Raw genomic sequence first — 56,857 nt, 5'->3', positions numbered from 1 at the left:
CGCACGCCAAAATCACCTGCCGGCTGGTGCCGGGCCAGGACCCGGCCCGCATGCCCGCCCTGATCGAAGCTCACCTGCGCCGGCACCTGCCGCCCGGCGTGACGCTGGAGGTGCGCGCGGGCGCGCACGGCGCCCGCGCGTACGAGCTGCCGGCGGCCCACCCGGGCCGCCGGGTGGCGCGGCAGGTGCTCGAAACCGTGTACGGCCGCGCGCCCCTGGAGGTCGGCATGGGCGGCAGCATCCCGGTGCTGGAGACCTTCAGCGAACTGCTCGGGGTGGACACCGTGTTCTTCAGCTTCGCGGTGGGGGACGAGGACATCCACGCGCCCAACGAGTTCTTCCGCCTCGCGCGCCTGGGTGAAGGCCAGGAGGCCTGGGCGCGCTACTGGGCGGCCCTGGCGGCGGACGCCGGGCCGGGGGGCCAGCCATGACCGACCCGGCCCTGCGCGCCTTCGCGGCCCTGCTGCCGGACGGCGACCTCAGCTGCGCGGTGTCCGACGCCCTGGAGCGCGGCGGCGCGCTGAGCGCCGCGTTCCGCCCGGTGTGGCCCGGCGCGCGCCTGCTCGGCCCGGCCGTGACGGTCCGCACCTTCGGCACCGACCTGAGCGCGGTGTTCAGCGCCATCGACACGGCGCCCGCCGGCAGCGTGCTCGTCATCGACTCGCACGGCGTGACGAACTCCGCCTTCTGGGGCGAACGCACCACCCGCGCCGCCCAGGCGCGCGGCCTGGCCGGCGCGGTCATCGACGGCGGCTGCCGCGACGTCAGCGCCGTGCGCCGGCTGCAGTTCCCGGTGTTCAGCACCGCTGTGACGCCCAACGCCGGGCTGGGCGGCGCCCACGGCGCCGTGAACGTCCCGGTCGCCCCCGGCGGGCAGCCTGTCTTGCCCGGCGACCTGGTCGTGGCCGACGAGAACGGCGTGGTGATCGTGCCGCGCGCCCGCATTCCCGGGGTCCTGGCGGCCGTGGAGGCGCTGCTCGCCGCCGAGCAGGCCCTGCTGGCCCGCACGGCCAGCGCCGCTGACCTGCAGCCGGGCCCGGCCGAATGACCCCCCGCGGCCCGGCCCGGCGGCCCCGGCGAGCGCGCCCGGCCGGGCCCCGCCTCGCTGTCCCCCGCCCCCTGTGCGGCGCCGCTCCCCTGCCCCCGGAGGCCCCATGACTGACTTTGACCGCCTGAGCGCCGAAATCAACGACCTGCTGTGCATCCTGAACGTCCTGAACTGGGACGCGCGCACCCAGATGCCTCCGGGCGGCAGCGCCGCGCGCGCCCAGCAGGCCGCGACCCTCAGCGGCGTCGCCCAGGAGAAACTGCTCTCACCTGCCTACGAGCAGGCGGCCCGCGCGGCCCTCGCCGCGGACCCCGCCGACCGGGCCGCGCAGCAGGCCCTGAACGCCGCGGCGGCGCTGCGGCGCGTACCGGCCGCCCTCACCCGCGACCTCGCCGCCCTGAAAGGAGAGGCGCAGGACGTGTGGGCCGGCGCGAAAGCCGCCAGTGACTTCGCGCGCTTCGCGCCGTACCTGCAGCGCATGGTGCAGCTCAGCCGCGACCTCGCCGGCGCGCTCGGGTACGAAGACCACCCGTACGACGCCCTGCTCAACCTGTACGAGCCGGGCCTGAGCACCGCCACGCTGCGGCCGCTGTTTGCGCGGCTGCGCGCGCACCACGTGCCGCTGCTGCGCGCGGTCATGGCCCGCCCCGCGCCGCGCAGCGACTTCCTGACCCGCAGCTACCCGGCGGCCGCGCAGCGCGCGTTCTGTCTGCAACTCGCCCAGGCGTTCGGCTACGACCTGACCCGCGGGCGCCTGGACGCCTCCGCGCACCCGTTCGAGATCAGCTTCACCCGGCAGGACGTGCGCATCACCACCCGCTACCAGGAGCACTTCCTGCCCGGCGCGCTGTTCGGCACCTTGCACGAAACCGGGCACGCCCTGTATGAGCAGGGCGTCGCGCCGGAACTGAGCCGCACTGCCCTGACGAGCGACCTGCTGGGCCTGTACGCGGTGGGCGGCGCGAGCTTCGGCACGCACGAAAGCCAGTCGCGCCTGTGGGAAAACCGCGTGGGCCGCGCCCGCGCCTTCTGGGACCTGCACTTCCCGGCCCTGCAGGCGCACTTCCCCGAGCAGCTCGCCGACGTCAGCGCCGAGGAGTTCCACCGCGCCGTGAACCGCGTGCAGCCCAGCCTGATCCGCGTGGAGGCGGACGAACTCACCTACGACCTGCACGTCATGCTGCGCGCCGACCTCGAAGCGCAGCTGATCAACGGGGAGCTCAGCGTGCAGGACCTCCCGGCCGCCTGGAACGCCCGCGTGAAGGCCGACCTGGGCCTGGACGTCCCCGACGACGCGCGCGGCGTGCTGCAGGACATTCACTGGTCCACCGGGTACTTCGGGTCCTTTCCCACGTACACGGTCGGCAACGTCATGGCCGCGCAGTTCTACCGCGCCGCCCACTCGGCCCTGCCGCAGCTCGGCGCGCAGCTCGCCGCCGGAAACTACGCGCCGCTGCGCGCGTGGCTCACCGAGCACCTCTACCGCCACGGCCGCACCTTCACGCCGCACGAACTGCTCGTCCGCACGACCGGCAGTGGCCTGGACCCGCAGCCGTACCTGGACTACCTCACTGAGAAATTCACCGGGCTGTACGCCCTGGAGGCCCACGCATGACTCAAGCAACCCAAGCAACGCAACGCCGGCTGACCGGCAAGGTGGCGCTCGTGACCGGCGCCTCCAGCGGCATCGGAGAAGCCACCGCCCGCGCCCTGGCCCTCGAAGGCGCCGCCGTCGCGCTCGTCGCCCGGCGCGCCGACCGGCTCGAGCAGCTCGCCGCCGACATCCGCGCGCAGGGCGGACAGGCGCACGTCTGCGCCCTCGACCTCGCCCAGCCCGGCCAGGCCCAGGTGGCCGCGCAGCAGACGGCCGCCGCCCTCGGCCGGCTGGACATCCTCGTGAACAACGCCGGGCTGATGCTGCTCGGCCCGGTCACCGGCGCGGACCTGAGCGACTGGGAGCGCATGCTGGACCTGAACGTCCGCGCGCTGATGACCCTCACCCACGCCGCCCTGGCGATCATGACGCCCCAGCGCAGCGGGCACATCGTGAACGTCTCCTCGGTCTCCGGCCGCGGCGCCAGTCCCACGAGCGCCGGCTACAGCGCCACCAAATGGGCGGTCGGCGGTTTCAGCGAAGGCCTGCGCCAGGAAGTGCGCCTGAGCGGCATCCGCGTCACCGTGATCGAACCCGGCGTGGTCGCCACCGAACTCACCGGCCACATCACCCACACCCAGACCAGGGAAACCTACGAAAGCCGCGTCAGCACCATGACGCCCCTGGAAGCCGAGGACATCGCCGCAGCCGTCGTGTACGCCGTGACGCAGCCGCAGCGCGTGAACGTCAACGAAATCCTGATCCGCCCCCTCGACCAGGGCTGAGGCCCCGGCCGGGCGGCCCGCACCGCCCGCCTCAGCGTTCCTGCTCGCCCTGGCGCGCGTCGCCGCTGAAGGCCTCGCCCATCCGAGAGACGCTGCGGACCACCGCCGTGATGTCCTCAAGGGTCATCAGGTGCAGCGCCTGCGTGCCGTCGGGCGCGAGCACCGTCCAGGCCTCCACCTTTATTTTCTGAGTGCCGGTGCCGGGGACGTCCAGGTCAATCACGTACTGCGTGAGCGGCGCGTCGGTCAGGACCAGTTCGTTGAGCCGCTCCTGAAGCTCCCACAGGTCCAGCTGACGGCTGCCGAGCGTCTGCAGCCGCTGCCCGAGCGCCTGCTCCGGCGAGACGCGCAGCAGCTCGTAGAACGCCCGGTTCGCCGCGACCACCCGCAGGTCGTCGTCGAACACCACCGCCGGGTTGAGAATGGCATTGAGCAGCGCGTCCGAGTACCGCCCGGCGTACGCCAGCCTCGTCTCAAGCGCCTTGACAGTGTCGATGTTCGTGAAGGTTATGGCGGCCCCGTCGATGAAATTGTCGGAGGTGCGGTACGGCGTGACGCGCATCAGGAACCAGCGGCCGTCGTGGGTCTGCACCGGCGTCTCGAACGGCAGAAGGGTGTCGAGCACGCGGGCGACGTCCCCTTCAAAGTCCACGTCCCGCAGCCGCACGTTGATGTCACCGATGTGCCGGCCCACGTCCGTCTGGATCAGGTTGATGACCGTCCCGATCAGGGGCGTGAAGCGCTTGATCTTCAGGACGTTGCCGAGAAACAACGTGGCGATCCCGGCACTTTCCAGCTGGAGTAGCGCCCCCGCCCTCAGCGTCCGCCTCCCGGTGTGTCGTCCGCACCCGGTCCGGCGGCCGGCGGGCCCTGAGTGGCCTGCAGCGCCTCCTGGCGCAGCCGCTGGCCGCGCGCCCGGGCCTCCCGGGCTTCCTGGCGGTACGCGCGCGCCAGGTCCGCCTCCCCGGCGTCCTCATGGTGCCTCTCGAGGTGCTTGAGCAGCATCACGTCCTCATCAAGTGCCCGCGCGGCGTTCCACAGGCTCGCCTCGACCGAGGCGCGCAGCTCACTAAGCAGGCTCGCCCCGGTGTGCGCATGCCCGGTGTGGCAGCGGAAGCGCAGCGCCTGGCCTTCGCGCAGGCGCACCATCACGCTGTGACACTCCGGACGGGTGAACTGTGACAGCGCGCCGGGCGTCAGCAGGCCCGACGCGAAGGCGTTGTCCTCATGGGCCACCGCGACTTCCAGGTCAAGGCGGCGCCGCTGCTCGTCATTCATGAGACCCTCCTGCGGCGCCGGCGCCGTGATCAGCGCGCCCAGCGCCGGCGCGATGCCCGCGGCGGGAACGATGTGGTCCACCGGCACGCTCCGCAGGGCACTGAGCGGCATGGCGGGGTACGCCGCGTCCTCGGGATGCTGCACGACCGCGCGCCCCCCCAGCTGCTTGATGGTCTACAGGCCCGACGTGCCGTCGTCCAGCAGCCCGCTGAGCATCACGCCGGTGGTGCCCGCGCCGTGGCTGGCGGCGGCCGACCGGAACAGCACGTTATTGGAAGGCCGGGAGCGGTTCTCCTTCGGGTCGCGGGTGGTGAGCAGGTGATGGTCCGGCGGCGCGACGAACAGGCACCCGGGCCGCAGCGGTTCACCGTCCTGCGGGTGCCGGGCGGGCAGAGGCCCGCAGCGGGTCAGGCGCTCAGGCAGGTGGCTCGGGTAGTCGGGGGAGACGTGCACCACGATCAGGACCGGGGCCGGAAAGTCCGGTGGCAGCTGGGCGACAATCTCGCGCAGCGGGTCGAGCGCGCCGGCGGACCCGCCGATCACCACGAGAGGAGCGGTCATGCCCTGATCGTCAGCAGCTTGCGGGCAACGGGGGAGCCGCTTTGACTTACGGGGCTTAAGGCGGGGCTCATCTGGCACGGGACGTGCCGCTGTCAGGTCTTGATCTTCAAGCGATACAACCGGAGTTATGAAATAGCGCTGTCCCCGGACTTCCCTGGCATGCTGTTCCTTGCTGCTGTTGCTCAGGCCTGCTCAACATCGGAATCGGGGCACTCCGCAGGTCAGACGCGCCGACTGCTCATTCGGAATCGGTGCACTCCGCAGGTCAGACGCGCCGACTGCTCATCAGGAGACCTTCAAGACCTCATCCGTGCGGTCCCTCCAGATCAGGTCTGGCGCTGCAGCTCCACCTCGGATTCACACGACTGCGCCGCCGGGCGGCCTGAATGTCCAGGGTGTGACGGGTGGGGGAGAGTCCGGGCCTGAGCGTCCGCAGCAAGCCAGCTGCCGCGGCGCGGTGGGCCAGGGGCCGCTCAGGCTCTGGAAGAGTGACGGCGGTCCTCTGTGCGGTGCGGGTTGGAGTGTCTGGCGCTTGTGCTATCTGCTGACCGTGGGCTGTCACGCTGTGATTCACTGATAGTCCCGGGCGTCCGGGTACTCGGCAACCCGAGTGATCAGCCCTGTGGCCTTCCTTGTTCCTCTGTTCTTCGGTGCTTTGGCTTATACCTGCCTGGCACGTGAGGTATGGCTGCTGCCGGCCGGGGCCCCGTGCACCGGAAGCCTACGCAAAGAGCAGTCAAGGAGCAGTGCGGTGCTGGGTCCGCCTGCCTCCTGTGACCTGCAGTGCTGGCTTGGGCGCTCTGCGCGGCGACTTTTGGTAACGGCCAAGTGCAGGGGTCGTTCCGGATAGTTGTAGGGGCGCTGCGGAAGCCGTAAGCCCGGGCGGTTGCCAAACAGCCACAGCGTACGCCCAGGCCACACCACCGAACGGGAGCCATTCACGCTGCGGACCAGGAGGCCCTAAGCTTTGAGCGCTCTGGTGCCAATCACCCGCTTTGGAACAACCAACCCTAACCCGGCAGAGCTCAGACCGGTGGTGTACTTTTATAACTTCGGTTATTCCCTTTGATATATCCTTGTTGACGTCAACTTCTGCTGTTCGCAGTGCCCCCCCTTCAACAGGAGACCGCCATGACCGCTCCCCATCCCCCCTCCACATGAGCGGCGCCGCCCGCCGGCCCGCCGCCTTCCGCATCGGTCAACTCCTCGCCGCCGCCGAGGCCGCCACCCAGCTTGACCCGGCCCTCACCGAACTCGCCCGCACCCGTCCCGCCGCGCTCATCAGCCGCCTCCACCCGCAGGTCCCCACCTGGGACGCCCCGCTGATCCGCCGCTGGCAGGCCATCACTGCCCACGTTCCCGACCCGGCCGACCCACCACTCGGCGACGCCGCGCAGACGCAGCTCACGCTCGGGTACTGGCACGAACACCTGCACATTCACCGCGCCCGCCGCGTCCACACGGCCCGGCAGACCCTCGGCCTGAACCAGACCGACTGGGCGCACGCCCTGGGCGTCAGCATCAAAACCGTACAGGCCTGGGAACAGGGCGTGAACAACATCCCCGAGGAGTACGAAAAGCTCGCCGAAACTCTCACCCAGCGGTCCTGACCACCCCCGCCCGCGCCTGATGGGCGCGCAGTTGGGGGGCGCAGCGGCGTCAAGTGCATGGGCGCCAACCCACCGGTGTCCACCTGACACGTCGCCCTCTCGGGCGTTACTGAGGCGCGCCAGGATGTAGGCCCGCCGGGATCAAGCGCGCTCCGCCGTGGCGGGCGGGTGTGAGGAAAAGATGCATGGTCCGTCAATATTGTCGGGCTGTTCGCCGCTTCATGAGCGTGCCATGCTGCCCTCAGGAGGAAACCTCATGACCCACACCGCCACGAAAGCGTTCCTCGTGCTGATGCTGGCCGCCGCTCCACTGCCGGCCCTTGCACAGGACACCAACACCACCACGGACACCACGACCACCGACACGACCAGCACGGACACCACTGGGACCGACACCACCGGGACGGACGCCACAAGTACGGACACCACCGACACGACCGGAACGGACACCACAGGCACGGACGCGACTGGAACCGACACCGCAGGCACCACCGACACCGCGACCGACACGACCAGCACGGACACGACCAGCACCGATACGGCAACGGACACGACAAGTACCGACACGTCCACCACCGAGGCGACCAGCACGGACACCGCCACCGATACCGCCGCCACGGACGCCACGAGCACCGACGCGACCAGCACGGACACTGCCGCCACCACAACCACCACTGACACCACCACCACCCAGACGCAGACCGACAACGACGACACCAGCTGGGGCTGGCTTGGCCTGCTGGGTCTCGCCGGGCTTGCCGGCATGCGCCGCAAGCCCGCCACGACCGTGCACACCAACACCACCACGCACACCACGCCCCCGCGCTAAGCCCCATCAGGCAAAGCACAGCAGGCGGCCTCCGGGCCGACTGCTGCTTTGCCTGATGGGCTGCGCCCCACGTCTTCCGGCCCGCCCGCCCCCTCCCCGCAGCGCCCGGCCCCGGGAACGCCCGGGCCGGAAAGTACTCATGAAGTTCAGGCCAAAGCAGGACCTTTACGCTTCTGTGCTGGACTTCATGGCCATCAGCTGGCCGTTCACACGGCGCGCCAGGTGATGAACCACGCGACTGCAGAGGCAGGACCTGACCGTCCTGTTTCTCGACCAGCTCCAGAACATCGAGAGCGCCGGGTGGCAGGATAGAGCTGGCTGCGCAGGCGTCCAGCCGCCTGGACCTTGCTGCAGGGCCTCTCCCTGCACATTACCCAGACGCACCGGCAGGTCCAGCGTGCAGAGCCGGCGTCTGGCGCAGTTGCTCAGCTGGCTCTGCACGCCGCCGGGTGATGCCGTCAACCTCCGCAGGCAGGGCGCCGTGCAGGAAGCGCAGCGGCTCCCGCGTCTGGACGCGCCGCGCCGGACGTCCTGGAAGCGGCCCTGATCGCCTGCCAGCAGGCGCCGGAGCACGACGAGAGCGCCGGGGCCGCCTCGCCTGTCCGCGCAGCTGCTCGAGCTGAGTCCCGGTGAGAAGAACCGCACCGGGAATCCAATCACCCTGCTGGCGCAGCGCATTATTGTTCCGGCCATGAACGCCTCAGCCGCTGGAAGGAAGGGGGACGGTGCCGGCCCTGTCCCCCTTGGCGCGCCGCTCTCCTGGCGCGCTGCTACACGGCCGCGCCCCGCGCCCGTATACTGCCGGCACCGTATGGTTCGTCCTTCTCTGTCCGCCCGTCCGGACGCAAACGCGCCGCGTCCGGTGCCTGGGCGCTCGGCGCCGTACGCTCTGGCGGTCATTGCGTCCGCGCTGGCCTTGATGGTGAGGCTGGCCCTCAACGCGGCGCTCGCCACGACGGCGCCCTACACCCTGTCACTGCTGGCCGTCACGGCCGCCGCCGTGAACGGCGGGTTCCGGGCGGGCCTGCTGGCGACCGTGCTGAGCGCCGCGGGCGTCAACGTGCTGATCACCGCGCCCGCATGGCGCCTGCAGCCTGTGCCGCAGGCGGTGAGTCTGGTGGTGTTCCTCGTGGTGGGGGCGGCGGTCAGCTGGCTCGGCTCGAACCGGCTTGAGGCGCTGCGGCGCATCCAGGCGGCGCACCAGGCGCTGGAGGAACGCGAGGCGCAGCTCCGGGCGCTGTCAGACAACCTGCCAGGCGCCATGACGTACCAGGCGGAGGGAAGTCCGGGCGGCCGGACCGGCGTTCTGTACGTCAGCGCGAACGTGGAGCGCCTGAACGGCGTGACGCCCGCGGAGGTGTACGCCGCACCGGACACGCTGTTCCGCCGGATTGACCCGCGCGCCGCGGCGCACCTGCTGGCCGCCGAGGCGAGCGCCGTGCAGACGGGGCAGCCGTTCGAGGTGGAAGTGCCGTTCTGCCTGCCGGACGGCGCGCGCCGCTGGATGCGCCTCGCGTCGCAGCGGCGCACGCTGCCGGACGGGCGGGAAGTGTGGGACGGCGTGCAGATCGACGTGACTGAGCAGCGCGACACGCAGGAGGCCCTGCGGGCCGTGAACGCGCAGCTTGAGGAGCGCGTGCGGGAACGCACCCGGCAGCTCGAGCGGTCCAATCAGGAACTCACGCAGTTCGCGAGCGTGGCGTCGCACGACCTGAAAGCCCCGATCCGGACGGTCGTGAATTTTCTGCAGCTGCTGGAACGGCGCGCCGGCGCGCAGCTTGACGACCGGGCCCGGGAGTACATCCGCGTGACGGTGGACGCAGCCGGCCGGATGAACCAGCTGGTCGACGACCTGCTGACGTACAGCCGGGTGGGCCAGGAGCGGACGCGCGGCCCCGTGAACGCGCAGGAGGTCCTGGAGGGCGTGCTGCGGGACCTGAGCAGCACGCTGCAGGACCGGGGCGCGGCCGTGCAGGCCGGGCCGCTGCCGCCGCTGCAGACCGACCCGGTGCAGTTGCATCAGGTGCTGCTGAACCTGCTGGGGAACGCCGTGAAATTCCAGCCGCCCGGCCGGGCGCCGCAGGTGTGCGTGCAGGCGCGCCCGGAGGGCGGCCTGGTGCACGTCACCGTCCGCGACAACGGCATCGGCATCGCCCCGGAGCACCAGGAGCGCATCTTCGAGGTGTTTCAGCGGCTGCACACGCAGGAGCAGTTCGCGGGCAGCGGGCTGGGGCTGGCCATCAGCCGCAAGATCGTGGAGGAGCATGGCGGGCAGCTGTGGGTGGAGAGCGTGCCCGGGGAGGGCAGCACCTTTCACTTCACGATGCCGGGCGCCGAGGCCGGCGCCTGAAACGCCGGGGTCCGGGCGCTCAACCCGCGGGTGCCGGCCGCCTGTGGCCCCGCACGGCGTGAGCCCCGGGCGGACGCATCTGGCCAGGGAAGGGAAAAATTCGTGAACGGCCCAGGCCGCTGCGGCGTATGCTCCAGGGGTGACTTCCGCCCCTGTGCCTTCCGACGAGGCGGCCCGGCTGCTGGACCTGGCGCGCTACCAGGTGCTCGACACGGCGCGCGAGGAGCCGTTTGACCGCGTGACCCGCCTCGCCGCCCGCCTCCTGAGCACGCCCGTCGCCGTCATCAACCTCATCGACCAGTACCGGCAGTGGAGCAAGGCCATGGTGGGCCTCAGCGCCGCCGAGGCGCCGCGCCAGGAGTCGTTCTGCGCCTGGACCATCGGCGGGGACGTCCCGTTCGTCATCGAGAACGCCCCGGCCGACCCGCGGTTCCGGAACAACCCGATGGTGACCGGTGACCCGCACATTCACATGTATGCCGGCGCGCCGCTCGTGACCCCGGCCGGGCACCGCATCGGCACGCTGTGCGTCACCGACTCCCGCCCGCACACCCTGTCCCCGGAGGACCTCGCGTGCCTGCAGGACCTCGCGGCGATCGCCATGCAGGAGCTCGAGCTGCGCCGCGAACGCCTCGAAGCGGCGCGCTGCGCCGACGCGCAGCGCCGGCTCGCCGAGGAGTACCGCCGCACCCTCGACCAGGCGCGGGTGGTGGAGGGCGTCACCAGTCTCATGACCCTCGGCCTGCCGGTCGACGACGCGCTGGAGAACGCCGCGGGCCTGATCCGCGAGGCGGCGGCGGCCGACGTCATGGCGGTCCTCACCTGGGCGGGCGGGGACCTGCGCGCGCAGGTACTGGGGGCCGCCCGCGCGGCGCCGGCGGACCTGGACGGGCTGCGCGCGGCGCTGCTGTTCGGCACGGCCGCCCCCCTCGAGGCGCTGCGGGACCGGCAGGAGCCGCTGTACATCGAGGACTACGCGTCCCGGCCGGACGTGATCGTGCGCCTGGCGCGCGCCGGGGTGACGCAGGTGGCGGCCGTGCCGCTCGGGACGGCAGGCGGCGCGCAGCGGCTGCTGCTGGCGCTGCGCGCCGCCGTGAACGACGTGGACCGCTGGCGGCTGCAGGACCGGGCGTTGCTGGAAGTGACGGGCCGGACGCTCGCGCACGCCCTGCGCCAGCAGCCCTGAAGGCGCAGCGGCCCGGCGTCTGTTCCTGTATTCCCGGCGGTCCGCGCCCGCACCGCAGTCGGCGCAGGCGGGTTCAGAGGGTCAGCGCAGGCACTTTCGGACACGCGAACCAGAACGTCGCGCCGTGCCCGACCTTCCCTTCGGCCCACGCGCGGCCCCCGAGGCGCTCACACAGGCGGCGCACCACGGCCAGGCCGAGTCCGGCGCCCTCGTACGCGCCGGCCGGGTGCAGGCGGGCGAACAGGTCGAAGGCCCTGTCCCTGTGGCGCATGTGAAACCCGACCCCGTTGTCCTGCACGCCGATCAGGTAGGCCTGCGCCGTGTCCTCCACCAGCACGCGCACGTTCGCGGCGTCCCGCGTGCGGGTGAATTTCAGGGCATTGCCCAGGTACTCCCCGAGAATCAGCTGCAGCGCCCGGCTGTCGCCCAGCACGGTCGGCAGGTCCCCGGCGGTGACCTGCACCTCGCGGCCCTTCAGGCGGGGCTGCAGGTCCTTCATGACGTCCGCGAGCACCTGGTTGAGGTCCACGCTCCTGAGCCGGACCCGCAGCTGCCGCGCCTGCACGTACTGCGTCAGGCAGCCCAGGAGGCCGAACGTGGCGCCCAGCGCGTCCCGCGTCAGGTGGAGGTGCGGGCAGCGCTGCGCCGCGGCGGGCAGCGAGCGGCAGTGCAGGTTCAGGCCCGTCTGCACGCGGGCGAGCTGCAACTGCAGCTGCACCTGCGTGGCCCCCACCACCTCGCGCACCTCGTCGTCCAGCCGGCGGTGTCTCGCTTCATGCGACGCCAACTGCGCGCGGAGCCCTTCGGCCTCGTCCAGCAGCGCGCGGTTGGCTTCCTTGAGCGCCGTGACGTCAGTCATCACAAGCTGGCAGGTGGGGGCCGCCCCCGGTGCCGGGCACACGCGGACCCGCACCATCACCGCCTGCAGGGCCCCGTCGGACGTCACGAGGGTCAGCTCCGCGCCCTGGGAGGCGGGGCCCGCGAACACCCCTTTGAGCAGGGCGGTCAGGGTGGGTTGTGACGCGGGGGAAAGCCACTGCCCCAGGCGCCGGCGGGTCAGGGTGGGTGCGTCCGCGCTGAGCAGGGCGTAGGCCTGGGCGTTGGCGTCCACGATGCACCCGTCGGCGGTCAGCAGGAACGCGGCGTGGGGCGCGTCGGTGAACAGCTGCCGGGCGGCGCGGGCGTCCGCTTCGGCGGCACGCAGCTGCGCCTGGACGATCAGCAGTTGGGCTTCGAGGGTGGCGTTGAGAGAAACGGAAGCGACCGGAGCGGAGCGGCTGACGTCGTCGACGTGGCTCATGGTGAACCTGCTGGTGAAGCGGGGGTGAGGATGCGCTCCGGGGCCACTTCAGGACCACAGAGCAGAGCTGAGGATCAGCGGTTCCAGGAGCATACCAGCCGCGCCCAGGCGACACTGTAACGGCTGAGCCCGGCGGCGGCGGTCCGGTGGCGTGCCCGCAGGAAGGTGAGGGGCCGGACGCCAAACACCTGGAGGCCCGCGCGGCCGGGCCGCGGCTGATAGCATGGGCGCAACGGTGAGGACGCACGCATGAAAGTCAGGCAGCTTGAAGCTCTGCTGGTCCAGCGCGGGTGGACCTACCAGCCCCGGATCGGCACGCCGCACCGCCACTGGTTGCACCCGGCGGGCGGGCTCATCACCTTCAGCGGAAACACCGCGGACGAATGCGACCCCGCCCAGGTGACCGCGGTCCTCGCGCGCCTGGGGCTGTCCCGCGCGGACCTGCTGCCGGACACCGGCGCGGCGTGCGCCCCCGGCACGCGGTGACGTACCTCGCCCTCATCACCCGGACCGCCCTGGGGTACGCGGGCCTCATTCCCGATCTGACGGTGCTGGCCACCGCAGCGACCCGCGACGAGGTGGCCGGCGCCCTGGCACAAGGCCTGGCGCTGCACCTGCTGGATTCTGCCGCGCCGGCGCCCCGCCCGTGGGCCACGGGCCTGGCCGACCTGCCGGGCGACCTTCAGGCCGCCTACGCGGGCCGGGAGGTGGAGCAGCTGCTGGTGTCGCCCGCCGCCCTGAATCCGGTGAGCCTGCAGGTGGCCCGGGCCGTGGCGGCCAGCGGCCTGAGTTACCGGGAGGTGGCCCGGCGCGCCGGGATGGACCCCGCGGCCCTGGCGCGCATGACCGACCCGTTCTTCCAGGCGCACACCATGGTGGCCCTGCAGCAACTCGCGGGCGTGCTGCGCCTCGCGCTGGACGTGGCGTTCGTGAGTCCGGTCGACCTGCCGCCGGGCGCGGTGGTCGGCGCCGCGTGGCGCGGCGCGCTCACGCCGCTGCTGCGGGTGCGTGACGTGCCGGAGGTGCTCGACGCTGACCTGCCCCTCACGGTCCGCTCCGACCGGGGCGCGTTTCAGCTGCTGCGTCCCGCCGCCGCGCAGCCGGAGAGCAGCGGCAGCACGGTGTATGAAGTGCGCGAACTGAGCTCAGCGCGCAGGGCTGGAAGGGAACTGAAGGCACCAGCCCCGGGACTCGCCGCTGCTGGCGGCGGTCAAGCGTTCTAGGACCGCGCGGTCCCCGGGGGGGTGGTGTCCGGGCGGCGCCGGATGTCGGCCCCCAGTCGAGCCTGCGGGACAGTCGAGGCTGGTGACTGGCTGGCCCGGTCGCATCTGCCGGCCGTGCGGGCAGCCCAGCCGAGCCCGGCAACGGCGGTGTCAGCAGGCGATGGCGTACGCTGCCAATCGCAGAGCGCAGAAAGACAGCTTCGCCGCCATTGCCGCAAAACTGAACGTGGCCGGATTCCGCACCAGGAAGAGCAGCCTGTGGGCCAGCGTGCAGGTCAAGCCGATGCTGGATCGATCACCTGCGTGACCTATTGATACCGGTTTAAATCGGAGTTGCCGCCATCAGCCGTTGTGGCAGGCTGATAGACCGCACCCGCTGCCACCCCGAACGGAGCCGCTCTTTGCGTTCTTTGGTGGTTTTGGCACAGAAATTGCCGAGCACGTTGCGCTTTACGTACGCCCAGACTTTCTCAATAGGATTCACTTCTGGCGAGTAGGGCGGCACATAGACCAGGGTGAGGCGTTCTCCGGTCTCCACGAAAGCCGAGACGGCTTTCGCTCGGTGAAAGGCGGCATTGTCCAGCACGAGGATCACCTCACCTGGGACATGCTTCAAGACATGTGCCAGGAACGCCAGTACGTTGGACGTCTTGATGGCGCCTCCCTGCGTGTGCTGCAGGAAGTGCCCCGTACAGGTGATTGCACCAATGGTTGACAGCTTCTGCCAATTGGCAGGAAGACGCACACTGGGCGTCTTTCCTTGGGCGCCAACGTTCGGCGCACCACACCGTTCAAGCTGAAGCCCACTTCATTCAGATCCACCAGGGTCGCGCCGAGCGAGACCTTTTTTTCGACCGCTGGGCGCGTGGTCTGCACCCAGATTCGCACCGCAGTCTCGTTCTACTCGAGCGCGCCTGTGCTCGGTCGTTGAGGTGAAAAGCCCAGTCGGCGAAGCAGCTTGCGAACATGATCGGGGTGAGACCACACGCCCAACCGACGACCGATGACCTCACGCATCCGAGGCGTCGCCCAGGTGCCATCCGGAAATCCAAACGCGCGAGCACCCTCCTGGAGGAGGGTGCCAAGCTGTTGCCGTTGTTCCGACGTCAAGCGGCCCGGCCGACCGGGCGTGACGGTGGCGTCCAGACCGCCCTGACGTTTGAGGCGCTCCTTCCAGGTGGAGATGGTGTGGATGGAGACACCACATTGATTCGCCATCTGCTGGGTGGTCTGACCACCGGCTTGGATGACGGGCAGGGCGGCGAGTCGTTCGTCGAGCTGGGCGCGGGTGTACTTGGAGGGTTGCCTAGGAACCATACTTCATCCAAGTGAGCAACTTGTATTTGGACCGTTATCAATAGATGTGGTTCCCTGCCGCAAATTTGCGTTTGTCTGGTGAAGCAGCGTTGTTCAGTCGCCGCTCGAGACAGAGCCAACCGGGTTGCGAAGCCGCCCTTTTCGAACGCCGGAAGCCGTGTTTTTCGTACCACGCGAGGAGCGCCGGGTTCTCCTGCAGCCCCGTGGGGGTGACTTCTGCGTAGATCCTCCGAAAACCACAGGCTTGTGCTTCGTCAATCACAGCCTCAAGCAGCAAGGTGCCCCATCCATTCCGCCGGTGCTTGAGCGGCTTTCTCAACATGCGAAGGAAGCCTTGTGGTTGGTGCTGCTCTTCAATCATCAGATCGCTGAGCATGTAGTCCATGTCACTCAGTGCTGCGCAGTTGGCGTAGCCAATGCGTCTCTTACCAATCAGCAGTTCAAACACAGCGGCGAAGCCGGCATTGGACACCCTTAAGTGAGCCTTTTGCCCGGTCTTCTGGTTGCGGACGACAGATTCAACAGGCTGCGGAACGTCCACACTTGAAGATAATGGAGGCTGCGGATGGTGTTTGTCATCTGATGGGTGGATCAACAAAATGACTGGAGTTGCCCCGCTGAGATGGACCGGGCGTGAAGCGGCCCGCGACGAATGTCTGCGTTCCCTGTTGTAGAACACCTCCAGGTCAGGTCACAAGGCTGACCGGGCCTCCTGCCGGGTTACATCGACCGTCTCGGCGACCTCCTTTTGCTTGAGGTTCGCAAAGAAGCTTTCTACGACAGCGTTCTCCCAACAATCCCCCTTCCGGCTCGTGCTGCATGTCATGCCCATCCCCTCCAGGACCGACTCGCGTATTGGTTCCCCCTGTCCGAGTGATACAGCAGTCCCGGTGGGCGACGACGTTCGCACGCCATCCGTAGGGCTGCTAAGGGAAGGTCGGTGGTCATGCGCTCACTCATCGACCAGCCCACCACCCTGCGCGAGTGCAGGTCGATCACCACCGCCAGGTACAGCCACCCTGACGCCCGAATCGGCGCGCACCTGCACGCCACCCACCCGGCCCTGGACCAGCAGCGGGCCTGGATCCGCCGGCAACAGGCGGCGCCCGACGATTATTACTTCGCGAGCTGTGACCAGGCGTCCCAGGCGATCGTCGGCGTGATCGGCCTGAGCAACATCAGCGGGGCAGAAGGCGAATTGGGCCGGTACACCTGCGTCAACGCACCGGCCCACGCGCTGGAAGGCTCACTGCCCCTACAGGACTGGGCGTTGAACGGGCTGGGCCTGGACGTGGTGTACTGCACCTTCACGCTGGACAACCGCACGACCCGGCTGCTCACCCGGATTCAGAACTGGGCGCAGCATCCGGCGCTGCTCACTGATTTACTCACAGGCGACCCGTTGCAGCGGTGGCAGACGGACCGGGAGCGCTTCGCAGGGGTCCTCCCGAAACTCAGGCGGCGCCTCGCGCAGGTGCGGGCTGCGCCTGACGAGGTCGGGGCGTAGACCGGGGGCGGTTTCGACCGCCCTTCACCGTCCTGCGCCGGGTGCTGGACCCTTCAAAACATTTTGGAGGGGCCTTCCTGGCCTTCCTGTAAGGACGCATGGTTTGCAGTCGTCCTGGACAGTGTTTTTTCAGGCGTGTCTGGGGTGAGGGCCAGGCGGCACGGGACGTCCGGGAAGAAGCACAGTCTCTCTCTTACCTAACAGGACTTAGGTAAGAGAGACTACGCCTATCTTGTGGAGGCTGTCTCCCGCCAAGCCCGGCGCTTAAGGATGGACACAGTGGGGCCACCGGTGACGAGGGCGAGCACGGCGCTGGGAAGGTGGAGGGTCACCACTGCGCGTGACGCTGCGCACCTGTTGCCTTGCCGGGACCGGACGCCCTGGGTGCCGGGGGCCGTCGTCGCTCAGGGCTGGGGTTATAGGTACGGCCAGCATCACGCGCCGGGCCGGACGCAGGTGCCGGTCCGGGTGTCTGAGCGGCGGCAGGCGCGGGAGGGCGTCGCGGATTTTCCGGCAGCTCCGGCCTGGGCAGCGCCAGGCCGCTTTGCTCCTCCAGCTGCTCCTGCGCCGGAGCAGTCACTCGCCGGTGGGTGAAGCTGGGGGCGTGGGCTGCGGCGCTTCCTTCGGCCAGAGGGTGTAGCTGAACGAGACCAGGAAGTCGATGCTGAGAAGGACCGACCAGTAATGAATGACCTGAGGGAACACCTCGGTGCGGGCGGGGGCGCCTACCCAGGCGTGCGCGCCCAGCAGCATGGCGCTTGCGAGGGCGAAGGTGCCGGCATGCAGCCACCAGTGGGTCCGTTCTTTCTGAGCCCGGACGGCGCCGTAGACCGGAGGGGGCCGGAGGGGTTTGCGGGTCGCCATGCGGTGAACGGCGCCGTCCAGGGTCTGAATCAGGGTGTGCCCCTGAACGACGCTGAGGGCGACGAAAACAGCAGCGAGCGCGTGGGCGGGGGTGGCTGTGGCGCCCCGGGAGAGGTCAGCGAGGGTGAAGCCCAGCAGGGCGACGTCGGCGAGGGGCGCCAGCGCCAGCAGGGTGGCACTGAGCCGGAGGTGACGCAGGCGATAGCGGGCGAGAAGGCCACTGAGCAGCAGGAACCAGAACGAGACTTCCAGGGTGAACAGCAGGGAGTAGGTCATAGGGCCTCAGCGGTTTTCGCACACTCGTGCGAAAACCGCTGAGGGCAACTTTAGCACAGCTGTGCTAAAAAAAGACATGCCCCGACAAGTAGATCATGACGCGCGCCGGACAGCCCTTGCTCTCGCCGTCTGGCAGCTGATCCGCACCGGCGGCATTGAGCACGTCACCCTCCGCCACCTCGCCGACACCACCGGATGGTCGACCGGCGCCATCCGCCATTACCTGCCCACCCGCGAAGCCATTCTCAGTTTCGCTGCTCAGCATGTCGGGCGCCGCGTCCAGGCCCGCCTCACCGCGGCCCGACCGGCCGGCACGCCGCGCAACCAGCTGCGCACCATGCTGCACGAACTGCTGCCACTGGACGAGGAACGCACCTGTGAAGCGGGCATCTGGCTTGCCTTCGTGGCCCACGGCCAGGCCACCCCGCAGATCGCAGATGCGCAGGGCGTCGCGTTTGACGGCCTTCAGGACGAACTCCACCGCGTCATGCAGCAGCTGCACCGCCACCAGCTGTTGGCGCCGGGCCGCGACCCCGCCGCCGAGGCCACGGCGCTCCACGCCCTGATCGACGGGCTCACCCTCCACCGGCTGATGCAAAAGCTCACCCGGGACCAGGTCGTCACCGCGCTCGACCAGCACCTGGAACGCCTGCTGCCCTGATTCGCACCGGGAAGAAAACCCCTCCGCGCCGGAGGAGCCAGCCGACCGGGACCTTCACCGCGACGCCCCGGTGTCCAGCCCGCTGCCCAGGCGGCCCTGAAGACATCCGGCGGCGTGAACGTGTCGCCGGCCCCGGCCGGTGTGTCCCGGTCTCGTCGCTGCGCCGGACGTTCTCCTCAAGTCTCCCCGCAGTCCAGGCGGCGTGAGCGTGGCCAGGCCGGAGGGGTCCGGCGGCGGACTCCCAGTCAAACCGCTTGAGGCAAGCCCTTCGGCGCCGCCCCCCCCTTCGTCCCGCTGATGCGTTCGCCCGCCCACGGGCGTAGGCTGGCCGCATGACCGACCAGCCCCCACTGACACCCGCCCAGGCCACACGGTTCGTGCAGGCCCTGCTTGAACTGATGGTGACCCACGGCCTCCGGGGGCTCGAAGCCCGCCAGGCGGGGGGCCAGCTCGGGCTGTCGCGGCCCGGGCAGTTCGAGACGGGGGACCTGACCTTCCACTTTATGACCCCGGGTGAACACCGCTCGGCCGTTCAGGCGTACGCCCTGCCTGAAGACCGCGTGCAGGCCAGCCAGGGCGCCCGGACCGAACAGGACATTGAGCCGTTCGTCCGGGCGGCCGGCCAGCTGTTCGACCTGCACGGCGTGGCCACCCTGCTCTTTGCCGCAGGCGGGTACCTGGGGTTCCGGGCCAACGGACCGTCACGCGAGTTCGTCCTGGACGGCATCACCGTGAGGGGACAGGCGTGAGGGCGTCCGGCCCGGCCGTTCTCAGCCGCCGGGCCGGGTCACCGCCAGCCTCCTCCCCTGCCCGGCCCGCTGATCCGGTGCTCCGTCCACAGCCGCGGTGGGCCTTCGCTTCCTGCCTGAATGCACTGCGCCGCTCCTGCCGCTCCCAGTGCCCGGGCACCGGTTGTTGACGTTCGGGAGTCGAGCAGCCTGCGTCTCTGGGGCGGACCCGCCGCCTGAACGCGCTCCCCGCGGTCCCCGGTCCGCACCGGGCATGATCCAACCCGGGACGCGCTGCAGAAGGTGGGCAAAGGACCTGATCTCCGCGTGTCTTGACACCGCCTGATCAATCCCTCCCAGGCTGCCCTTCGCCCGTTCCGCCCGGATTCCCTGGCGGCGCTGGACCCGGCGGACGCCCCAGCCGGACGCGCCGCTTGCGCCGGTGGACGCCCCTCGCCGCCTGCGGGCAGGGCCCGCGGCCGTGATGCATCTGGCCGACGAGTCGTGCACCTGGCGTCCACTGGCGGCGGTGCGAGAGCTGGCGTTCTGCACGTGACGGACCGGGCGTGACGCGCCCCACGTGGTGAAAGGCACCCACGCCGAACGGCAGATCTGCGGTCACCGGCGGGTGACCGGCGCGCCGTTCTTCCAGAGGTCCGCCGCGCGGCCCACTGCTGAGCGGGGCGCCGCGCCAGCAGGACCGCGCGCGGCTGGAACGGGTCGCGCTGACCCTGCCCCGGGGGACGGAGGACTGGTGCACCTGGAGGACCTGATGCCGGACGCTGTGCCAGCGCAGCGCAGCGGTCCGGACGTCCTCCGGCGAGGCTGTGGTGACACGGCCCTGCCGGAGGACAGACGTCAGCCCAGAAGCGAGCGGCGCGCACTGTGGGCTGGGCGGACTGGGGCCGGTGCGCTTTGCCCTGGTCAGAAGGACCCAGGCGGGAAAAAGCCCCACGGCTGAGGTGGGGCGGCCCTTCCGCCTTCACTCGGGCGGGATGCGTTGTTGGGTGGATGAAGCGTAGCGCGCGCCGTGTCACGGGCGCGTCACGCTTTTGGCGGACGGGCCGGCGCCGGGGTCAGCGACAGGGCACCCGGCGCCGCCAGCTGCGCCAGTGGCCGGGCCGCGCGCCTCTCTGTTTTCCAGCCCCGGCGACCCGCGCGCGCCGTACAGGAAGCGGCCCGGGCGCACTACACTTCAGGGGTGATCCCCACTCCAGAAGCCCCTGTGCTGCACCACAGCTTCCTTGCGCTGGAAGGGGGGCATCCCGGAACGGAAGCCGTGGCCGTGCTCGACCGCCAGCTGCGCTTCGCGCTCGTGAACCCGGCGTTCGCCGCGCTGTGCGGGGCGCCCGCAGAGGCGCTGGTGGGACAGCTGATCACAGGGCTGCCGGTACACCGGCCAGCCTGGCTGGCGGACCTCGCCGGGGCGTGCGCTCAGGCCGCGCGGGGGGCCCGGGCGCACGCGGAGCTGCTGCTGCCGGCGTCCGGGGGGGCGCAGCGCGGCCAGGTGTGGCCGCTGCGCGGCGCGTCCGGCGACGTGGCGGGGGTGGCGGTGCGCCTCGAGGGCGCCCCGCCGGGCGCGCCGGGGCCGCTGGCCCTCAGCCGCGCCCTGAACCGGGCGCTCACGCTGGAGGACGTCCGTCAGGTGCTGCTCAGCCACGCGGTGCCTGCGATGGGGGCGTACGCGGGCACGGTGATCGAGGTGATCGACGAGAACAGTCTGTTCATGATGGGCAGCGTGGGGTACGGCACGCCGGTGGAGGAGCGGTGGACGCACTTTCCGGCGAATCCCGGCTTTCCGGTGGTGCGGGCCGTGCAGAGCGGCGCGCCGCTGTTCGCCACCCTGGACGACCTGCGGCGCGACTTTCCGGCCTTCGCGCCGTACATGCGCCCGGGCACGCGCGCCCTGGCGGCCCTGCCGCTGCGGGCCGGCGGCGAGGTGCGTGCAGTACTGACGCTGTCTTTCCGCCAGGAGGCAGGCATCTCCCCGGACCGGCGGCCGTGGCTGCTGACCCTGGCGGACAGCTGCGCCGACGCGCTGGAGCGCGCGCAGCGGCACGACGCGGAGCGCCACGCCCGCGAGCGCGCCACGCTGCTCGCCGACGTGAGTTCGGCCCTCGCCGCTTCGCTGGACCCGCGTGAGACGCTGGAGCGGATCACGGCGCTGGCGATTCACCATGTGGCCGACTGGGCGGCCGTGTACCTGCCCACGCCGGAGGGCACCCTCACCGCCGCGGCCGCCGCGCACCAGGATCCGGAACTCGCACAGGTGCTGCAACAGGTCGTGACGCGGAACCTGACGGGGTCCACCGTGCCAGGCACGCCGGCCTGGGTCATGCAGACCGGGGAGGCGTTCATGCTTCCGGTGGTTCCGGCGGACCTGACCGACCAGCACCCGGATGCCGAGCAGCGCGCGGCGCTGCGCCGCGTGGGCTTTCACTCCCTGATTCACGTGCCGCTGACGGTGCAGGGCCGGGTGGTCGGCGTGCTCGGGCTGGCGAGTGCCCATCCGCAGCGCACCTACGGACCTGATGACCTGGCCCTGGCCGAGCAGCTGGCCGCTCGGGCCGCGCTGGCCCTGGACAACGCGCTGCTGTACGAGGCGTCGCATCTCAACGAGCAGCGCTACCGCTCCCTGATCGACGCGACCCGGCAGACCGTCTGGACGAACACCGCCGAAGGGCTGCTGCTGGGTGAACAGCCGGGCTGGGCGCGGCTGACCGGGCAGGACCAGGCTGCGTACAGCGGCACCGGCTGGGTCGACGTGATCCACCCGGATGACCGGGAGCACAGCCTGCAGCGGTGGCTGGCGTCCGTGGCGGTGTGCGCGGCGTACGACACGGTGCAGCGGGTCCGGACGGTGGACGGCTCCTACCGGCACTTTCAGGTCCGGGCCGTGCCGGTGCTGCGCCCCGACGGCACGGTGCGGGAGTGGGTGGGCGTGCACACGGACATCACCGAACGGGTGCGCGCCGAGGAGGAACTCGAGCGGCGGGTGGAGGAGCGGACGCAGGCGCTGGCGCGCAGCAACGCGGAACTCGAGCGCTTCGCGTACGTGGCCAGTCACGACCTTCAGGAGCCGCTGCGGACCATCGGGGGCCTGACGGGCCTGCTGGAACGCCGCTACGGCGAGCTGTACGACGAGCGCGGCCGGGCCCTGCTGCGCATGGTGATCGAAGGCAGCGAGCGCATGAAGACCCTGCTGGACGACCTGCTGGTGTATTCCCGCCTGGGCGCCGAGCGCCTGACGCTGGAACCCGTGGACACCAACCCGCTCGTGCAGGAAGCGCAGGAACGCCTCAGCGGCGCGCTCGAGGACACCGGCGGGCAGGTCACGTCCGGGCGCCTGCCGACCGTCGCGGGCAGTCCTTTTCAGCTGGGGCAGCTGTTTCAGAACCTGATCGGCAACGCCCTGAAATTTCACGCGCCGGGCGTCGCGCCGCGGGTGCACCTGCAGGCGACGGAGGAGGAGGGCGCGTGGCATTTCACGGTGCAGGACAACGGCATCGGGATGGAAGCCGGGCACCTGGAACGGATCTTCGTGATGTTCCAGCGGCTGCACACGCGCGAGGAGTACGCCGGCACCGGTCTGGGGCTGGCGATCTGCCAGAAGGTCGTGGAGCGGCACGGCGGGCGCATCTGGGTGGAGTCCCGGCCGGGTGAAGGCAGCACCTTCCACTTCACGTTGCCTGCGGCGCCGGCCGGAGGGCAGCGGGTGCTGGCCGGGCGGGACCCGCGGGCCTGACACCGGGCGGAGTGGTCGCCAGGACCGGCGCGGAGCGGTGATGAACCTGCGCCCGGCGTTCAACGTGAGCAGGTGACGTGCCCGGGCAAGCTGGCCGGCGGGGAATGGGCTGGTGGAGGGCCGGCGCGCGGCAGTCAGGCAGGCGGCGACGCCCGTGCGCGGCCGCCACGGCCGGGGACCGCTGCAGGCCGGACCCTGAGGTACACATGGGATGGTCACACCTGCAGGGCACGAACGCTCCGGGCATGAAGTCGGCGTGCCTGCTCGTCTGGGGAACGCAGCAGTCGGGTTGTACGCAGAGGGTGTCAGGCGCCGCAGGCCTGTGTAAGCGCGGCGGCCGTCCCGGTCCTGGCTGCCTGCTGGGAACGCGGGCCATCGGGGCTGAGGGGGTGACCTCGCGCAGCGGTTGCACGGCCGAGCGGTGGGCCGGAGGATGAATCGAGGGGTTGAGCCTGGAGGCGTTCCCCTACCCAGGGTCCGCGTCGCTGTGCGGCGCAGGGCGGGCCGCCAGGTTGGTTCCACCTGGCCCGTCCGGCCGCTGTGCCTTGACGCTGCGGGAATTTCTTCATACAATTAAAAAACCATTCAATGAGAAATGATCGCGCAGGGCGATACAGGAGGCAGGGTATGAAACGGCAAGTCCTCGTTGTCACCGGCATGTTGATCGGCCTGAACGCAATTGCAGCGCCCAGCGTGGCGCAGAAGGTGACCCTCAAGTTCTCCGCGCACTGGCTCAGCGAACAGCGCCGCCCCACCATCACCCGCATCGTGAACACCTGGAACGAGCGCAACCCGAACATTCAGGTGGAATACACCGGGGTGCCGTTCGACCAGATCATCACCAAAACCGTGGCGGGCATCGCCGCTGGCAACGCCCCGGACGTCGTCGTGCTGGACATCCGCACCACCCGCCAGCGCGGCGCCAAGAACCAGATTCTGGACCTGACCCCGCTCGGCGCCAACCAGATCAAAAGTGGCTTCTACGCCAACCTCTGGAACACCGCCACCTACAACGGCAAACAGTACGGCCTGCCCTTCGTGACCGACACCCGCGTGCTGTTCTACAACAAGGCCGCCTTCAAGGAAGTCGGGCTCAACCCGAACAAGCCGCCCAGAACCTGGGACGAACTGTGGACATACGCCGCGAAACTCGACAAGAAGGACGGCAACCGCTGGGTCCGCATGGGCTTCCACCCCATGTTCGGTGACTTCGGCTACCCCGGCTGGCTGACCAACGCCGGGGACAGCTTCTTCGACAAGAGCAACGAGGAAGCCCGCGCGAACAACCCCACCGCCGTCAAGGTCCTGAACTGGATCAAGAAGTGGACCGACAAGTACGGCGCGAACAACTACGCCGCCTTCCGGGCGTCGTTCGGCGGCGGCGCGCAGGACGAGTTCATGTCCGGCAAGGTGCCCATGGTCGTGCGCAACGGCAACTACCTCACGACCCTGCGCGTGAACGCCCCGAACCTTCAGTACGGCTTCGTGGCGGTGCCCACCGAGGACGGCAAGCAGGACGGCCTGAGCTCCTGGGGCGGCGGGTTTAACGTGGAGATCCCGCGCAGCACCAGACACCCGAAAGAAGCGTACGCCTTCGCCCGCTACCTCGCCACCGAAGGCGCCAAGGTCTGGGCGGCCGAGCAGAACGACCTGCCCGGGTACCAGGTCGCCCGCCTCGCCAACAAGAACCCCAACTTCGTGAAACTGGCGAACAACCTCAAGTACACTTTCGTGGACACCGTGCCCGTCTACGCGCCCAGCTTCGAGACGGCCATCAACAAAGCCGTGGACGACGTGCTGCTGCGCAACAAGGAGGCCAAGGACGCGCTCGACGAGGCGCAGGCCGCCATCGCCAAGCAGGTGGCCGACGCCAAACGCGACGCGGCCCGCTGACCCCGCACGCCGGCCGCTGATCAGCCCTCCACGACAGGACGAGCCACGCCGCGTGGCTCGTCCTGTCCGCTCGGTGCCCCCCACAAGGAGCACGCATGTCTCCTCCCAAGATCGTCCAGAAGAGGGCCGGCCCGCGGACGCACGACGTGCCCGGTCAGCTGGAGTGGCCCGCCGCGCGGGTCCGCAGGGGCGCGGCCTTCCTCTCGCCGATCGGCGTGTCGCCACGCACCTCGTTCGTGACCGGCACGCTGGTCCGGAACCACGGAGCGTTCGGCACCGGCCCGGCGGTTCCGGTCAGCCTGCCGGCGTCCGTGCACCACCTCAACCGCGCCCGGGACCGGACGGTCCTGCCGGGCGGGAGGCAGGTCACCAGGCCGGACCAGCCGCGCGGCCTGCAGGAGCGGCCCACCACCGACGTCTCCCCCACCGCCCCCGAGCGGACACCCGGCTGGACGCGCGGCCCGCACCCGGACGAGGGCACCAGCGTCAACCCCCTGCGCTGCGCCCCGGTGCGGCCCTGGCACCTGCAGCTCGCGTACGACGAGGACATGCTGTTTCACCTCCTGGTGCGCCTGCGCCGCTTGTTCCGGTGCGCCTCCAGCCATCCCCACGGTCCGTTCCTGGTGCCGCAGGTGTACGGAGACCGGGACGACGGGCGGGACGTCCCGGCGCCCCACGCGCCGGCAGCGGCCTGGGAGGCGCTGCACCCGGACCCCCAGTGGAGTCAGAGTCATCACGAGGCCGACCGGTGTCGGCTGGATGAGGCCGCGACCCGGCAGGCCCCCCGGGCGTACTGCGCGGCCGTGAGCGACGTGGTTGACCTGGCCGGCCGGATGCCCGCGGAACTCACGCGCCTCGACCTCACCGGCATGCTGGTCGCGTTCCCCAGCGGTCACGGCGAGAGGCCCGGCGAGCACGGCAAGAGGTTCAGGCACACCTTCTGTCCCGACCCGCATGAGCAGCGGGACCTCGTCGCCACGCCGGCCGGTCAGGGCCTCGCCCGGGCCCGGCAGGCCGAGCTGCGGATGGGCCGGGGCGCGCCGCAGTTCAAGGCGCAGATTCAGCTCAGCCCGCAGCGGCGCCTGCTCGTGATGGACGGTTCGCGCGGGCACCCGGGCTGGCGGGCGCCGGTGAAACGCGGCGCGGCGCGGCTGTACCGGCGGGCGTCCTCGTGACGCAGGGCCGTGAGGGCCAGGCCCACCGCCACAGGATTCTGCCGCGCATGGACCTCACGGCCCTGGGCGCCCTGGACGCGGAGATCCGTACGGCCTGGCCCGCCGTGACCTGCCTGCTCGTCGCCCGGAACGGACAGCTGGCCTTCGAGCGGTACTACGCGGGCGGACCGGCCGACCGGCGGGACCTGCAGTCCGTGACGAAAAGTGTCGTGTCGCTGCTGATCGGCGCAGCGCTGCGCCGCGGCGTCCTGCGCGGCCTGGACCAGCCGGTGCTGCCGCTGCTCGGCGGGGGCCGCACTGTGGACCCGCGCTGGGCGGCCGTGACGGTCCGTCACCTGATGACCATGACCGGCGGGCTGCCCTCGGAACTGACCGACCCGGCCTACGACGAAGCCTGGTTCACCAGTGCCGATCCGCTGGCCTTCACGCTGGCCCAGCCTCTGCTGGACACGCCGGGCGGGGCGTTCCGGTACTCGAACGCCGGGGTGCACCTGGTGGGCGCCGCGCTCGCGGCCGCCTGGGGTGAACCGCTTGACGCCCTGGCGGACTCGGCGCTGTTCGCGCCGCTGGGCATCCGCTCGGCGCACTGGGACGTGGACCCGGCGGGGCGCCCGTGGGCGGGCGGCGGCCTGCACCTCACCGCGCGCGATCTGCTGCAGCTCGGGCAGCTGACCCTGCAGGGGGGCCGCTGGGACGACACGCAGCTGACCAGTCCCGGCTGGGTGGCGCGGGCCACCCGCCCGCACCTGCAGAGGTACGCGTGGATGGAAGGCCTTCCCGACGACGGGCTGCTGTGGTGGCCCGCCCGCGAGGGGGGCGTGGAGGGCTGGTACGCCGCCGGGTACGGCGGTCAGTCTCTCGCGGTGTTTCCCGCGCAGGCCATGGTGGTGCTGACTGGCGAGGTCAGCGCGCACTCGTCCCACCGGCACCTCATCCCGGCGCTCGTGCGGACCGCGCGGCATTGACCCGGCCCGCGAGAGGAGAACAGCATGCAGTCAGTCTGGATCGACAACGTACGGATCGTCACCGGAAGTGAAGTGATCGAGCGCGGCCACCTGCTCGTCCGCGGCGGCCGGGTGGCGCAGCTTGGAACGGGCGCGTGCCCGCCCCCGCAGGGCGAGGCGCAGGTCATCGACGGCCGGGGACAGCTGCTGATTCCCGGCATGGTGGACCTCCACATTCACGGCGCGGCCGGACACGACATGATGGACGGCACGCGCCGCAGCATCGAGGTGGTCTCCCGGACCTGCGCGGCCACCGGCTGCACGTCCTTCCTCGTGACGTCGGTCAGCTCCACGCTCGAGGCCCTGCTGACCCTGGTCGACCGCGTCAGGGAGGTCGCCGGGCACGAACCCGGCGCGCGGATCGCCGGCATTCACGCCGAGGGACCGTACCTGAACGCGCTTCGCAAAGGCATGCAGAACGAAGCCCACCTGCGTCACCCGGACCTCGCGGAGATGCAGGCCGTGCTCGACCGCGCCGGGGACCTGCTGAAAATGGTGACCCTGGCGCCGGAACTGCCGGGCGGCCTCGCCCTCACCCGCGCGCTCGCCGCCCGCGGGGTGATCGTGGCGGTCGCGCACTCGGACGCCACCTACGACGAGGCGCTCGCCGCCTTCCGCGCGGGGGCCAGCCACGTCACGCACTGCTTCAACGGCATGCGGCCCATTCATCACCGCGAGCCGGGCGTCATCGTCGCGGCGTTCGAGCAGCGTCAGGTGAGCCTGCAGGCCATCGTGGACGGGGTGCACCTGCACCCGGCGATCGTGCGCCTCATGCACCGCCTCAAGGGCCCGGAGGGCGTGGTCCTGATCACCGACGCCCTGCAGGCCATGGGCCTGGGGGACGGCACGTACGCCTTCGGCGGCCACATGGTGACCGTGCACGGCGGCGTGGCGCGGCTGGCGGACGGCACGCTGGCGTCCAGCACCGTCACGATGAACGAAGCCCTGCGCAACACCGTGCAGCTGGGCGTCCCCCTGACTGACGCCGTGATGATGGCCTCCACCACGCCGGCCCGGCTGCTGGGCCTGCCGCACAAGGGCCGCGTGGCCGTGGGGGCCGACGCGGACCTCGCGCTGCTCGACGGGGCCTACGAAGTGCAGTGGACCATGATCGGCGGGCAGCTGGTGTACGGAGCAGCGTCCCCCTGAGTCTCGGATCCGCCCGGGGGGCCTAGTCGTCTTGGCGCGGCAGCGGGCCGGCCGGCACTTCCGGGGTGCTGGCGCCCAGCCCCGTCTGACTGGCCCAGGTGCCGGTGGCGTTCACCGGGGGGACTACGGCCACGCCGGTGTCCGGGGCGCTGTGCTCGCGGGCCGGCGGGTTGACGAGGTTCTGACTGTCCCGCTCGATTTCCTCGACGGACTTGCCGAGGGGCCGGGTATCGCTGAGGTGGCTTCGGTCGTCACTCATGCCCCAGGGTAGCTGGCGCTGAGCGCCGCCACGTGCGAACCCGGCAGGCGCGCCTTAACCCGGCCCCGCGCGGCGTTTCAGGAAAGCCCTTCAGGCTGCCCCGCCCCTCACCACCTGCCGTTCGCGCGCACTCCTGCGCAGCGCGTCCAGGACCGGCGCCTGGGTCAGGGCGTCCTCAAGCCCCCAGCGCAGGTTGCCCGGCCCGAGCGCGGCGCGCGAAGTCCTCCACCATGACCTGGTCGGGATCGCTGGGGACGGAGGTGCGCGTGCGGTCGCCCAGCGTGAGGGTGGCGGCCGGCCGGTGAGGCCTGAACGGCGCGCCGAACGTGAGGGTGGCGGCCGATCCCACCAGACTCAGCCCCTGGGCGCCGCTGGCTTCGAGGCTGCAGTCAAAATGCGCCGTGAAGCCCTCCCCGAGGTCCAGCCAGCCGGCCAGGGTTGCGTCGGTGCCGCTGGCGTCGTGCGTCACCGCACTGACCCGCCGCGGCTCACGTCCGGGCAGCAGACGAAGGGCGCTGACGGGACAGCCGCCGACGTCGAACAGCGCGCCCCCGCCGCGCGCCGCATCCCCAGCGGTGGTCGTCCGGGCGGTTGAGGGTGAACCGGGACGCCCCACCGGCCGTGCGCAGGGCGCCCAGGTCACCGGCCTGCCGGTGCGCCAGGGCCTATGCGTCCTGCGGGTGGCGGTGCATGAACGGCCCTCGGGGATGACCCTGCTGGCCGCCTGCTGCAGCGGCGTGAGGACGCGCACCTCGTCGGCGCTCAGCATAAACGGCGTCTCTCACAGCACGTGCTTGCCGGCCGCCAGGGCGCGGGCGCTCCGCAGGAAGTGCAGGCCGCTGGGCAGGGCGTTGTACACCGCGTCGACGTCCGGATCGAGCAGCAGGTCCTCAGAGCTGGCGGGCACCCGCCGGAAGCCGTGCTTCGCGGCGTAGCTCGCGGGCGCCGGGTCCCGCGCCGCCACCGCCCAAAAGGCCTGACCGGCGGCCGTCATGGCCGGCGCCAGGGCGTTGCCGAGGCGGGCGGCGCCCAGGAACCCCCAGCGCAGGCTCACGGCCCCCCCGGTTCAGGAGCCCTCTAGCGGCGCAGGCCGCTCGGCCGTGGTGGTCAGCCGGACCGTCTGCCCTGACGCGGCGCTGTCCAGGGTGCTGTGCATCACGTCCAGAACGTGAAGCGCCAGGGCGCCACTGGCGCGCGGCGCGCGGCCTTCGTTCACGCTGGCGATCAGGTCGTGCAGGCCCAGGCCGCGGCTGTTCTGCGCGAAGGGGCGGTCGGTGGGCACCTCACGCCACTCGCGGTCCTGCGCGAGCCTCAGCCGGACCGGCCCGCCGAAGGTGTTCGGGTCCGGCAGGCTGAGGGTGCCTTCACTGCCGTAGATCTCGATGCGGGGCACCTCGGCGTGCCACACGTCGAAACTGGTGATCAGGGTCGCCGCGGCGCCCGACTCGAAGCCCAGCAGCGCCGAGACGTGCGTGGGCGTCTGCACCGCGATGCGCTCGCCGCGCCGCGCGGCGCTCGTGATGACCCGCTCGTCGAAGCCCTGGGTGGCCTGCCCGCTGACCGTGCGAACCGGGCCGAGCAGCGCGGTCAGGGCCGTGAGGTAGTAGGGCCCCATGTCGAACAGCGGCCCGCCGCCCGGCTGGTAGAAGAAGTCCGGGTTGGCGTGCCAGGCCTCCACGCCGTGACTGAGCATGAAGGCCGTGGCCGCCAGGGGCCGGCCGATCACGCCCTCGTCGATCAGCTGCCGGCAGGTCTGCAGGCCCGCGCCGAGGAACGTGTCCGGCGCGCAGCCTAGGCGCAGGCCGCGCGCCTGTGCGAGCGCCACCAGCGCCCGGCCGTCGTCGCGCGTCAGGGCCAGGGGTTTTTCGCTGTACACGTGCTTGCCGGCCTCCAGCGCCGCCCGGCTGACCGCGGCGTGCGCCGCCGGGACCGTGAGGTTCAGCACCACGTCCACGCCGGGGTGGTTCAGCAGCGCTTCGGGGCTCAGCGCGAGTGGAATGCCGTACTCCTGCGCGCGCGCCTCGGCCGCCTGGGGCGTCAGGTCCGCCACGGCCACCACCTCGAACGGTGTGGCGCCGGCGGCGTTGGTCAGGTAGATGCCGCTGATCTGGCCGGCGCCGACAATGCCGACCCGGGTCACGCGGGCCGCCCGGCGGCCCACAGCAGGCCGCGCCGGTGCAGCTGCGCCACGGTGGGGTGCCCGAAATCCGGCGGGTGGTGCCCCACCGAGGAGTAGAACACCCGGCCCTGACCGTAACGCCTCACCCAGGCGGCCGGAATGACCGCGCCCTGAGTCCACGGGGCGTCCCGCCCGTCGAAGGTGGTCGTGGCCAGCACCGTGTTCGTAGGGTCGGTGTGCATGTAGTACTGCTCGCTGTCCACCTCGAACGAGGGGTCCAGGCCCGCGGTGACTGGGTGAGCGACGGGGGTGAGGTCCACGCGGTAGCGGCGGACGTTGCCCGGGTGGGCCACGAACTGCCCGCCCACCATGAACTGGTAGTCCGTGTCCTCACGGAACGCGTCGCCCATGCCGCCGTGAAAGCCGCCCAGTCCGGTGCCGGCCTGCACGGCCGCGCGCAGGTGGCGGCTCTGCTCGCCGCTCAGGCGGCCCATGGTCCAGTTCGGTACGATCAGCGCCAGGTCACCCAGCGCGCCGGGGTCGCTGAGCACGTCGAGCGTATCGGCGTGCGTGACCTGCAGCCCGCCGCTTTCGAGCATGGCCTGAATCAGGCGGGCGAACACCTGCGGCTGGTGGCCGGGCCAGCCGCCGGAAATGATCAGCGCGCGGCCCGGCGTGCCGGTCCGGGCGGGGGCGGGGAACTGCGTCATGGGGTCTCCTTCTGCACGGCCTCAATGTCGGCCAGGGTGGGGGCGTGCGCGCCGAGGCGGGTGCAGGCGGCGGCGGCGCAGGCCAGGGCGAAGGCCAGCTGTTCGGCGGGCGGCCAGTCCGGCCGGTGAAGGTGGCAGTAGAGCAGCGCGGCGATGCTGGCGTCGCCCGCGCCGACCGTGTCGGCCACCGTGACGCGGTACCCGGGATGCTCAGCGTGGCCGCGGGGGCCCAGCAGCCGGGCGCCGGCCGCGCCGCGCGTGAGCAGCACCGTCGCGGCCGGGTTCAGGGCCTGCAGGTGCGCCGCGGCGGCCTCGGGGCCCAGGTCCGGCAGCAGGCCCGCGAGGTCCTCCCCGGACACCTTGATCAGGTCCGCCAGGGCGGCGTAGTGCGCGAACGTGGCCCGGTAGGCCTCGGCGTGCTGCGGGCGGTAGTTCGGGTCGTACACGACCGTCAGGCCGCGGGCGCGGGCCTCGGCGGCCGCGTCAAGAAAGGCGGCGCGCGCCGGGTCGCGCACCAGGGTGACGCCGCCGAAGTACGCGGCGCGCGCGCCGGTCCAGGCCGCCCGGTCCACGCCCGGGAACAGCGAGTCGGCCGCGCCGTGCGCGTAGAAGGTGTAGTGCGCCGGGTCGCTGCGGTGCACGACCGACAGCGCGGTGGGCGCCGCGACCCGCACGGCGTACCGGAGGTCCACGCCGTGCGCCGCGGCCGCGCTGACGAGCTCGGCGGCGAACGGATCGTCCCCGAGCGCGCCGGCGAAGGCGGCCGGCTGCCCGAGGGCGCTCAGGGCGCGCGCGACCGTCCAGGCGCTGCCGCCTGCCCGGGCCTGCCAGCGCTGGTCGGGGCCCCGCACGAAGTCCATGACCGCCCCGCCGAAGCACAGCGCGAGGCTCATGGGCCTTCCGGCGCACGCAGGTGCCGCGCGGCGAGCTGCAGGAAGTCCGGCGGGCCGAACGAGCCGCTTTTGAGGACCAGCAGCAGGTCCTGGTCCGGCGCGTAGGTGCTGGGCAGCCCCGGCGCGAGTTCGCGGACCACGACCGTGTGCGTGACGCCCAGCGCGCGGGTGAGCGCCGCCGAGGTGTCCCCGCCGAGGGCGACGAGGTTGCGCGTGCCGGTGGCCCGGGCCGCCTGGGCGGCCGCGTGCGCCAGGACCGCGGACACGCGCTGGCTGACCGCAACGGCGCTGAGGCCCAGCGTCTCCCCGAGGGCGCGCGCGGCGCGGACCTGCGCCGGCGTGTTCGGCGAGCGCAGCAGCGCGGCGCCGGGCCCGTCCAGGCTGCGCCGCGCGGCCTCGCTGAGCGCCGCGCCCGCCGCGGCCGGATCGCGCAGCGCCAGCGCGACGTCCAGCGCGTGCACCGGGCCGCCGGCCGCGGCGTAGTGCGTGATCTGCGCGTGGGTCTGCGGCATGACCGAGCCGGCCACCAGCAGCACCCGCGCGCTCCGGCGGGGCGCGCCGGCCAGCGGGTCGAACGGCGCCGGGGGCGGCCAGAAGAACGGCAGTTCCTCCGCCAGCGCGCTGGAGCCCAGGAATACCCGTTCGCCGGCCAGCGCCTCGGCGAGCACCTGCAGGTCCGCCTGGGTCTCGGTGTCCGCGAGCAGGTACCCGGCGCGCACCTGGGCCCGCGCGGCCCGCACGGCCGCCGGCCCGGCCCGCACGGTCTCCAGGGGCAGCCCCGCGACCGGGCGCGGCGTCTGCGCCGCGAGGTCCCGCAGCAGGTTGGCCTCGCGGCGCGGATGCACCGGGTCCTGAGCGAATTCCGTGTCGGGCAGCGGCACGCCCCGGACAAAGTGACGGCCGTGAAGGGTGGTGCGGCCGTTTTTCGGAAAGGCGGCGACGGCCACGCCGCTGCCCTCCCCGAGCGCGTCTAGCAGCGCGTCGAACTCGGCGCCGACATTTCCGCGGAACACCGAGCAGGTTTTTTTCCAGTACGCGCCGCACCCGGCGAGCCTCAGCGCCTGCGCGGCGCGGGTCACGCGCCCGGCGGCCTGCGCGGGCGGCAGGAAGCGCGAGTCGGTGTCGATCACCAGCGCGTCGGTCCGCTCGTCGGCAAGGCGCCGGCACAGCGCCTCCCAGTCGGCGTCGGCCGAGAGGATGCGCGTGGCGTAGCCGCGCTTGGCGAGCAGCGCCCCGATGTCTCCGGCGCCGGTGATGTCGTCGGCCACCACGCCGAGGCGCGGCGTCACGCGCTCCATCCCTGCACGTGCGCGAGCAGCTGGGGCCGCTGCGTGCCGGCCTGGACCGGCGCGCCGTGACCGGCGCGGGCGTTGGCCGCCTGGAGTTCCTCGTCGCTCAGGACGCGCGCCTGCCCGCGGGAGGCCAGCCACACGCCCACGTTCTGCTCGAGTTCCTCCAGAATGTCGCGCGCCTCGTCCAGCGAGCGGCCCCAGGTGATCACGCCGTGGTTCTGGAGCAGCAGCGCGTTCACGTCCGGGCAGTGGCGTTCCACGGCGCGCGCCAGGGCCGCGCTGCCGGGCGGGTCGTACGGCAGCAGCGGCACCCGCCCGACGCGCGTGACGGCGTAGCTCGAATGCACCGGCAGGACGTTGCCGCGCTCGTCCGGCCGCGCGAGGCACGACAGGGTCAGCGACGCCGCGGCGTGCAGGTGCAGCACCGCCTGCACGCCTGGCCGCGCGCGGTACACCGCGGCGTGAAAGGCGGCCTCCTTGGACGGCGCCGGGCCGCTGACGCCCGCGCCCTGGGCGTCGCAGCGCGCGAAGTCCTCCGGCACCTGCCGGGCGAAGGCGGTGTTGGTGCCGCTGACGAGAAACCCGTCGCCGGCGCGGTGGCTGAGGTTGCCGCCGGTGGAGGTCGTCAGGCCGCGCGCGTACAGGTCCCGGGCCTGCGCGGCCAGCGTCCGGGCGAGGGCGGCGCTCACGCCCAGCCTTCCGAGGGCGCGTAGCCGGGGCACTCGCCGCGCCGGACGCATTCGTGGGCATACACGAACATGGCCGCCGACCAGCTCTGCCCCCGGAAGCCGCTGGGCCGGCCGGTCTGGCCGTGGTGCCACTCGTTGAAATCCCACGCCAGGCCGGGCGTGCGCGACAGGTGATTGAGCTGCGCGAGGCGCCCGAGCTGCCGGGCGGCTTCGTTCAGGCGGCCGGCCTGGACGAGCGCCGCCACGTAGAACCCGCCGATGAACGGCCAGACGCCGCCGTTGTGGTAGTGGTGCGGCAGGTTGAGGTTGCGCACGCGGTAGTACTCGCGCCAGTCCTTGTCGCCGGGCTGCACCGGCGGGTAGATCGCCCGGACCGGCCAGGGCTCGTTCACGCCGGTCGATTCGATGTAATCGAGAATCCGGTGGGTCTGCGCCTCGTCGGCCACGCCGAACAGGACCGCGGCGAGGTTCCCGAAGGTGTCGAACCGGTCCTCATAGGCGCGAAAGGCCATGTACGGCAGGTAGTACGGCCGCTCCTGCAGCGCGGTGGTGGTCAGCCGGATGGGGTAGAGCCACTCCTTGCGGTGGCGCTCGACCCAGGTCATGTCCTTGTCCACCTCGGCGCCCACCCACAGCAGGGTGTTGATCTTGAACCGGATGTCCGCCGCGCGCGCGCGGTAGGGGCCGCCGTCCTCGCCGAGCGCCTCACTGACGCGCGCCATGGCGCGCTGCGCCGCGAACCACAGCACGTTGGGCCACAGGCTGTTGTAGCGGTTGGCGAACAGGTCCGCCCAGTCCATCGCCTCGTGCACCTCCAGCAGACCGCACTCGTTGCTGTCCTGGTACTCCAGCCAGGTGTAGGCGCGCCGCAGGTGCGGCCAGACGGTCCGCAGGCGGTCCGTGTCGCCGTCCTGCCGGTGGATGTAGTCGTTGCCGAGGATAAACCACAGGCTGTTGTCGATGCAGCCGGCGTGGGCGGTGTCCACCACGACCTGCGGGGCGTTCTCGCCCACGTGCAGGGCGCCGCCGTGCGCGATCAGCGCCGGGTCGGGCATCCCGGTGAAGCCCACGTTGTGCGGAATGTTGCCCAGGCGCGACTGGTAGGCAGCCAGCGTCCGGACCGACTGCCGGGCGATCTGCGGCGCGGCCGGGTCGGTGCACAGCATCAGGCCCAGGCTGCTGATCATGCTGTCGCGCGCCCAGACCTGCTTGTAGGCGGTACTGGAGCCGAGCAGGCCGATCGGACTGCCGTTGCCGGTGACGGTCGCCTCGGCCTGCGCGCGGCCGGTGTCGCTCAGCGTGGGGGCGCCGGTCACGCCGGCGCTCCGCGGGTGGCGTGCGCCTCGGCCGCCCACACGCAGCGGCGCGCGAAAGTGTCGAAGGTGTCGCCCGCCACCCAGTGGAAGTTCGCCCGGACGGCGCGGAGGTCCTCGAACAGCGCGCCGGGGCCGTGCGCACCGTCAAGAACCGCGAGGGCCTGTGCGGCCACCCGGGCCCAGCCGGCCAGTTTCGCCGTCCAGGGCGCGAGGTCTGCGCGCAGGACCGGATCGTGAAGTCCGGCGAGCGCCGCGGCGTGGCCGGCCATGAGGCCCACCAGGGCGCGCAGGGGGCCTTCGTCCGGGTGGACGGCCGTGGCCGCCGGCCGGCCCGGCACGTCCGGCCCGGCCGCGCCGGGTGGACCGCCGCGCGCGGCCCAGAACGCGTCGAGCGCCGGCCACAGGGCGTGCCCGAGGTCCTGCTCGCGCGGCACCAGGGGCGAGCGGCGGGCCAGGTCCGCGAGGAAGGTCAGCGCGGCCGCTTCCTGCGGACTGTGGGTGGCGCGCCGCGCCGCCCGCCCGAAGGCGGCGGCCGGGTCGTAGGCGTGCGGGCCGCGCAGGTACTCGGCGGTGGTGCGCAGGGCCACGCGGCTCGCGGCGCTCAGCGGGCCGGCCGCCGCGAAGTACCCGCCCGAGGCGGCCAGCAGGTCCGGGGCGCGGCCGGTGAGCGGCGCGACATGCGGGTCGTGCTGCATGTCCAGGTCGTTGACCGGGAAGTTGTCCCAGATGACCGGGCGGCGGCGCAGGGCGCCGGTGACGAGCTGCAGGTCCGCGGCGCTCAGGGCGGCGCTGCACACCGCCGGTCCGGTCCAGAACACCTGCACGCGCGCGTCGAGCGACGCGCCCAGAGCCCACAGGTACGCGGCGTTCCCGGCGCCGTGGTACTCGGTCGGGCAGAAGTAGAAGTCACCGTCCGGCGCGAGCCCGCGCAGCAGCTCACCGGCCAGCCACGCCTGCGCGCGCGCCAGGTCAGGGAAGGCCTGGGCGTCGGCGCTGTGCTCGAAGCGGCTGGGCAGATCGTCGAGCAGCAGCGCGAACGAGCGGATGCCCTGCGCCTGCGCGGCGCGCAGTTTGGCGCGCAGCGCCTCCAGGTGGGTGGGGTCGGTGTACCCGAACGCCAGGGCGCTCAGGCCGAAGATCAGCTCGACGCCGGCGTCCCGGGCGTGCGCTGCGAGCCGGGCGAACTGGGCCCACTCGGCCGCCGCGTACGGTTCACGCCAGCGGTTGCGGTGAATGGGATCGTTTTTGGGCGCGTACAGGTAGGCGCCGAACCCTTCTTCGCGCATGAAGTCCAGCGTGGCGTGGCGCTCCGCCCAGGACCAGGGCGGGCCGTAGAAGGCTTCCAGGACGCCGCGCCGGGCGGGCGGCAGGATCGGTTCAGTGGGCATGGGGCGCTCCGGAGGCAGCGTGAATGGTGGCGTGGGCGTACAGGCACGGTTCGCCCGGCGGGCCGCGCAGTTCAAAGTGAATGCGCGCGCCGGACGGCCCGCTGGGCATGAACGGCAGGATGAGGCTGGCGCCCGGCGGAATCCGGACGGGCCGCCGGGCGGGTTCGGCCGCCCGGCCGGACACGTGCAGTTCACCGTCAAAAGGCGCGCCCGTCGGGTTTTCCAGCGTGAGGGTCAGCGGCGTGCCGCTCGGCAGGTGCACCGGTTCGGCCCGGATGATCAGCCGCGCCGCGTGCGGCTGCAGCGTGGCGTGCAGGGCCTCGAGCTGCCGGCCGCGCGCGAGCAGGGCCGCGAAGTACGGCTCGCCGGGTTCGATGGGCGCGGTGTGCCCGCTGAGGATCAGCTGCGGCCGCAGCTGCGCGTACAGTTCGGCGCTGCGGGTGTAGTCGCCTTCGCGGAACAGGTTGGGGTAGGTGTAGGTCAGGCCCAGGCCGTCCGCGTCGCCGTACTGGTCCCCGCCGAACAGCGCGCGTTCCCCGCCGGTTTCCACCAGCAGCGCGCAGGCGTAGCGGGCGTGTCCGGTGAGTTCGTGGGGCGTGATGCGGAACTCCTCCCAGTCAAAGCTCCGCCCCAGGGGCAGCGTCCGGTCGGGCGCCATGGGCTCGAACCACAGGCACGGCAGCCGGTACGCGTCGGGGCGGGTCAGGACGTCCGCGACGTTCTCCGCCGCCCACAGCTGCGCGCCGTACACCTCACGCAGCAGCGGAATGCCGGCCACGTGGTCGTCGTGGTAATGGGTAGGCATCACCGCGTCGATGCCGCTCACGCCGTAGCGGGTCAGCAGCGCGGGCAGGGTGTACAGCCAGGGCCGGCGCGCCTCGCGTTCGGTGCTGCTGGCCTGACCGAAGCAGAAGTCGTACCCGAAATCGATCATCAGCGCGCGGCCGCTGCGGGCCCGCAGGACGTACGCGTTCGCGAGGCTGGTCCGGTTCATGAGCAGCCACGGCCGCAGTTCGGCGTACGGTTCGTCCCGCAGCTGCAGCAGGCGCAGGTTGTGCCGGCGCAGCTGCAGCAGCGGCCACAGCGCCTCGGCCGTTACGCGCAGCGCGCCGGGCGTCATCGGCTCACCGAGGGCGGGCAGGACGTGCGTGAGCTCCTGATCGGCGAGGTCCAGCAGCGACAGGACCGTGCCGGCGACCCCCTCGGCGCCGTGGTAGGTCCACTGCGTGGCGGCCAGGCGGCTGACCTGCCCCGGGCCGGACAGCAGGCCGCCGGTGAACGCCACATGGGCGCGCCGGCGCCTGAGCAGCAGCGACGCGGCCCCGGGGGTCTGGCCCGGGGTGGGCCGCACCGTGAAGCGCAGGCGCCCGAAGCGGTAGGTGCGGTACTCCCGCAGCGGCAGCGTGGCCGCCGGATCCGGCGCCGTCCAGCCGTGCAGGCGGCCGTCGTAGCTGTTGCGCGCGTCCGCCAGGGCCAGGAACCGCTCGGGGTCGAGCAGGCGCGTGCCCTCCCCTTCCGGCACGTACACCGGAATGCCGGCCCGCACCGCGCGGGTGGCGCCGCCCGCCACGTCCCGGTGATGGTGCGTGAGCAGCACCGCGCGCACCCGCCGCACCGCTGCGGGCAGCTCATCGAGCACCGTGCCGTCCCCGATATTGACGAGCACGGCGGCGTCACCGTCGCACACCACGTACACGTGCGCGGAGCTCGTGTGGCGGTACACGCCGGGCAGCACCTCGATCATGCGCGCCCCGCCTCCGGGACGGGCGGCGCGGCAGGGTCGGGCACGGGTGGGCTGCGGAACATGAGCACCTCCTCAAGGGGCCGTCAGGTGGACGGGGCGGCGTCTGGATGCTCCCCGGACGGTTCGGGCGGGCCGTCACGGTCCACCAGCGGGCGGACCTGCGTGGCGGCGAACGCCAGCACGAGGCTCACCAGGACCAGCAGCGTGAAGGTGTTGGTCAGCAGGGCCAGCAGACCGCCCGCTGCGGGCACCACCACGAACAGGTGCGCGGACAGGGGCGAGCGGACCACCGCGCGCAGCGCGGCGCGCCAGGCCCGGCCGAGCGGCAGCCGCTCGACGCTCAGGCCCTCGAGGACGTAGGGTTGCAGCGCGGCGAACAGCCACGCCAGGTACACGCCGAGCAGGGACACGGCGGCGTCCCCGAACGGCCCCAGCCTCCGGCGCCAGAACACCAGGTTGCTGTACAGCACGAAGGCGAACAGCGCGGTGCTCAGGAGCCACAGCGTGCCGGGCAGCAGGTTGCGGCGCAGCAGGGCCGGGTACCGGCGCAGCGCGGCCGGCCGGTCCTCCCGCAGCGCGGCGATCAGTTCGTAGGTGGTGAGGGTGGCCGGCCCGGTCAGCACGGCCGTCCAGGCCAGCAGCACCCACAGCAGGTTGAGCCACACCAGGGTGGTCAGGTGCCGCCACACGAGGCGCGCGCCGCCGCGCAGGGCGCGCGGCACTCTCACGCGCGCCTCCAGCCCAGGGTCACCGGCGCCGCGTTGAGGGCCTGAACGCTCCGCTCGCCGCGCCCCGACCCGCCCGGTCGGGTCAGCCAGACACGCACGTCACGCGGCTCGCCAGGCCGCAGTGAACAGCCGCTGTCCCCAGACGCGCCGGTCACCCCGGGGGCCGCTTTCAGCGTGACCCACGGGGCAGTGAACGCGCTCGCGGCGTGCAGAGTCGTGGGGGGCAGGAGCGTGGCGGGCCGCTTCAGCACGAACCGGACAGGCGGCGTCACGGGTCAGGCGGTCACGGCGCGGCCGGCCGAGCGCACGAAGTTCGAGATCTTGTCGCTGGCCTCGGCGTACACGGCCTCCAGGCCGCGCGCGAGGAGGCCCGGGGGCTGCGCGTCGAGTTCGGCGCTGGTCATGCGCGCCAGTCCCCCCATGGCGCGCAGCAGGGCCTGCTCGAGATCGGTGGCGACGTTCATTTTGCTGACGCCGCCGCCGGGCAGTTCGATGGCGCGGTGCACGGTGGCCGCCGGCAGGCCGCTGCCGCCGTGCAGCACGAGCGGCGTGTCCGGCAGCAGCGCGCGGATCGCGGCCAGCCGGTCGAAATCGATGCGGGGACTGCTGACCGGGTACACGCCGTGGGCGGTGCCGATTGACACCGCCAGGGCGTCGCAGCCGGTGCGTTCCACGAAGGTCAGGGCTTCCCCGGGGACGGTGTACAGCGCCTCGTCCCCCTCGGTTTCCATCTGGTCGGTGGAGGGGAGTTTGCCGAGTTCCGCTTCGACGCTCACGCCGCGGGCGTGGGCGTACGTCACGACCTGGCGGGTCTGGCGGACGTTCTCCTCGAACGGCTGGGCGCTCGCGTCGATCATGACGCTGCTGAAGCCCGCCGCGATGGCCGCGTGAATGACAGGCTCCTCCCAGCTGTGGTCGAGGTGCAGGCACAGCGGCACGCGGCACCCGATCTGCCGCGCTTCGTGTTCCACCGCGTCGCGGAAGTCCTGGGGGCTCAGCCCGAACCAGCCCAGTTCCCGCTGGCTGATCTCGACGATGACCGGGCTGCGCAGGTCCACGGCGGCCTGCAGGACCGGGCGCACGCAGGCGCGGTAGCGGGCACTGAAGGCCGCCACGGCGTAGCCGCCGCGCTGCGCGCCGGGCAGCAGCCCGGCGAGGGTCAGGGCGCCGGGGAGCATCACGGCAGGCCCTTCAGGGGGGCTGCGGACCCGCTGCCGGGGCGGCGGAGGGCCGGCGTGGCGAGGTTCTCGGCGGCCCCGGGCCGCCGGGCCACGCTGGCCTGCGCGGGCCTGATCACGTCCGTGCGGGCGGCCAGGTCACGGCGGGCCGCGGTGACCAGCCGGTCGTGCCCGCCGATGTCCCCTGCCCGCAGGGCGCCGCCGACCTGGGTCCGCTCGAGGTGCGCGGCGCGCGCCGCGCCCAGGGCGGTCATGGGTCCGGCGGGGGTGGTGTGGATGAGGGCCAGGATGCTCATGGGGTGACCTCCACGGTCAGGGCCAGGGTGACGATCTCCCAGGGCCGGGCGGTGAGGTGCACGCCGTCGCCCGTGACCGCCAGGGCCTGCGCGGGCTCCTCGCGCAGGTTCACGCGCTGGGCGGCCGTCAGGGGCCGCAGGGTCCCGACCGTGACGGCCTGCGGTTCGGGCGTCGGGTTGACGAACCGGACGATCAGTTCGGGCCGGTCCTCGGCGCGTTTCAGGGCGGTCAGCAGGACCCGGCCACTGAGGTTCACGAACTGCCCGGCCGGCGGGAGCGTGCCGGTGCGCTCACGGTGACGGTTGCGCAGCGGCACGATCTGGCTGGTCTGCGCCGCGGCGTGCAGCGGCGCGTTGAAGTCGTGCGCGGCCTGCCACGCGTCCGCCTGGGTCCAGGTGCCGGCGTGCGGGAACAGGCTGTACTCGGCGCACACCGGTCCGGGCATCTGCGCTTCGGGCGTGGCGGTGGTGGGGCCGGCCCCACCGGCGCGGGTCAGCAAGTCCTCGCGTGAGAGCCAGCCCACCGCGCGCAGCACCGTCAGGACCAGCGTGCCGCCGGGCGTGGCACTGAACTCGGGCAGGCCGCGGTTGAGCACCGTCAGGCCGCGTTCGCCGTCACTGACGCTGGCAAACGTCATCTGCGGGTGTTCGTGCACCGCCGGCTCACTGCTGCCCCGCTGGTCGCCGGGGAGGGTCACGGGCCGGTCCACCACGCCGTACTGCGTTTCGGCGCTGGAGCAGGTCACGGTTCGGCCCAGCGGGAAGTGCGCCCGCAGGCGGTGGTCGCGGGCCGCGTTGTCGAAGTGCGTGCGGATGTCCACCCGTTTGACACCCGCGAGCAGGGTCACGTCGCTGTGCAGCAGCAGCGGCACGTGCCGGGGGCTGCGGCTCTGACGGTCCCCGGTGAGGCCTTCGGGCAGCGAGAGGGGCCAGGTCACGCGCAGCGTGGCGCGCGCCGGCCCGACCTCCACCCACGAGAGGCGCGGGGTCACGCCGCTCGTGTGAAACAGCTGGTCCCCGAGCGGCCAGGCGTAGTTGTACGTGTCGCCGTTGTCGCCGCCGTCGTCGAAGGCGTTCAGGCCGCTGTAGGTGAATCCGGTGCTCTTGTCGAGCAGTTCGAGGCTGCCGTCCCGGGGGTCGACGGGCACGCGCAGCCAGGCGTTGTCCAGGGTGCCGGGCCCGGCGGCGAGGTCGCTGGGTGCGCCGTCGCCCTTGTCGAGCGCGACGTTCCCGAGCACGGCGTAGGGCCGCACGCGGCCGTGCGCGAGGGGCGTCTCGCGGCGGCGCAGCGCGTACGAGCGGTAGCCGAGGCCCGGCACGTCACGGGCGATGAAGCGCACTTCCGTGAATTCGTTGGCGTCGTGCGGCCGCTGGGCCTCGCTGCCCAGCCAGGCGAACGGCTCGGCCTTCTCCACGTCGCTGCGCACCGTGACCACCTGAAACGGGCACGGCTGGCCGAGGTGGTCCAGCAGCGTCCAGCCTTCGGGCGTGACCTCCAGGAAGCTGTTGAGGAGCACGCGCGCCTCGTCGGTGCGCGCCCAGTTCAGGGGGTTGAAGACGGTGATGACCTCGCCGCCCTGGGCGAACTGCGCGTCCACGCGCGCGGCGATGGACGCGTGGGCGTCCTCGGCGAGCAGGTCGGCCATCTGCTGGGCCTCGTCGAAGCGGGTGATCATCTCGCGGTGCACCTGGTCGATCGAGCAGCCGCAGATGCTGTCGTGCGGGTGGTTCTCGATCAGGCGTTCCCAGGCGGTCCACAGGTAGGTGGCCTCGTAGGGTTCCCCGAGCAGCCAGTGCAGCGCCTGAAGCGGCTCGGCGTACCGTTCCAGCGCCGTCTGCACGCGCGCGTTGCGCTGCTTGAGGTGCAGCCGGGCACTCAGCACGCCGGGCAGCAGGTGGGCTTTGCGCCCGAAGGCGCGGCCTTCGCCCTGCCAGACGACCTGCACGCGCTCCTGCTGGGTGCGGACGTCCTCGACGAACGCGTCGAGGGAACTGAGGCGGTACTCGACGCCGTCCCCGGCCAGCGCGCCGTTGATGTCGCGCAGCAGGCCGGGCAGGCGCGGGTCGACCGGCAGGTGGTCGCCGCCCATGGGTTCGAGCAGCGCGTCGGTCGCGGCGTAACTGCCCAGGTAGGCGCTGGTGCGCCGGGCCCGGCCGACCGTCTGATCGCTCGTGAAGGCCGGGTCCCCGGGGCGGACCTTGTAATGCCCGCGGTAGTACTCCAGCGGCAGGAACACGCCCAGCACGCGGGTGCCGTCGGGCGCTTCCCACCAGAATTCGCTGTGCATCTCCGCCGGGAAGCGCGGGTCCCGGGCGCGCGGGTACAGGTAGGTGTCCAGGCCCACCTCGGCGCCCCCGGCCGGCCCGCCGACCGGCGGCCCGCCGAAACCGCGCCACACCACGGCGCTCGTGATGCCGAACCCCGACAGGATCTGCGGCATCTGCGCGATGTGCCCGAACTGGTCGGGCAGGTACCCCACGCGGCTCAGGGGCACGCCGTACTGCCGGGCGGTGCGCTCCCCGAGCCAGAGGTTGCGCACAGTGGCCTCGCCGCTGACGAGGAACTCGTCGGGCAGGATGTGCCACGGCCCCACGAACAGCCGCCCGGACCGGACATGGTTCACGAGGGCGGCCTGCCGGCCGGGGCGCACCTGCAGGTAGTCCCTCATCACCAGCGTCTGGCCGTCGAGCACGAAGCAGCTGAGGTCCGGCCCGGCGTCCAGCGCGTCGAGGATCGCGTCGACGGTGTGCACCAGGCGGAAGCGGAACCGTTCGCGGGTGCTCCACCACTCGCGGTCCCAGTGGGTGTGGTGGTACATGTGGACCCTCAGGGAGCGCCGGGCGGGGGTCATTTGGTCCTCCGGGCGCGCCACTGCGCCCAGGTGCTCCGCACGAGCGCGTAGTCGGCGGCCGTGAGGGCCTGACCGTCGCTGTCCACGTGCGTGACGAAGTACAGGCTGGGCACGCCCAGCGCGGGTTGCTGCCGGGTGTAGGCGCGCCAGGCGTCGATGTCCGGCATGGGCCAGTTGTCGGTGTCGATGACGTGGTGCGGCAGCGCCGCGCGGGCAACGCGGGCGCGGTGAATCATCTGCTCGGTCACGTCCTGTTCGATGTTCACGTCGTTCAGGCGGATCATGTCCGTGACGTTGGCGAACACCGGGTGGGGGGTGTGGGTCATGACCAGGGCGTCACTTTTGCAGCGTTTGGCTTCATCGCGCAGAATCCACAGCAGCCGGTGCAGCAGCGCCACGCCCCACGCCGCGCCGTGCCGGTTCAGGCCGGGGCCGCTGGGCGTGCGGGCGCTGAAGTCCACCTTGAAGCCGTCCGCGCCGTACTCGAGCAGCATGCGGCGCACCGCCGCGCGCAGGATGGCCTCGTAGGCGGGGCTGGTGGGGTCCGCGGTGACCCTTTCGCCCAGGTCGTTCGTGACGCAGGCGTCGAGCGGCAGCCCTTCGGGATCCCAGGCCTTCCACCACAGCAGCACGCGCTGGCCGCGGCCATGGGCGCGGGCGATCCAGCCGGGCAGGTCCGGCCATTTGGTGAGGTCCACGTCACACAGGCCGTAGGTGGCGCTCCACTTGTCGTCGAGCACGAGCACGCCGGGGCGCAGGTCCTGGGCGTCGAGCACCGCGAGAAACGCGTCGTAGTTCGCCTGGGTGCAGTGGTCGGGGGCGCGGCCGCCGCGCTCACGGACAAGGTGGCACTGGGCGCCCCAGCCGCACTGGATCGGGGTGTGCCACCAGTCGGGCGCCGCGTCCCCCTGCAGGGGCGCGAAGCCCTGCGCGGCGTGCCGCTGGGCGTTCTGGCTGATCGCGTCGTAGGGATCGTCGGTGAAGTTCAGCCGCAGCGTGGGCGTGCGGAAGTGGCCCTGCACGCGGGTCTGTCCTTCATAGGTGAGGCGCAGGGCAAACGCCGTCTCCTGCCCGTCGTAGTGAAAGCTCGTGAAGTTCAGTTCTTCGACCGGCGCGACGATGGACGCGCTGAGCCACCGGACGGCGGGCGGCGCGAGCGGTTCGGCGCGCTGGCCCCCGTGGTAGTCGGGCGCGCCGCCCTGGTCGGCCCCCAGGGCGAGGCGCGGCTCGGGGGCGTCCTGATGAAAGGCGTAGACCAGGGGCGCGGGCGTGAAGAACCAGTGGGCCTTGCCGGGCAGGCTGGTGCCCATGACGTCGATGGCGGTGGACTGCGCGGCCGGAATGGCGCGGTGTTCTTTCTTGTACGGCTCGGGGTTGAACACGCGGGTGAAGAAGGCGGCACTCTGGAAAAAGCCGCTGCCCCAGCGCTGCTGCCCGGAGTAGTGCCCCCCGAAGAGGTGCACGTCGGTGAGTTCGCCCTCCCCGGTGACCTCCACCCAGCTGTCGATGCCCTGCGCGTCGCAGCGCAGCACGAGGGTCTTGTGCTGCCACAGGCCGCCTTCGAGGTGAAAGCGCAGGGTGACCTCGCCGGCGCCGCCGCTCACGGCCGGTGGGTGCAGGCGGGCGGTCCGGTCGAGGCCGTGCGTGGTGTGAAGGCTGGGCGCGAGAAACAGGTCAGTGTAGACGTGCCCGCTGCAGTCCGCGAGCCGGGCGAACGGACGTTCATGGTCCAGGGTGAGGACGTAGGCCGGGCTGTGCACCTGAAGGCCGTTCGGGGTGGATTGGACGCTCACTGGGCTGGTGTCCGTCATGGGGGGCATGGTCACCTCGGGTTGATGTGTTCAGCGACACAGTACTCTATTCCTTAAAATTTTTAAATAACCACCGTCCTTCACCTCACCCCCGCCCGGAGGCTTCATGACCACCCACCCCCGCAGCAAGGCGCTCACGTTTCACCTCGTGGGCCACGCCCACATCGACCCGGTCTGGCTGTGGGACTGGCGCGAAGGCCACGAAACCGTCAAGGCCACCTTCCGCAGCGCCCTCGACCGCCTGCAGGAAAACCCGGACATGGTCTTCGTGCACTCCAGCGCCGCGCAGTACGCCTGGATGGAGCACCACCCCCGCCTGCTGGCCGAAGTCCGCGACGCCGTGGCCCGCGGCCAGTGGGAACCGGTCGGCGGCTGGTGGGTCGAGCCCGACGTCAACCTCACCCACGGCGAGGCGCTCGCCCGGCAGGCCCTGCTCGGCCAGCGCACCTTCGAGCGGCTGCTGGGCCGCCGCGCCCGCATCGGCTTCCTGCCGGACTCCTTCGGCCACCCGGCCACCCTCCCGCAGCTGCTGCGGGAGTCCGGCCTGGACGCCTTTGTCTTTATGCGGCCAGGCGCCAGCGAACTCGACCTGCCCGCCAACCTCTTCACCTGGCGCGGCGTGGACGGCAGCGCCATTCTCAGCGCGCGCGTGGAGTGCTACAACAGCAGCCCGCTGCAGGTGCAGACCAGCCTGGAACGCAACCTCGCGTGGCGCCCCGAGCCCCTCGCGCACTGGCTCGGGCTGTTCGGCGTCGGCAACCACGGCGGCGGCCCCACCCGGCGCGCCATCGCCAACCTGCGCGAACTCGCCGCGCACCCGGAGTGGCCCACGCTGCGCCTGAATTCCCTGAGCGGCTTTTTCGACGCGGTCCGCTCGGCGCCCGCCCCGGAGTACGCCGGTGAACTGCAGCACCACGCGCGCGGCTGCTACGCCGCCGTCAGCGCCATCAAACGCCTCAACCGTCAGGCGGAACACGCCCTGCTGCGCGCCGAGAAACTCGCGGTGATGGCCGCGCCCGCCGGGTACGCCTACCCGGGCGCCGAGCTCACGCGCGCCTGGGCGGGACTGCTGTTCAACCAGTTTCACGACATCCTGGCGGGCAGCTCGCTGCGCAGCGCGTTCGAGGACGCCGAACACCAGCTCGGCGAGGTGCTCAGCATCGCCGCCCGCGTGACCTTCGCCGCCACCCAGGCGGTCGCCGATCAGGTGGACACCCGGCTCGACCGCCGCGACCCGCCGGAGGTGATCCGCAGCCTCCGCTACGACGGCCCCAGCTGGGTCACCGACTACGGCGACGGCGTCCCCGTGCTGGTGTTCAACCCGGCCGGACGTGGGCGCCTCGAGGCCGTCGAACTGGAACTCAACGACTGGCACACGCCGCACCTGCGCCTGATCGACGACGCCGGCCGGGACGTCCCGGCGCAGCGCCTGCAGAATGAAAGCGTGAACGGGCACGGCCGGCCCCGCTTCGTGTTCCAGGCGCAGCTGCCGGCCTTCGGGTACCGGCTGTACCGGGTGCTGGACGAACCTGCCCCCGCGCCGGCGGCCGCGGCGCTGAGTGCCACGCCGCAGCAGCTGGAAAACGAGTTCTGGCAGCTGCAGCTGTGCCCCGACACCGGCGGCCTGCGCCGCCTGCTGGACAAACGCCGCGGCCTGGACCTGCTCGCCGGCACCGGCGCGCAGCTGCAGGTCGTCCGCGACGACACCGACACCTGGGGGCACGGCGCCCGCGCCTTCCGCGCACTGACCGGCGTGTTCACCGGCGCCCGCCTGGAGGTGCTCGAGAACGGACCGGTGCGCGCCACCGTGCGCGCCACCACCGCCTTCGGCCAGTCGACCGCGGTGCAGGACCTCACCCTCTACGCCGGGTCACCCGACATCTGCGCGCAGCTGAGCCTCGACTGGCACGAGCAGCACCACGCCGCGCAGCTGGTGTTCCCGGCGGCGCTGAGTGACGTGACCGCCACGTTCGAGGTGCCGTACGGTCACGTCACCCGCCCGGCGGACGGCGAGGAGGAACCCGTGCAGGCCTGGCTGGACGTCACGGGCTGGCCCGTGACGCCAGAGGTGTCTCCCACCCGGCCGGTCTGGCCCTGCTGACCGACAGCAAGGCCTCCGCGAGCGTCCTGGGCGGCGAGCTGCGCCTCACGCTGGCCCGCAGTCCCGTCTACGCCCACCACGATCCCGCCACGCTCGACCCGGGCGTGGCCTACACGCATCTGGACCAGGGCCTGCAGCGCAGCCGCTGGGTGCTGGCGCCGCACAGCGGGGACTGGCGCGCCGCGGGCGTGCCTGAGCGGGCCGATCAGCTCAACGAGCCGGCCGTGTTCACGCGTGAATACGTGCACGCCGGCCCCTGGCCCGCCAGCCGCGGGGAAGTGCAGCTGCTGGACCTCCCGACCGTCAGGCTCAGCGCCGTGAAGCAGGCCGAGGACAGCAGCGACCTCATCGTGCGCCTGCACGAGTGGGGCGGCCAGGCCGCGCAGGGCACGCTGCGCTGGCGTGGGCACGACCTTCCCGTGACGCTGCGCGCGCAGCAGGTGCTGGGCCTGCGGCTGAACGCCGCGGGCGAAGCGTTCCCCGTCAATTTCCTGGAAGAAGCGCATGACTGAGGCGCTGCTCGCCCTGCTGGAGACCGGAGAGGACGCCGCCCAGACGCACCCGCGCCCTCACCTGCGCCGCCCCTGGCGGGCGCTGGACGGCTGGTGGGACTTCGCGCTCAGCCCGGCCGAAGCGCCGCAGGACGTGAGCTTTGAGGGCCGGATCCGCGTGCCGTACGCGCCGCAGACCCCCGCGAGCGGGCTCGCTCAGGCGCCCTGCCTGACAGAGCGCACCCTGTGGTACCGCACGCGGGTGCAGCTGACGCCCCAGGAAACGCCCGGCGCCGACGAGCGGCTGCTGCTGCATTTCGGCGCGGTGGACTGGGCGGCGCAGGTGTTCGTGAACGGCGCGTTCGCCGCGCGCCACGAGGGCGGGTACACGCCGTTCACGGTGGACGTGACCCGCGCGGCGCGCGCCGGCAGCTTCGAACTGAGCGTCCGGGCGGAGGACGATCACGCCGACCTGGCCCAGCCCCGCGGCAAGCAGGACTGGCGCGCCGAACCACACGCCATCTGGTACCCGCCCACCAGCGGCATCTGGCGCAGCGTGTGGCTCGAAACTGTGCACCGGCAGCACGTCCAGGCCCTGCGCTGGATCCCGGACCTCACGCGGTTTGAACTGACGGCCCTGGTCACGCTGGCGTGCGCGCCCCAGCCCGGCACGCGGGTGCGCCTCGAGGTGTTCGATGGGGAGCGCCCGCTGGCCGACAGTGACACCCTGGTGACCGGGCAGCACATGACGGTGCCGCTGCGCCTGCCGGACCCCGGGGTGGACGACGCGCGCAACGACCTGCTGTGGCTGCCGGACCACCCGAAACTGCTGGACGTCCGCCTGACCCTGAGCGTGCAGGGGCGCGCCGTGGACCGCGCCGAGGGGTACGCGGCCCTGCGGTCGGTCGAGGCCCGCGGGCGACGCGTGCTGCTCAACGGAATTCCGCACCCGCTGCGCATGGTGATGCACCAGGGCTACTGGCCGGACGCCGGCATGACCGGCGACGACCAGCGCTACCGCGAGGACGTCCTCCTGGCGCGGCGGCTCGGGTTCAACGGCCTGCGGCTGCACCAGAAGATCGAGGACCCCCGCTTCCTGTACTGGTGTGACCGGCTGGGCCTGGCGGTGTGGGTGGACCTTCCCAGCGCGTACGCATTCACGGCCCAGAGCCTCGACCGGCTGACCCGCACGTGGCTGGAGGTGCTGGCGCTCTACGCGTCGCACCCGAGCGTGGTGGCGTGGGTGCCGTTCAACGAGTCGTGGGGCCTGCCGGACGTTGCGCGCGACCCGGCGCAGCAGCAAGCGCAGCGCGCCCTGTACTCGCTGACCCGCGCGCTCGACCCGACCCGGCTGGTCAGCGGCAGTGACGGCTGGGAGCAGCTGGTCAGTGACGTGTTCACCGTGCATGACTACACGCAGGTTCCCCAGACGCTGCTGGAACGGTACGGCACCCGCAGCGCGGTCGAGGAGAACCTCTGGCGCCTGTGGCCCGGCGGGCGCGAACAGGGGCTGGCCGGGTTCACGCCCGGCGACCGGCCGGTGATTCTCAGTGAGTTCGGCGGCACCTCCTGGGTGCCGGCTGGAGAGGACGGCTGGGGCTACGGCGTGGTGCGCGACCGCGCTGGGCTCAGCGAGCGGGTCGAAGCGCTGCTCGCGGCGGCCGACCAGGCGATCCTGGCCAAAGGCATTCACGGGTACTGCTACACGCAGCTGACCGACACCTACCAGGAGATGAACGGCCTGGCCGACATGAACCGCGTGCCCAAAGGCGACGTGACGCGCCTGTCGGGCGCCGTGCGCGGTGAACCCCACGCCCCGGGGAACCCGCTGTGGTACTCCGGACGGTGGCGGGGCCGGCGTGACCCGGAGCCCCACTGAATGCGGCCGCGCGGTACAATCGTGAGTCGTCGGCAGACCCAGCGGCGCGTGGGACGGGGAGCGGTATGAATCACGGCAGATCCAGAAGTATCCGGCAGGGCCGCAACCTGCCGGAAGTGCGGGCCGATAACCTCAGCGTGGTCGTGGAGGCCCTGCAGAAACTCCAGCCGATCTCCCGCAGCGCGCTGGCCGACGCGACCGGACTGACGGCCGCGACCATCACGCACATGGTCAACGAACTGGAAGCCTACGACCTGCTGGTCGAGACGCCCTCGCACGAGCGCACGGTCGGCCGGCGGCCCACCCTGCTGACCTTCAACCGCCGCCGCGGTCAGCTGATCGGGGTGGAAATCTCGCGCACGCGGATCCTGGCGATCCGGTCTGACTTCGGCGGGCAGACCCTGGCCCGGCTGGAACGCCCGTTCCGGCCGACCGCGTCGGTGCGGCGCGGCCTGAACGCCATCCGTGAGGTGATTGCCGAGCTGATCGATCCGGGCCTGCCGCTGCTGGGGATCGGTGTGGGCGTGCCGGGACCGGTGAACAGCACCGAGGGCGTCGTGATCGAACCGCCCAACTTCGGCGGCTGGCGCAACGTGCGCGTCACGGACGCCCTGCAGGTGCATTTCGGCGTGCCCTGCTGGCTGGACGACGACGCCAAGGCCGCCGCCTACGGGGAGCGCTGGTACGGCGCGGGCCGGCACGAGGAGACCCTGCTGTACATTTCGCTGCGTTCAGGCGTGGGCGCGGGCCTGATCGTGGGGGACCGGGTGTACCGCGGCGCCCACGAACTCGCCGGCGAGATCGGCCACACCACCATTCACGTGGACGGGCCGCTGTGCGAATGCGGCAACCGCGGGTGCCTGGAGACCCTGGTCAGCGTGCCGGCAATCATGCAGGAAGCCCGGCGGCTGGGCCTGAACGCCGAAGATCCGGCCGGCCTGCACCGCCTGGCGCAGGCCGGGGACGCGGTGGCGCAGAACATCAAAGACCGCGTGTACCTGTACCTCTCGGCGGCGCTGGTCAACGCCGTGAACCACTACGACCCGGCCGTGATCGTGCTGGGCGGGCTGCTCGTGCGCTCCTGGCCGGACCTGACCGGCACCCTGGCCCAGCGGGTCAAGGGACGCTCCTTCGGGTACCTCTCCAAGGACATCCGCATCGTGGACAGCGCCCTGGACCGTGACGCGGCCGCGCTGGGGGCGGTGGCGATCGCGCTGCACAAGATTCTGCGTGATCCTGCCCGGGCGCTGGCCGCCCCGCCCGTGGAGCGCGGCGCGGCCACACCGCCCTGAGGCGCGCGGCTCTTCATGCCGCGCCCGGGGCGACGCTGGAACCGCCGGCGGCCGCTCAGCCTTTCACGCCGCCGGACACGGAGGCGCCTTCCACGAAGTACTTCTGGAAGGTGAAGAACAGCACGATGACCGGCAGCATCACCAGCAGCGCGGCGGCCATCAGGTACTGCCACTGCACGGCCGTGGCGGTGCGGAAAAACTGCAGGCCCACCTGCAGGGTGTAGAGCTTCTCGTCGTTGAGGTACAGCAGCGGACCCACGTAGCTGTCCCAGGCGCCTTCAAAGGTGAAGATCGCGACGGTGGCCAGGGCCGGCTTGGACAGCGGGAGAATCACGCGGCTCCAGATCCAGAAGTCACTGGCGCCGTCCACGCGCGCCGCTTCGGAGTACTCGTTGGGAATGCCCATGAAGAACTGCCGCAGCAGAAAGGTGAAAAACGCGCCTGCGAAGAAGCTCGGCACGACCAGCGGCAGGTAGGTCCCCACCCAGTGGAGTTTCGAGAACAGGATGTACTGCGGGATGAGGGTCACCATGCCGGGGATCATCATGGTGGAGAGCAGGACGGCGAACAGGACGTCCCGGCCGGGAAAACGCAGCTTGGCAAACCCGTACGCGGCCAGCGAGGACGACAGCACCGTGCCGAACACCACGGCGATGGCGTACAGGGCGGTGTTGAAGGCGTACCGGGTGAACGGCGCCAGGGACCAGGCTTTGGCGAAGTTGTCAAAGCGCAGCGGGTCGGGAATCCAGATGGGCGGGTTGGCGTACACCTGCGTGTCCGCTTTCAGGGCCGTGGAGAGCATCCACAGCGCCGGGAACAGCACGGCGGCGCTGATAGCGGCCAGCAGGGCGAACGCCACGGCCTTCCAGAACACGTTCTGGGCCACCTGCGCGTTCATGCGCCGGCGCGGCAGGGCCGTGGTGGCGGGCGTGTTGGGCTGGACGGTCATCAGCGGGCCTCCCCTTCGTAGTACACCCAGCGGCGTGAGACCCAGAACTGCAGTCCGGTCAGCAGCAGGGTGATGATCAGCAGCACCCAGGCCATGGCGCTGGCGTATCCCATCTGGTATTCACCGAACGCCTTCTGCCACATGTACAGGCCGTAGAACAGCGTTGAGTACGACGGGCCGCCTTTCCCGCCCTCGGAGACGATCAGGGACGTTTCCCAGAACTGGAAGGCGGCCGCGATGCCGGTCACCAGTTTGAAGAAGATCGTGGGCGACATCATGGGCACCGTGATTGCCCAGAACTGCCGCACGGGGGACGCGCCGTCCAGCATGGCCGCCTCGTACAGGTGGCGGGGAATGCCCTGCAGGCCCGCGAGGTAGATGATGTACCCGCCGGCGGCGCCCCACATGCTCATGATGATCAGGGCCGGTTTGGCCCAGGTGGGGTCCGCGAACCACAGCGGGGGGGTGCTCACGCCGATGGCCCGCAGGAAGACGTTGATCGGGCCGAAGTCGGGGTTGAACACCCACAGCCACAGCAGCAGCACCGCCACGCCGGTCAGGACCTTGGGCAGGAAGAAGATGGTGCGGAAGATGCGCTGACCGGGAATCTGCTGGTTGAGCAGCACCGCGATGAGCACGCCGGTCAGGACGCTCAGGGGCACCGCGAACAGCACGTAGAAGCCGGTGTTGTACAGCGAGATCCAGAACAGGTCATCGTCGAAGAACAGGCGCCGGTAGTTGTCCCACCCCACCCAGCGCGCCGTGGAGGTCACGTCGTAGTTCGTGAAGCTGGCGTACAGCGACCACAGCATCGGGCCGGCCACGAACACGAGGAAGCCGATCAGCCACGGCGCGATGAACAGGTAGCCGGTGAGCGCTTCTTTCCGCCGGGCCAGACTCATTCGGGCCATATGAACCTCCTTGATGGATTGACGCTACGACGCGGGCGGATGAACAGCAAGGGCACCGGTCAGTTCGGGGGATGATCCTGCGGGCGCGGGTGAGCAGGACCACAGGGGCGTTCGGCGTGGGTAAGTTGCTTAAATATATAAAAAAATTGCCGGCTTTGGTATATGCTCCTGAACAAGGCCCAGCCCCATCCAATTCACCCGACTGCAGAGGAGCCCATCATGACCACGCTTCCGCTGGAGGCCCCCACACGTCATGTCCTGGCCATCGATATCGGCGGCACCAAACTCGCCGCCGGGATCGTCAGCGCCACCGGTGAACTCCTCGACACCGCCCGCACCCCCACGCACGCCGAACAGGGTCCGGACCGCGTCGTCGAGCGGGTCATCGACCTGTGCCGGACCCTGCTCCGCCGCAGCCCCGTCACCGTCGACCGCGCGGGCGTCGGCTGCGGCGGCCCCCTCGATACCCGGCGCGGCCTGATCCAGAACCCACCCAACCTCCCGGGCTGGATCGACTACCCGCTCGTCGGCCAGCTGCGCGGCGCCCTTGACCTGCCGGTGGTGCTGGACAACGACGCGAACGCCGCCGCCCTGGCCGAATTTCATTTCGGCGCCGGGCGCGGCACCCGCCACATGCTCTACCTCACCATCTCCACCGGCATCGGCGGCGGCCTGATCCTCAACGGCCAGCTTTACCGCGGCAAGCGGGGCAACGCCGGCGAACTGGGGCACATCCAGGTGCAGGCCGGCGGCCTGCCCTGCAACTGCGGCGGCCAGGGCTGCCTGGAAGCCTACGCCTCCGGCACCAACATCGCCCGCCGCGCGCGCGAAGCGGCCGCGCAGCACCCGCAGTCCCTGCTCGCACGCAGCGCGCCGCGTCCGGAGGCCATCACCGCGCAGACCGTTCTCACCGCCCTCGACGCCGGCGACCCGGTCGCCCGGGCGCTGTGGAACGACACGCTCGACCTCCTGGCCGCCGGCGTGGCCAGCAGCATCCACGCCTTCGACCCGGAACGGGTGGTGATCGGCGGCGGCATCACCAACTTCGGCGACCACCTGTTCGTGCCGCTGCGCGAACGCGTCGCCGCGCGCACCATGCCCGCCCTCTCAGACGGCGTGGAGATCCGCCCGGCCGCGTTCGCGCAGAACGTCGGCGTGCTCGGCGCCGCCGCCGTCGCCCTCAGCGCAGCCCTGGAGGTTTCATCATGACGCTCACCGCGGCGCAGCATCTCGCCGACCACATCGGCCGGCACCGGACCGCCCTCGACCAGCTCGAACAGCTCGGTCCGGCCCTCGAGGCCGCCGCGCAGGCCTGCGTCCGGGCCCTGCGCGGCGGCGGCAAGCTGCTCACCTGCGGCAACGGCGGCAGCGCCGCTGACGCCCAGCACCTCGCCGCCGAACTGACCGGCCGGTACCGCCGCGAACGTCGCCCGCTGCCCGCCGTGGCCCTCACCACCGACTCCAGCGCCCTGACCTGCATCGGCAACGACTACGCCTTCGAGGAGGTCTTCGCCCGGCAGGCCCAGGCCCTGACGCAGCCGGGCGACGTCCTGATCGGCATCACCACCAGCGGCAACAGCCCCAACATCATCCGGGCCCTGCAGGCCGCCCGGGCGCGCGGCGCAGTGACCGTCGCCCTGACCGGCGCCCTGACCGGCGGGCGTGGCGGCGCGGCCGCCGGTCACGCCGACATCACCCTCAACGTCCCCAGCGACCGCACCGCCCACATCCAGGAGATGCACATCCTGCTGATCCACGTGCTGTGCGAAACCATCGACGACGCCTTTGCCGAGGCGGACCCCGCATGACCCGCCCCGGACGCCGCGCGGTGTTTCACATGATCGGCAACGCCCACATCGACCCGGTGTGGCTCTGGACCTGGCAGGAAGGCTTCCAGGAGATCAAAGCCACCTACCGCAGCGCCCTCGACCGCCTGCGCGACCACCCGGACTTCATTTTCACCTGCTCCTCCGCCGCGCACCTCGCCTGGATCGCCGACAACGAACCCGACATGTTCGAAGAAATCCGCGCCCAGGTACAGGGCGGCCGCTGGGCGCTGGTGGGCGGCTGGTGGGTCCAGCCGGACTGCACGCTCCCGAGCGGCGAAGGCTTCGTGCGCCAGGGCCTGTACGGCCAGCGTTTCTTCCAGACGCAGTTTGGCCGTACCGCGGACACCGGCTACAACCCCGACTCGTTCGGACACGCCGGCACCCTCCCGCAGATCCTGCTTAAAAGCGGCCTGACCCGCTACACCTTCATGCGCCCCGGCCCGCACGAGCAGGCCCTACCCAGCCGCCTGTTCTGGTGGCAGGGCCCCGACGGGTCCAGGGTCCTGACCTTCCGCATTCCGTACGAGTACTGCACCTGGGGCCAGGACCTCGAAGCGCACGTCCGCAAATGCACGACCGAACTCGGCGGCCCGCTCAACGAACTGATGTGTTTCTACGGCGTCGGCAACCACGGCGGAGGGCCGACCACCGAGAACCTCGCGTCAATCGCCCGCCTCACCGCCGACCCCTCCCTTCCGGAACTGCGCCTCAGCGACCCCAGCCGCTACTTCACTGCCGTCGACAGCACCGCTGCGCCCATCTGGACGGATGAACTGCACCACCACGCCGTCGGCTGCTACGCCGCGCACTCCGGCGTCAAGCGCTGGAACCGCGCCGCCGAACTCGCCCTGATCCGCGCGGAGAAACTCGCCGCGCTCGCCGCGGCCGTGACCGGCCATCCCTACCCGCGCCTGGACCTGGAGCGCGCCTGGAAGCGCGTGCTGTTCAACCACTTCCATGACATCCTCGCCGGCACTAGCATCGAAAGCGCCTACGAAGACGCGCGCAACGAGTACGGTGAGGCGCTGGCCACCGCCCAGCACGTCACCAACGCCGCCGTGCAGCGCCTCAGCTGGCGCGTCAGCGTTCCCCACCGTGAAGGCACCCGGCCGTTCGTGGTCTTCAACCCGCACGCCTGGCCCGTCCGCGTGCCCGTCGAACACGAAACCGGCGGCGTCCCGAACGCGTTCACGGTCACCGACGACCAGGGCGCGCCTGTGCCCGCGCAGCGGGTCCGCTCTGAGGCCACCGTCAGCGGCTGGCGCAAACGTCTCGCCTGGACGGCCGATCTGCCCCCCTTTGGCTACCGCACGTACACCGTCCTCCCGCAGGCCGCGCCGGACGCGTCGGCCGTCAGCGCCAGCGACACCCACCTCGAAAGTGACACCTTCCGGCTCGACATTGACCCGCAGACCGGCGGCGTGGCCCGCCTCACCGACAAACGCTCCGGCGCCGAGGTCTTCAGCGACGTGGCCGCGGTCGGCGCCGTCATGACCGACCTCAGCGACACCTGGAGCCACAACGTCTACCGCTACGACCAACCGGCCGGGCGCTTTGAGGGCGCCACCTGCACCCTGCTCGAGCACGGTTCGCTGCGCAGCGCGGTCCGCACCACCAGCCATTACGGCCGCAGCACCCTCACCCAGGACTTCCTGCTCTACGCAGATCACCCATGCATTGAAGTGCGGGTGCGCGTCGACTGGCACGAGCGGCACCGAGTCCTGAAACTGCTGTTCCCCACCCACCTGCATTTTCCCCAGGCGACCTTCGAAGCGCCGTACGGCGTCACGACCCGACCCACCGACGGCAATGAGGAACCCGGCCAGCGCTGGATCGACCTGAGCGGCGTGTACCGGCCCACCGGCGCCGTCCGCGGCCTGAGCCTCATCAACGACGCCAAATTCAGTTACCACGCCCTCGACGCCACACTCGGCCTGACGGTCCTCAGGTCCCCCGTGATCGCCCACCACGACCCTTACGTGCCAGCAGAAGGCGGAGACTACCGGCACATGGACCAGGGCGAACAGCAGTTCACCTACTGGCTCTA

Annotated in this window: 48 protein-coding genes and 3 pseudogenes (2 of these 51 only partly in view); 26 read left to right on the top strand and 25 right to left on the bottom strand. The window is 71.5% G+C overall.

Translation table 11 applies throughout. The features are described 5' to 3' along the window. The 4 genes from LAJ19_RS14070 to LAJ19_RS14055 all read left to right on the top strand — a co-directional run. On the top strand, positions 1-431 hold the 3' portion of the coding sequence (locus LAJ19_RS14070; RefSeq protein ID WP_225523498.1) for a dipeptidase. It extends 994 nt beyond the left edge of the window; the window shows 431 of its 1,425 coding nt (coding positions 995-1,425); the start codon falls outside the window, past its left edge; the stop codon is at positions 429-431. Then, positions 428-1,048 carry an RraA family protein gene (locus LAJ19_RS14065; protein WP_225523497.1) on the top strand — a complete coding sequence of 207 codons (621 nt, stop codon included), beginning with the start codon at positions 428-430 and terminating at the stop codon, positions 1,046-1,048. The genes LAJ19_RS14070 and LAJ19_RS14065 overlap by 4 nt, the downstream gene beginning before the upstream one ends. A 106-nt stretch (positions 1,049-1,154) precedes the next feature. Further along, the gene (locus tag LAJ19_RS14060) at positions 1,155-2,663 is read left to right on the top strand and encodes a carboxypeptidase M32 (protein ID WP_225523496.1); all 1,509 of its coding nucleotides are present in this window, start codon (positions 1,155-1,157) and stop codon (positions 2,661-2,663) included. Continuing rightward, the gene (locus LAJ19_RS14055) at positions 2,660-3,427 is read left to right on the top strand and encodes an SDR family NAD(P)-dependent oxidoreductase (protein WP_225523495.1); all 768 of its coding nucleotides are present in this window, start codon (positions 2,660-2,662) and stop codon (positions 3,425-3,427) included. The genes LAJ19_RS14060 and LAJ19_RS14055 overlap by 4 nt, the downstream gene beginning before the upstream one ends. Positions 3,428-3,458: 31 nt before the next feature. On the opposite strand, the gene LAJ19_RS14050 is transcribed toward LAJ19_RS14055, so the two are convergent. Continuing rightward, complete coding sequence (locus LAJ19_RS14050) at positions 3,459-4,223, bottom strand: PAS domain-containing protein (RefSeq protein WP_255639866.1); 765 nt, start codon at positions 4,221-4,223, stop codon at positions 3,459-3,461. 20 nt (positions 4,224-4,243) lie between these two features. Then, a pseudogene (locus LAJ19_RS14045) lies at positions 4,244-5,266 on the bottom strand (chemotaxis protein CheB). A gap of 1,157 nt (positions 5,267-6,423) precedes the next feature. On the opposite strand from LAJ19_RS14045, the gene LAJ19_RS14040 reads away from it, so the two are divergent. From LAJ19_RS14040 to LAJ19_RS14025, 4 genes are all read left to right on the top strand, one after another. After that, a complete protein-coding gene (locus tag LAJ19_RS14040) occupies positions 6,424-6,876 on the top strand; it encodes a helix-turn-helix domain-containing protein (protein WP_225523494.1) in 453 nt (150 codons plus the stop codon). 256 nt (positions 6,877-7,132) lie between these two features. Continuing rightward, positions 7,133-7,705, top strand: coding sequence for a WGxxGxxG-CTERM domain-containing protein (locus LAJ19_RS14035; protein WP_225523493.1), 573 nt, complete (start codon positions 7,133-7,135; stop codon positions 7,703-7,705). Between the two features lie 811 nt (positions 7,706-8,516). Continuing rightward, positions 8,517-10,055 (top strand): sensor histidine kinase, encoded by a 1,539-nt coding sequence (locus LAJ19_RS14030; RefSeq protein ID WP_225523492.1) that lies wholly within the window; start codon positions 8,517-8,519, stop codon positions 10,053-10,055. 139 nt (positions 10,056-10,194) lie between these two features. Then, positions 10,195-11,241 carry a GAF domain-containing protein gene (locus LAJ19_RS14025; RefSeq protein WP_225523491.1) on the top strand — a complete coding sequence of 349 codons (1,047 nt, stop codon included), beginning with the start codon at positions 10,195-10,197 and terminating at the stop codon, positions 11,239-11,241. A gap of 73 nt (positions 11,242-11,314) precedes the next feature. Here LAJ19_RS14025 and LAJ19_RS14020 read toward each other — a convergent pair whose 3' ends face one another. Further along, a complete protein-coding gene (locus tag LAJ19_RS14020) occupies positions 11,315-12,541 on the bottom strand; it encodes a sensor histidine kinase (RefSeq protein WP_225523490.1) in 1,227 nt (408 codons plus the stop codon). Between the two features lie 249 nt (positions 12,542-12,790). Between LAJ19_RS14020 and LAJ19_RS14015 the strand changes: the two genes are divergently transcribed. The 3 genes from LAJ19_RS14015 to LAJ19_RS14005 all read left to right on the top strand — a co-directional run bounded on the left by LAJ19_RS14015 (position 12,791) and on the right by LAJ19_RS14005 (position 14,071). Further along, complete coding sequence (locus tag LAJ19_RS14015; RefSeq protein WP_225523489.1) at positions 12,791-13,027, top strand: hypothetical protein; 237 nt, start codon at positions 12,791-12,793, stop codon at positions 13,025-13,027. Then, positions 13,006-13,764, top strand: coding sequence for a hypothetical protein (locus LAJ19_RS14010; RefSeq protein WP_225523488.1), 759 nt, complete (start codon positions 13,006-13,008; stop codon positions 13,762-13,764). Before LAJ19_RS14015 ends, LAJ19_RS14010 begins: the two co-directional genes overlap by 22 nt. Before the next feature lie 160 nt (positions 13,765-13,924). Next, positions 13,925-14,071, top strand: a complete 147-nt coding sequence (locus LAJ19_RS14005) for a recombinase family protein (RefSeq protein WP_225523487.1) — start codon at positions 13,925-13,927, stop codon at positions 14,069-14,071. A 15-nt stretch (positions 14,072-14,086) separates the two neighbouring features. Here the strand turns inward: LAJ19_RS14005 and LAJ19_RS14000 are convergent. The 3 genes and pseudogenes from LAJ19_RS14000 to LAJ19_RS13990 all read right to left on the bottom strand — a co-directional run. Beyond that, positions 14,087-15,081, bottom strand: a pseudogene (locus LAJ19_RS14000) (IS630 family transposase). 37 nt (positions 15,082-15,118) lie between these two features. Beyond that, positions 15,119-15,622 (bottom strand): GNAT family N-acetyltransferase, encoded by a 504-nt coding sequence (locus tag LAJ19_RS13995; RefSeq protein ID WP_225523486.1) that lies wholly within the window; start codon positions 15,620-15,622, stop codon positions 15,119-15,121. 87 nt (positions 15,623-15,709) lie between these two features. After that, a pseudogene (locus LAJ19_RS13990) lies at positions 15,710-16,101 on the bottom strand (DDE-type integrase/transposase/recombinase); the annotation flags it as partial. Between LAJ19_RS13990 and LAJ19_RS13985 the strand changes: the two are divergent. Beyond that, positions 16,028-16,588, top strand: a complete 561-nt coding sequence (locus tag LAJ19_RS13985; protein ID WP_225523642.1) for a GNAT family N-acetyltransferase — start codon at positions 16,028-16,030, stop codon at positions 16,586-16,588. The pseudogene LAJ19_RS13990 and the gene LAJ19_RS13985 overlap by 74 nt on opposite strands. Before the next feature lie 576 nt (positions 16,589-17,164). Here the strand turns inward: LAJ19_RS13985 and LAJ19_RS13980 are convergent. Then, positions 17,165-17,728, bottom strand: a complete 564-nt coding sequence (locus LAJ19_RS13980) for a hypothetical protein (protein ID WP_225523485.1) — start codon at positions 17,726-17,728, stop codon at positions 17,165-17,167. A 76-nt stretch (positions 17,729-17,804) separates the two neighbouring features. On the opposite strand from LAJ19_RS13980, the gene LAJ19_RS13975 reads away from it, so the two are divergent. The 7 genes from LAJ19_RS13975 (at position 17,805) to nagA (ending at position 28,083) form a co-directional block, all read left to right on the top strand. Further along, positions 17,805-18,389: a TetR/AcrR family transcriptional regulator gene (locus tag LAJ19_RS13975; protein ID WP_225523484.1), complete on the top strand. Its 585-nt coding sequence runs from the start codon at positions 17,805-17,807 to the stop codon at positions 18,387-18,389. 332 nt (positions 18,390-18,721) lie between these two features. Then, entirely contained in the window at positions 18,722-19,138 is a 417-nt protein-coding gene (locus tag LAJ19_RS13970; RefSeq protein ID WP_225523483.1) for a hypothetical protein, read from the top strand. A gap of 1,180 nt (positions 19,139-20,318) precedes the next feature. Next, positions 20,319-22,862, top strand: coding sequence for an ATP-binding protein (locus tag LAJ19_RS13965; RefSeq protein WP_225523482.1), 2,544 nt, complete (start codon positions 20,319-20,321; stop codon positions 22,860-22,862). 627 nt (positions 22,863-23,489) lie between these two features. Beyond that, a complete protein-coding gene (locus LAJ19_RS13960) occupies positions 23,490-24,755 on the top strand; it encodes an ABC transporter substrate-binding protein (RefSeq protein WP_225523481.1) in 1,266 nt (421 codons plus the stop codon). Positions 24,756-24,850: 95 nt separating this feature from the next. Then, positions 24,851-25,930: a hypothetical protein gene (locus tag LAJ19_RS13955; RefSeq protein ID WP_225523480.1), complete on the top strand. Its 1,080-nt coding sequence runs from the start codon at positions 24,851-24,853 to the stop codon at positions 25,928-25,930. 47 nt (positions 25,931-25,977) lie between these two features. Continuing rightward, complete coding sequence (locus LAJ19_RS13950; protein WP_225523479.1) at positions 25,978-26,895, top strand: serine hydrolase domain-containing protein; 918 nt, start codon at positions 25,978-25,980, stop codon at positions 26,893-26,895. A gap of 24 nt (positions 26,896-26,919) precedes the next feature. Further along, positions 26,920-28,083, top strand: a complete 1,164-nt coding sequence (gene nagA / locus LAJ19_RS13945) for an N-acetylglucosamine-6-phosphate deacetylase (RefSeq protein ID WP_225523478.1) — start codon at positions 26,920-26,922, stop codon at positions 28,081-28,083. A 22-nt stretch (positions 28,084-28,105) separates the two neighbouring features. On the opposite strand, the gene LAJ19_RS13940 is transcribed toward nagA, so the two are convergent. The 16 genes from LAJ19_RS13940 to LAJ19_RS13860 form a co-directional block, all read right to left on the bottom strand. Continuing rightward, positions 28,106-28,342: a hypothetical protein gene (locus tag LAJ19_RS13940; RefSeq protein WP_225523477.1), complete on the bottom strand. Its 237-nt coding sequence runs from the start codon at positions 28,340-28,342 to the stop codon at positions 28,106-28,108. Between the two features lie 175 nt (positions 28,343-28,517). Further along, positions 28,518-29,111: a Gfo/Idh/MocA family protein gene (locus tag LAJ19_RS22105; RefSeq protein ID WP_432804249.1), complete on the bottom strand. Its 594-nt coding sequence runs from the start codon at positions 29,109-29,111 to the stop codon at positions 28,518-28,520. Positions 29,112-29,123: 12 nt separating this feature from the next. Then, positions 29,124-29,396, bottom strand: a complete 273-nt coding sequence (locus tag LAJ19_RS13930; protein WP_225523475.1) for a Gfo/Idh/MocA family oxidoreductase — start codon at positions 29,394-29,396, stop codon at positions 29,124-29,126. Positions 29,397-29,408: 12 nt separating this feature from the next. Further along, positions 29,409-30,482 carry a Gfo/Idh/MocA family protein gene (locus LAJ19_RS13925; protein WP_225523474.1) on the bottom strand — a complete coding sequence of 358 codons (1,074 nt, stop codon included), beginning with the start codon at positions 30,480-30,482 and terminating at the stop codon, positions 29,409-29,411. Further along, a complete protein-coding gene (locus LAJ19_RS13920) occupies positions 30,479-31,171 on the bottom strand; it encodes a ThuA domain-containing protein (protein WP_225523473.1) in 693 nt (230 codons plus the stop codon). The genes LAJ19_RS13925 and LAJ19_RS13920 overlap by 4 nt, the downstream gene beginning before the upstream one ends. Beyond that, complete coding sequence (locus LAJ19_RS13915) at positions 31,168-32,064, bottom strand: carbohydrate kinase family protein (protein ID WP_225523472.1); 897 nt, start codon at positions 32,062-32,064, stop codon at positions 31,168-31,170. The genes LAJ19_RS13920 and LAJ19_RS13915 overlap by 4 nt, the downstream gene beginning before the upstream one ends. After that, positions 32,061-33,353, bottom strand: a complete 1,293-nt coding sequence (locus LAJ19_RS13910) for a four-carbon acid sugar kinase family protein (RefSeq protein ID WP_225523471.1) — start codon at positions 33,351-33,353, stop codon at positions 32,061-32,063. Before LAJ19_RS13910 ends, LAJ19_RS13915 begins: the two co-directional genes overlap by 4 nt. Further along, a complete protein-coding gene (locus LAJ19_RS13905) occupies positions 33,350-34,045 on the bottom strand; it encodes a class II aldolase/adducin family protein (RefSeq protein WP_225523470.1) in 696 nt (231 codons plus the stop codon). Before LAJ19_RS13905 ends, LAJ19_RS13910 begins: the two co-directional genes overlap by 4 nt. Beyond that, entirely contained in the window at positions 34,042-35,361 is a 1,320-nt protein-coding gene (locus tag LAJ19_RS13900) for an amylo-alpha-1,6-glucosidase (RefSeq protein WP_225523469.1), read from the bottom strand. The genes LAJ19_RS13905 and LAJ19_RS13900 overlap by 4 nt, the downstream gene beginning before the upstream one ends. Next, positions 35,358-36,749 (bottom strand): beta-N-acetylglucosaminidase domain-containing protein, encoded by a 1,392-nt coding sequence (locus LAJ19_RS21855; RefSeq protein WP_285892309.1) that lies wholly within the window; start codon positions 36,747-36,749, stop codon positions 35,358-35,360. The genes LAJ19_RS13900 and LAJ19_RS21855 overlap by 4 nt, the downstream gene beginning before the upstream one ends. Continuing rightward, positions 36,739-38,493, bottom strand: coding sequence for an MBL fold metallo-hydrolase (locus LAJ19_RS13885; protein ID WP_225523468.1), 1,755 nt, complete (start codon positions 38,491-38,493; stop codon positions 36,739-36,741). Before LAJ19_RS13885 ends, LAJ19_RS21855 begins: the two co-directional genes overlap by 11 nt. Before the next feature lie 83 nt (positions 38,494-38,576). Then, positions 38,577-39,221, bottom strand: a complete 645-nt coding sequence (locus tag LAJ19_RS13880; protein WP_225523467.1) for a DUF624 domain-containing protein — start codon at positions 39,219-39,221, stop codon at positions 38,577-38,579. Positions 39,222-39,496: 275 nt separating this feature from the next. After that, on the bottom strand, positions 39,497-40,399 hold the full coding sequence (locus LAJ19_RS13875) for a class II fructose-bisphosphate aldolase (RefSeq protein ID WP_225523629.1): 903 nt from the start codon (positions 40,397-40,399) through the stop codon (positions 39,497-39,499). Then, on the bottom strand, positions 40,399-40,695 hold the full coding sequence (locus LAJ19_RS13870; protein WP_225523466.1) for a hypothetical protein: 297 nt from the start codon (positions 40,693-40,695) through the stop codon (positions 40,399-40,401). Before LAJ19_RS13870 ends, LAJ19_RS13875 begins: the two co-directional genes overlap by 1 nt. Next, positions 40,692-43,547, bottom strand: coding sequence for an alpha-mannosidase (locus tag LAJ19_RS13865; protein WP_225523465.1), 2,856 nt, complete (start codon positions 43,545-43,547; stop codon positions 40,692-40,694). Before LAJ19_RS13865 ends, LAJ19_RS13870 begins: the two co-directional genes overlap by 4 nt. Continuing rightward, positions 43,544-45,358: an alpha-amylase family protein gene (locus LAJ19_RS13860; RefSeq protein ID WP_225523464.1), complete on the bottom strand. Its 1,815-nt coding sequence runs from the start codon at positions 45,356-45,358 to the stop codon at positions 43,544-43,546. Before LAJ19_RS13860 ends, LAJ19_RS13865 begins: the two co-directional genes overlap by 4 nt. A gap of 106 nt (positions 45,359-45,464) precedes the next feature. Here LAJ19_RS13860 and LAJ19_RS13855 point away from each other — a divergent pair, with 106 nt between their 5' ends. The 4 genes from LAJ19_RS13855 (at position 45,465) to LAJ19_RS13840 (ending at position 51,121) form a co-directional block, all read left to right on the top strand. Then, the gene (locus LAJ19_RS13855; RefSeq protein WP_225523463.1) at positions 45,465-47,459 is read left to right on the top strand and encodes an alpha-mannosidase; all 1,995 of its coding nucleotides are present in this window, start codon (positions 45,465-45,467) and stop codon (positions 47,457-47,459) included. Between the two features lie 104 nt (positions 47,460-47,563). Beyond that, positions 47,564-47,971, top strand: coding sequence for a glycosyl hydrolase-related protein (locus LAJ19_RS13850; protein WP_225523462.1), 408 nt, complete (start codon positions 47,564-47,566; stop codon positions 47,969-47,971). After that, positions 47,964-49,829, top strand: coding sequence for a glycoside hydrolase family 2 protein (locus tag LAJ19_RS13845; protein ID WP_225523461.1), 1,866 nt, complete (start codon positions 47,964-47,966; stop codon positions 49,827-49,829). The genes LAJ19_RS13850 and LAJ19_RS13845 overlap by 8 nt, the downstream gene beginning before the upstream one ends. Positions 49,830-49,894: 65 nt before the next feature. Then, positions 49,895-51,121: an ROK family transcriptional regulator gene (locus tag LAJ19_RS13840; RefSeq protein ID WP_225523460.1), complete on the top strand. Its 1,227-nt coding sequence runs from the start codon at positions 49,895-49,897 to the stop codon at positions 51,119-51,121. A gap of 55 nt (positions 51,122-51,176) precedes the next feature. Here the strand turns inward: LAJ19_RS13840 and LAJ19_RS13835 are convergent, their stop codons facing one another. Continuing rightward, positions 51,177-52,070 carry a carbohydrate ABC transporter permease gene (locus tag LAJ19_RS13835; protein WP_225523459.1) on the bottom strand — a complete coding sequence of 298 codons (894 nt, stop codon included), beginning with the start codon at positions 52,068-52,070 and terminating at the stop codon, positions 51,177-51,179. Continuing rightward, positions 52,070-52,981 carry a carbohydrate ABC transporter permease gene (locus LAJ19_RS13830; protein WP_225523458.1) on the bottom strand — a complete coding sequence of 304 codons (912 nt, stop codon included), beginning with the start codon at positions 52,979-52,981 and terminating at the stop codon, positions 52,070-52,072. The genes LAJ19_RS13835 and LAJ19_RS13830 overlap by 1 nt, the downstream gene beginning before the upstream one ends. Positions 52,982-53,200: 219 nt before the next feature. Here LAJ19_RS13830 and LAJ19_RS13825 point away from each other — a divergent pair, with 219 nt between their 5' ends. The 3 genes in view from LAJ19_RS13825 to LAJ19_RS13815 are tightly spaced (each overlapping or abutting the next) and all read left to right on the top strand, a layout consistent with a single transcriptional unit that may run on beyond the window. Continuing rightward, positions 53,201-54,190 carry an ROK family protein gene (locus LAJ19_RS13825; protein WP_225523457.1) on the top strand — a complete coding sequence of 330 codons (990 nt, stop codon included), beginning with the start codon at positions 53,201-53,203 and terminating at the stop codon, positions 54,188-54,190. Beyond that, complete coding sequence (locus tag LAJ19_RS13820) at positions 54,187-54,789, top strand: D-sedoheptulose-7-phosphate isomerase (protein WP_225523456.1); 603 nt, start codon at positions 54,187-54,189, stop codon at positions 54,787-54,789. The genes LAJ19_RS13825 and LAJ19_RS13820 overlap by 4 nt, the downstream gene beginning before the upstream one ends. Next, positions 54,786-56,857, top strand: partial view of an alpha-mannosidase gene (locus LAJ19_RS13815; protein ID WP_225523455.1) — the 5' portion only. It continues 370 nt past the right edge of the window; only the first 2,072 of its 2,442 coding nucleotides appear in the window; it begins with the start codon at positions 54,786-54,788; its stop codon lies beyond the right edge, outside the window. The genes LAJ19_RS13820 and LAJ19_RS13815 overlap by 4 nt, the downstream gene beginning before the upstream one ends.

Origin of the sequence: Deinococcus taeanensis (assembly GCF_020229735.1) — a bacterium.
In the GTDB taxonomy this organism is placed as follows: domain Bacteria; phylum Deinococcota; class Deinococci; order Deinococcales; family Deinococcaceae; genus Deinococcus; species Deinococcus taeanensis.
Note: the sequence above shows the minus strand (reverse complement) of the source record. Positions and strands in the feature narration are given on the sequence as shown.

What these genes read in the sequence shown, in the direction of transcription:
- LAJ19_RS14065 (WP_225523497.1), top strand. Translation starts at nt 428, where the DNA reads ATGACCGACCCGGCCCTGCGCGCCTTCGCGGCCCTGCTGCCGGACGGC.
- LAJ19_RS14060 (WP_225523496.1), top strand. Translation starts at nt 1,155, where the DNA reads ATGACTGACTTTGACCGCCTGAGCGCCGAAATCAACGACCTGCTGTGC.
- LAJ19_RS14055 (WP_225523495.1), top strand. Translation starts at nt 2,660, where the DNA reads ATGACTCAAGCAACCCAAGCAACGCAACGCCGGCTGACCGGCAAGGTG.
- LAJ19_RS14040 (WP_225523494.1), top strand. Translation starts at nt 6,424, where the DNA reads ATGAGCGGCGCCGCCCGCCGGCCCGCCGCCTTCCGCATCGGTCAACTC.
- LAJ19_RS14035 (WP_225523493.1), top strand. Translation starts at nt 7,133, where the DNA reads ATGACCCACACCGCCACGAAAGCGTTCCTCGTGCTGATGCTGGCCGCC.
- LAJ19_RS14030 (WP_225523492.1), top strand. Translation starts at nt 8,517, where the DNA reads ATGGTTCGTCCTTCTCTGTCCGCCCGTCCGGACGCAAACGCGCCGCGT.
- LAJ19_RS14020 (WP_225523490.1), bottom strand. Translation starts at nt 12,541, where the DNA reads ATGAGCCACGTCGACGACGTCAGCCGCTCCGCTCCGGTCGCTTCCGTT.
- LAJ19_RS14015 (WP_225523489.1), top strand. Translation starts at nt 12,791, where the DNA reads ATGAAAGTCAGGCAGCTTGAAGCTCTGCTGGTCCAGCGCGGGTGGACC.
- LAJ19_RS14005 (WP_225523487.1), top strand. Translation starts at nt 13,925, where the DNA reads ATGGCGTACGCTGCCAATCGCAGAGCGCAGAAAGACAGCTTCGCCGCC.
- LAJ19_RS13985 (WP_225523642.1), top strand. Translation starts at nt 16,028, where the DNA reads ATGCGCTCACTCATCGACCAGCCCACCACCCTGCGCGAGTGCAGGTCG.
- LAJ19_RS13980 (WP_225523485.1), bottom strand. Translation starts at nt 17,728, where the DNA reads ATGACCTACTCCCTGCTGTTCACCCTGGAAGTCTCGTTCTGGTTCCTG.
- LAJ19_RS13975 (WP_225523484.1), top strand. Translation starts at nt 17,805, where the DNA reads ATGCCCCGACAAGTAGATCATGACGCGCGCCGGACAGCCCTTGCTCTC.
- LAJ19_RS13970 (WP_225523483.1), top strand. Translation starts at nt 18,722, where the DNA reads ATGACCGACCAGCCCCCACTGACACCCGCCCAGGCCACACGGTTCGTG.
- LAJ19_RS13960 (WP_225523481.1), top strand. Translation starts at nt 23,490, where the DNA reads ATGAAACGGCAAGTCCTCGTTGTCACCGGCATGTTGATCGGCCTGAAC.
- LAJ19_RS13955 (WP_225523480.1), top strand. Translation starts at nt 24,851, where the DNA reads ATGTCTCCTCCCAAGATCGTCCAGAAGAGGGCCGGCCCGCGGACGCAC.
- LAJ19_RS13950 (WP_225523479.1), top strand. Translation starts at nt 25,978, where the DNA reads ATGGACCTCACGGCCCTGGGCGCCCTGGACGCGGAGATCCGTACGGCC.
- nagA (WP_225523478.1), top strand. Translation starts at nt 26,920, where the DNA reads ATGCAGTCAGTCTGGATCGACAACGTACGGATCGTCACCGGAAGTGAA.
- LAJ19_RS13940 (WP_225523477.1), bottom strand. Translation starts at nt 28,342, where the DNA reads ATGAGTGACGACCGAAGCCACCTCAGCGATACCCGGCCCCTCGGCAAG.
- LAJ19_RS22105 (WP_432804249.1), bottom strand. Translation starts at nt 29,111, where the DNA reads ATGCTGAGCGCCGACGAGGTGCGCGTCCTCACGCCGCTGCAGCAGGCG.
- LAJ19_RS13920 (WP_225523473.1), bottom strand. Translation starts at nt 31,171, where the DNA reads ATGACGCAGTTCCCCGCCCCCGCCCGGACCGGCACGCCGGGCCGCGCG.
- LAJ19_RS13915 (WP_225523472.1), bottom strand. Translation starts at nt 32,064, where the DNA reads ATGAGCCTCGCGCTGTGCTTCGGCGGGGCGGTCATGGACTTCGTGCGG.
- LAJ19_RS21855 (WP_285892309.1), bottom strand. Translation starts at nt 36,749, where the DNA reads ATGCCCACTGAACCGATCCTGCCGCCCGCCCGGCGCGGCGTCCTGGAA.
- LAJ19_RS13885 (WP_225523468.1), bottom strand. Translation starts at nt 38,493, where the DNA reads ATGATCGAGGTGCTGCCCGGCGTGTACCGCCACACGAGCTCCGCGCAC.
- LAJ19_RS13875 (WP_225523629.1), bottom strand. Translation starts at nt 40,399, where the DNA reads ATGCTCCCCGGCGCCCTGACCCTCGCCGGGCTGCTGCCCGGCGCGCAG.
- LAJ19_RS13870 (WP_225523466.1), bottom strand. Translation starts at nt 40,695, where the DNA reads ATGAGCATCCTGGCCCTCATCCACACCACCCCCGCCGGACCCATGACC.
- LAJ19_RS13865 (WP_225523465.1), bottom strand. Translation starts at nt 43,547, where the DNA reads ATGACCCCCGCCCGGCGCTCCCTGAGGGTCCACATGTACCACCACACC.
- LAJ19_RS13860 (WP_225523464.1), bottom strand. Translation starts at nt 45,358, where the DNA reads ATGACGGACACCAGCCCAGTGAGCGTCCAATCCACCCCGAACGGCCTT.
- LAJ19_RS13855 (WP_225523463.1), top strand. Translation starts at nt 45,465, where the DNA reads ATGACCACCCACCCCCGCAGCAAGGCGCTCACGTTTCACCTCGTGGGC.
- LAJ19_RS13845 (WP_225523461.1), top strand. Translation starts at nt 47,964, where the DNA reads ATGACTGAGGCGCTGCTCGCCCTGCTGGAGACCGGAGAGGACGCCGCC.
- LAJ19_RS13840 (WP_225523460.1), top strand. Translation starts at nt 49,895, where the DNA reads ATGAATCACGGCAGATCCAGAAGTATCCGGCAGGGCCGCAACCTGCCG.
- LAJ19_RS13835 (WP_225523459.1), bottom strand. Translation starts at nt 52,070, where the DNA reads ATGACCGTCCAGCCCAACACGCCCGCCACCACGGCCCTGCCGCGCCGG.
- LAJ19_RS13830 (WP_225523458.1), bottom strand. Translation starts at nt 52,981, where the DNA reads ATGGCCCGAATGAGTCTGGCCCGGCGGAAAGAAGCGCTCACCGGCTAC.
- LAJ19_RS13825 (WP_225523457.1), top strand. Translation starts at nt 53,201, where the DNA reads ATGACCACGCTTCCGCTGGAGGCCCCCACACGTCATGTCCTGGCCATC.
- LAJ19_RS13820 (WP_225523456.1), top strand. Translation starts at nt 54,187, where the DNA reads ATGACGCTCACCGCGGCGCAGCATCTCGCCGACCACATCGGCCGGCAC.